At 71.8% G+C, this 55,323-nt stretch carries 55 protein-coding genes and 1 pseudogene (1 of these 56 only partly in view); 32 read left to right on the top strand and 24 right to left on the bottom strand.

Annotated features, from left to right (window positions below):
• Together dnaJ and D0D15_RS15740 are read left to right on the top strand one after the other, a co-directional pair.
• Positions 1-1,021: the 3' portion of a molecular chaperone DnaJ gene (dnaJ, locus tag D0D15_RS15745; RefSeq protein WP_094006473.1), read on the top strand. The gene continues 158 nt to the left of window position 1, outside the view; only the last 1,021 of its 1,179 coding nucleotides appear in the window; the start codon falls outside the window, past its left edge; its stop codon occupies positions 1,019-1,021.
• Positions 1,018-1,455: a heat shock protein transcriptional repressor HspR gene (locus D0D15_RS15740; protein ID WP_094006474.1), complete on the top strand. Its 438-nt coding sequence runs from the start codon at positions 1,018-1,020 to the stop codon at positions 1,453-1,455. Before dnaJ ends, D0D15_RS15740 begins: the two co-directional genes overlap by 4 nt.
• 265 nt (positions 1,456-1,720) lie before the next feature.
• On the opposite strand, the gene D0D15_RS15735 is transcribed toward D0D15_RS15740, so the two are convergent.
• Together D0D15_RS15735 and D0D15_RS15730 are read right to left on the bottom strand one after the other, a co-directional pair.
• Positions 1,721-2,428 carry a dienelactone hydrolase family protein gene (locus tag D0D15_RS15735; RefSeq protein ID WP_094006475.1) on the bottom strand — a complete coding sequence of 236 codons (708 nt, stop codon included), beginning with the start codon at positions 2,426-2,428 and terminating at the stop codon, positions 1,721-1,723.
• A 10-nt stretch (positions 2,429-2,438) separates the two neighbouring features.
• Positions 2,439-3,611, bottom strand: coding sequence for a globin domain-containing protein (locus tag D0D15_RS15730; RefSeq protein WP_198958272.1), 1,173 nt, complete (start codon positions 3,609-3,611; stop codon positions 2,439-2,441).
• Between the two features lie 301 nt (positions 3,612-3,912).
• Between D0D15_RS15730 and D0D15_RS15725 the strand changes: the two genes are divergently transcribed.
• The 5 genes from D0D15_RS15725 to D0D15_RS15700 all read left to right on the top strand — a co-directional run bounded on the left by D0D15_RS15725 (position 3,913) and on the right by D0D15_RS15700 (position 11,318).
• Positions 3,913-4,422, top strand: a complete 510-nt coding sequence (locus tag D0D15_RS15725; RefSeq protein ID WP_198958273.1) for a MarR family winged helix-turn-helix transcriptional regulator — start codon at positions 3,913-3,915, stop codon at positions 4,420-4,422.
• Between the two features lie 23 nt (positions 4,423-4,445).
• Positions 4,446-6,722 carry an MFS transporter gene (locus tag D0D15_RS15720; RefSeq protein ID WP_094006526.1) on the top strand — a complete coding sequence of 759 codons (2,277 nt, stop codon included), beginning with the start codon at positions 4,446-4,448 and terminating at the stop codon, positions 6,720-6,722.
• 442 nt (positions 6,723-7,164) lie between these two features.
• Complete coding sequence (gene clpB, locus D0D15_RS15710) at positions 7,165-9,768, top strand: ATP-dependent chaperone ClpB (RefSeq protein ID WP_094006478.1); 2,604 nt, start codon at positions 7,165-7,167, stop codon at positions 9,766-9,768.
• A gap of 60 nt (positions 9,769-9,828) precedes the next feature.
• Positions 9,829-10,557, top strand: a complete 729-nt coding sequence (locus D0D15_RS15705; protein ID WP_115944527.1) for a type III secretion system chaperone family protein — start codon at positions 9,829-9,831, stop codon at positions 10,555-10,557.
• Positions 10,554-11,318, top strand: a complete 765-nt coding sequence (locus tag D0D15_RS15700; protein WP_115944526.1) for an SDR family NAD(P)-dependent oxidoreductase — start codon at positions 10,554-10,556, stop codon at positions 11,316-11,318. The genes D0D15_RS15705 and D0D15_RS15700 overlap by 4 nt, the downstream gene beginning before the upstream one ends.
• A gap of 4 nt (positions 11,319-11,322) precedes the next feature.
• On the opposite strand, the gene D0D15_RS15695 is transcribed toward D0D15_RS15700, so the two are convergent.
• Together D0D15_RS15695 and D0D15_RS15690 are read right to left on the bottom strand one after the other, a co-directional pair.
• The gene (locus D0D15_RS15695) at positions 11,323-11,985 is read right to left on the bottom strand and encodes a DUF4097 family beta strand repeat-containing protein (RefSeq protein ID WP_094006481.1); all 663 of its coding nucleotides are present in this window, start codon (positions 11,983-11,985) and stop codon (positions 11,323-11,325) included.
• Between the two features lie 99 nt (positions 11,986-12,084).
• Complete coding sequence (locus D0D15_RS15690; RefSeq protein WP_094006482.1) at positions 12,085-12,606, bottom strand: DinB family protein; 522 nt, start codon at positions 12,604-12,606, stop codon at positions 12,085-12,087.
• An 84-nt stretch (positions 12,607-12,690) separates the two neighbouring features.
• Between D0D15_RS15690 and D0D15_RS15685 the strand changes: the two genes are divergently transcribed.
• Positions 12,691-13,644: a helix-turn-helix transcriptional regulator gene (locus D0D15_RS15685; protein WP_094006483.1), complete on the top strand. Its 954-nt coding sequence runs from the start codon at positions 12,691-12,693 to the stop codon at positions 13,642-13,644.
• A 91-nt stretch (positions 13,645-13,735) separates the two neighbouring features.
• Positions 13,736-13,944: pseudogene (locus D0D15_RS37010) on the top strand (TetR/AcrR family transcriptional regulator); the annotation flags it as partial.
• A gap of 387 nt (positions 13,945-14,331) precedes the next feature.
• Here D0D15_RS37010 and D0D15_RS15675 read toward each other — a convergent pair.
• A complete protein-coding gene (locus tag D0D15_RS15675; RefSeq protein WP_094006484.1) occupies positions 14,332-15,567 on the bottom strand; it encodes an FAD-dependent oxidoreductase in 1,236 nt (411 codons plus the stop codon).
• The gene (locus tag D0D15_RS15670; RefSeq protein WP_233157346.1) at positions 15,564-16,772 is read right to left on the bottom strand and encodes an MFS transporter; all 1,209 of its coding nucleotides are present in this window, start codon (positions 16,770-16,772) and stop codon (positions 15,564-15,566) included. Before D0D15_RS15670 ends, D0D15_RS15675 begins: the two co-directional genes overlap by 4 nt.
• 127 nt (positions 16,773-16,899) lie before the next feature.
• Between D0D15_RS15670 and D0D15_RS15665 the strand changes: the two genes are divergently transcribed.
• Complete coding sequence (locus tag D0D15_RS15665) at positions 16,900-17,769, top strand: LysR family transcriptional regulator (RefSeq protein ID WP_094006486.1); 870 nt, start codon at positions 16,900-16,902, stop codon at positions 17,767-17,769.
• A gap of 263 nt (positions 17,770-18,032) precedes the next feature.
• Here D0D15_RS15665 and D0D15_RS35955 read toward each other — a convergent pair whose 3' ends face one another.
• Positions 18,033-18,188, bottom strand: coding sequence for a hypothetical protein (locus D0D15_RS35955; RefSeq protein ID WP_162830583.1), 156 nt, complete (start codon positions 18,186-18,188; stop codon positions 18,033-18,035).
• 225 nt (positions 18,189-18,413) lie between these two features.
• On the opposite strand from D0D15_RS35955, the gene pyrE reads away from it, so the two are divergent.
• The 4 genes from pyrE to D0D15_RS15640 all read left to right on the top strand — a co-directional run bounded on the left by pyrE (position 18,414) and on the right by D0D15_RS15640 (position 20,689).
• The gene (gene pyrE, locus D0D15_RS15655; RefSeq protein ID WP_115944525.1) at positions 18,414-18,974 is read left to right on the top strand and encodes an orotate phosphoribosyltransferase; all 561 of its coding nucleotides are present in this window, start codon (positions 18,414-18,416) and stop codon (positions 18,972-18,974) included.
• Positions 18,975-19,097: 123 nt separating this feature from the next.
• Positions 19,098-19,481: a DUF2784 domain-containing protein gene (locus tag D0D15_RS15650; protein ID WP_094006527.1), complete on the top strand. Its 384-nt coding sequence runs from the start codon at positions 19,098-19,100 to the stop codon at positions 19,479-19,481.
• A 15-nt stretch (positions 19,482-19,496) separates the two neighbouring features.
• Positions 19,497-20,042: a hypothetical protein gene (locus D0D15_RS15645; RefSeq protein ID WP_094006489.1), complete on the top strand. Its 546-nt coding sequence runs from the start codon at positions 19,497-19,499 to the stop codon at positions 20,040-20,042.
• Positions 20,039-20,689, top strand: a complete 651-nt coding sequence (locus tag D0D15_RS15640) for a TrmH family RNA methyltransferase (RefSeq protein WP_094006490.1) — start codon at positions 20,039-20,041, stop codon at positions 20,687-20,689. The genes D0D15_RS15645 and D0D15_RS15640 overlap by 4 nt, the downstream gene beginning before the upstream one ends.
• On the opposite strand, the gene D0D15_RS15635 is transcribed toward D0D15_RS15640, so the two are convergent.
• On the bottom strand, positions 20,655-22,829 hold the full coding sequence (locus D0D15_RS15635) for a molybdopterin-dependent oxidoreductase (RefSeq protein WP_094006491.1): 2,175 nt from the start codon (positions 22,827-22,829) through the stop codon (positions 20,655-20,657). The two genes, D0D15_RS15640 and D0D15_RS15635, sit on opposite strands and share 35 nt — an antisense overlap.
• Before the next feature lie 56 nt (positions 22,830-22,885).
• Here D0D15_RS15635 and D0D15_RS15630 point away from each other — a divergent pair, with 56 nt between their 5' ends.
• Complete coding sequence (locus tag D0D15_RS15630) at positions 22,886-23,875, top strand: glycoside hydrolase family 76 protein (protein ID WP_094006492.1); 990 nt, start codon at positions 22,886-22,888, stop codon at positions 23,873-23,875.
• A gap of 217 nt (positions 23,876-24,092) precedes the next feature.
• On the opposite strand, the gene D0D15_RS15625 is transcribed toward D0D15_RS15630, so the two are convergent.
• Positions 24,093-25,103, bottom strand: coding sequence for a LacI family DNA-binding transcriptional regulator (locus tag D0D15_RS15625; RefSeq protein WP_094006493.1), 1,011 nt, complete (start codon positions 25,101-25,103; stop codon positions 24,093-24,095).
• A 118-nt stretch (positions 25,104-25,221) separates the two neighbouring features.
• Between D0D15_RS15625 and D0D15_RS15620 the strand changes: the two genes are divergently transcribed.
• The 7 genes from D0D15_RS15620 to D0D15_RS15590 all read left to right on the top strand — a co-directional run bounded on the left by D0D15_RS15620 (position 25,222) and on the right by D0D15_RS15590 (position 30,779).
• Complete coding sequence (locus D0D15_RS15620; RefSeq protein ID WP_162830582.1) at positions 25,222-26,226, top strand: substrate-binding domain-containing protein; 1,005 nt, start codon at positions 25,222-25,224, stop codon at positions 26,224-26,226.
• Complete coding sequence (locus D0D15_RS15615; RefSeq protein ID WP_094006495.1) at positions 26,223-27,206, top strand: ABC transporter permease; 984 nt, start codon at positions 26,223-26,225, stop codon at positions 27,204-27,206. Before D0D15_RS15620 ends, D0D15_RS15615 begins: the two co-directional genes overlap by 4 nt.
• A complete protein-coding gene (locus D0D15_RS15610; protein WP_094006496.1) occupies positions 27,203-28,009 on the top strand; it encodes an ATP-binding cassette domain-containing protein in 807 nt (268 codons plus the stop codon). Before D0D15_RS15615 ends, D0D15_RS15610 begins: the two co-directional genes overlap by 4 nt.
• Positions 28,006-28,860 (top strand): PfkB family carbohydrate kinase, encoded by an 855-nt coding sequence (locus D0D15_RS15605; protein WP_094006497.1) that lies wholly within the window; start codon positions 28,006-28,008, stop codon positions 28,858-28,860. Before D0D15_RS15610 ends, D0D15_RS15605 begins: the two co-directional genes overlap by 4 nt.
• Positions 28,857-29,504 (top strand): nucleoside/nucleotide kinase family protein, encoded by a 648-nt coding sequence (locus D0D15_RS15600; RefSeq protein ID WP_094006498.1) that lies wholly within the window; start codon positions 28,857-28,859, stop codon positions 29,502-29,504. The genes D0D15_RS15605 and D0D15_RS15600 overlap by 4 nt, the downstream gene beginning before the upstream one ends.
• Positions 29,501-30,247, top strand: a complete 747-nt coding sequence (locus D0D15_RS15595; protein ID WP_094006499.1) for an SDR family oxidoreductase — start codon at positions 29,501-29,503, stop codon at positions 30,245-30,247. Before D0D15_RS15600 ends, D0D15_RS15595 begins: the two co-directional genes overlap by 4 nt.
• A 118-nt stretch (positions 30,248-30,365) precedes the next feature.
• Positions 30,366-30,779 (top strand): VOC family protein, encoded by a 414-nt coding sequence (locus D0D15_RS15590; protein WP_094006500.1) that lies wholly within the window; start codon positions 30,366-30,368, stop codon positions 30,777-30,779.
• On the opposite strand, the gene D0D15_RS15585 is transcribed toward D0D15_RS15590, so the two are convergent.
• Positions 30,776-31,024: a hypothetical protein gene (locus D0D15_RS15585; protein WP_115944524.1), complete on the bottom strand. Its 249-nt coding sequence runs from the start codon at positions 31,022-31,024 to the stop codon at positions 30,776-30,778. The two genes, D0D15_RS15590 and D0D15_RS15585, sit on opposite strands and share 4 nt — an antisense overlap.
• 196 nt (positions 31,025-31,220) lie before the next feature.
• Positions 31,221-32,156: a helix-turn-helix transcriptional regulator gene (locus D0D15_RS15580; RefSeq protein WP_094006502.1), complete on the bottom strand. Its 936-nt coding sequence runs from the start codon at positions 32,154-32,156 to the stop codon at positions 31,221-31,223.
• A gap of 79 nt (positions 32,157-32,235) precedes the next feature.
• On the opposite strand from D0D15_RS15580, the gene D0D15_RS15575 reads away from it, so the two are divergent.
• Positions 32,236-32,631, top strand: coding sequence for a VOC family protein (locus D0D15_RS15575; protein ID WP_094006503.1), 396 nt, complete (start codon positions 32,236-32,238; stop codon positions 32,629-32,631).
• Positions 32,628-32,975, top strand: a complete 348-nt coding sequence (locus tag D0D15_RS15570; protein ID WP_094006504.1) for a YdeI/OmpD-associated family protein — start codon at positions 32,628-32,630, stop codon at positions 32,973-32,975. The genes D0D15_RS15575 and D0D15_RS15570 overlap by 4 nt, the downstream gene beginning before the upstream one ends.
• Here the strand turns inward: D0D15_RS15570 and D0D15_RS15565 are convergent.
• From D0D15_RS15565 to D0D15_RS15550, 4 genes are all read right to left on the bottom strand, one after another.
• Positions 32,972-33,652, bottom strand: coding sequence for a DedA family protein (locus tag D0D15_RS15565; protein ID WP_094006528.1), 681 nt, complete (start codon positions 33,650-33,652; stop codon positions 32,972-32,974). The genes D0D15_RS15570 and D0D15_RS15565 overlap by 4 nt on opposite strands.
• Before the next feature lie 113 nt (positions 33,653-33,765).
• Positions 33,766-34,587: a YceI family protein gene (locus tag D0D15_RS15560; RefSeq protein ID WP_094006505.1), complete on the bottom strand. Its 822-nt coding sequence runs from the start codon at positions 34,585-34,587 to the stop codon at positions 33,766-33,768.
• Positions 34,584-37,214, bottom strand: coding sequence for an MFS transporter (locus D0D15_RS15555; RefSeq protein WP_094006506.1), 2,631 nt, complete (start codon positions 37,212-37,214; stop codon positions 34,584-34,586). Before D0D15_RS15555 ends, D0D15_RS15560 begins: the two co-directional genes overlap by 4 nt.
• The gene (locus D0D15_RS15550) at positions 37,211-37,735 is read right to left on the bottom strand and encodes a MarR family winged helix-turn-helix transcriptional regulator (protein ID WP_094006507.1); all 525 of its coding nucleotides are present in this window, start codon (positions 37,733-37,735) and stop codon (positions 37,211-37,213) included. The genes D0D15_RS15555 and D0D15_RS15550 overlap by 4 nt, the downstream gene beginning before the upstream one ends.
• Positions 37,736-37,949: 214 nt before the next feature.
• On the opposite strand from D0D15_RS15550, the gene D0D15_RS15545 reads away from it, so the two are divergent.
• A complete protein-coding gene (locus D0D15_RS15545; protein ID WP_094006508.1) occupies positions 37,950-39,341 on the top strand; it encodes an FAD-binding oxidoreductase in 1,392 nt (463 codons plus the stop codon).
• Positions 39,342-39,395: 54 nt separating this feature from the next.
• On the opposite strand, the gene D0D15_RS15540 is transcribed toward D0D15_RS15545, so the two are convergent.
• Positions 39,396-40,106: a DedA family protein gene (locus D0D15_RS15540; protein ID WP_094006509.1), complete on the bottom strand. Its 711-nt coding sequence runs from the start codon at positions 40,104-40,106 to the stop codon at positions 39,396-39,398.
• Positions 40,107-40,149: 43 nt separating this feature from the next.
• Positions 40,150-40,449 carry a hypothetical protein gene (locus D0D15_RS15535; RefSeq protein ID WP_094006529.1) on the bottom strand — a complete coding sequence of 100 codons (300 nt, stop codon included), beginning with the start codon at positions 40,447-40,449 and terminating at the stop codon, positions 40,150-40,152.
• 342 nt (positions 40,450-40,791) lie between these two features.
• Between D0D15_RS15535 and D0D15_RS15525 the strand changes: the two genes are divergently transcribed.
• Positions 40,792-41,496 carry an SAVMC3_10250 family protein gene (locus tag D0D15_RS15525; RefSeq protein WP_094006510.1) on the top strand — a complete coding sequence of 235 codons (705 nt, stop codon included), beginning with the start codon at positions 40,792-40,794 and terminating at the stop codon, positions 41,494-41,496.
• Here D0D15_RS15525 and nagA read toward each other — a convergent pair whose 3' ends face one another.
• Together nagA and D0D15_RS15515 are read right to left on the bottom strand one after the other, a co-directional pair.
• On the bottom strand, positions 41,497-42,621 hold the full coding sequence (gene nagA, locus D0D15_RS15520; RefSeq protein ID WP_094006530.1) for an N-acetylglucosamine-6-phosphate deacetylase: 1,125 nt from the start codon (positions 42,619-42,621) through the stop codon (positions 41,497-41,499).
• Positions 42,622-42,661: 40 nt separating this feature from the next.
• Entirely contained in the window at positions 42,662-43,234 is a 573-nt protein-coding gene (locus D0D15_RS15515) for a SigE family RNA polymerase sigma factor (RefSeq protein WP_094006531.1), read from the bottom strand.
• A gap of 119 nt (positions 43,235-43,353) precedes the next feature.
• On the opposite strand from D0D15_RS15515, the gene D0D15_RS15510 reads away from it, so the two are divergent.
• Complete coding sequence (locus D0D15_RS15510; RefSeq protein ID WP_094006511.1) at positions 43,354-43,629, top strand: YciI family protein; 276 nt, start codon at positions 43,354-43,356, stop codon at positions 43,627-43,629.
• Here the strand turns inward: D0D15_RS15510 and D0D15_RS15505 are convergent.
• From D0D15_RS15505 to D0D15_RS15495, 3 genes are all read right to left on the bottom strand, one after another.
• Positions 43,623-44,075 carry a pyridoxamine 5'-phosphate oxidase family protein gene (locus D0D15_RS15505; RefSeq protein WP_094006512.1) on the bottom strand — a complete coding sequence of 151 codons (453 nt, stop codon included), beginning with the start codon at positions 44,073-44,075 and terminating at the stop codon, positions 43,623-43,625. The two genes, D0D15_RS15510 and D0D15_RS15505, sit on opposite strands and share 7 nt — an antisense overlap.
• Positions 44,076-44,085: 10 nt before the next feature.
• Positions 44,086-44,964: an SDR family oxidoreductase gene (locus D0D15_RS15500; protein ID WP_094006513.1), complete on the bottom strand. Its 879-nt coding sequence runs from the start codon at positions 44,962-44,964 to the stop codon at positions 44,086-44,088.
• Positions 44,965-46,288: 1,324 nt separating this feature from the next.
• Entirely contained in the window at positions 46,289-47,212 is a 924-nt protein-coding gene (locus D0D15_RS15495) for an aldo/keto reductase (RefSeq protein ID WP_094006514.1), read from the bottom strand.
• Positions 47,213-47,262: 50 nt separating this feature from the next.
• Here D0D15_RS15495 and D0D15_RS15490 point away from each other — a divergent pair, with 50 nt between their 5' ends.
• Both D0D15_RS15490 and fbaA read left to right on the top strand, forming a co-directional pair.
• Positions 47,263-48,090, top strand: coding sequence for an LLM class F420-dependent oxidoreductase (locus D0D15_RS15490; protein ID WP_094006515.1), 828 nt, complete (start codon positions 47,263-47,265; stop codon positions 48,088-48,090).
• A 157-nt stretch (positions 48,091-48,247) separates the two neighbouring features.
• Entirely contained in the window at positions 48,248-49,279 is a 1,032-nt protein-coding gene (fbaA, locus tag D0D15_RS15485; RefSeq protein ID WP_094006516.1) for a class II fructose-bisphosphate aldolase, read from the top strand.
• Here fbaA and D0D15_RS15480 read toward each other — a convergent pair.
• A complete protein-coding gene (locus D0D15_RS15480) occupies positions 49,272-50,444 on the bottom strand; it encodes a hypothetical protein (protein WP_094006517.1) in 1,173 nt (390 codons plus the stop codon). The two genes, fbaA and D0D15_RS15480, sit on opposite strands and share 8 nt — an antisense overlap.
• Positions 50,445-50,666: 222 nt before the next feature.
• Here D0D15_RS15480 and D0D15_RS15475 point away from each other — a divergent pair, with 222 nt between their 5' ends.
• The gene (locus D0D15_RS15475) at positions 50,667-51,074 is read left to right on the top strand and encodes a DUF3151 domain-containing protein (RefSeq protein ID WP_094006518.1); all 408 of its coding nucleotides are present in this window, start codon (positions 50,667-50,669) and stop codon (positions 51,072-51,074) included.
• An 11-nt stretch (positions 51,075-51,085) separates the two neighbouring features.
• On the opposite strand, the gene D0D15_RS15470 is transcribed toward D0D15_RS15475, so the two are convergent.
• Entirely contained in the window at positions 51,086-52,303 is a 1,218-nt protein-coding gene (locus D0D15_RS15470; RefSeq protein ID WP_094006519.1) for a lipase family protein, read from the bottom strand.
• A 72-nt stretch (positions 52,304-52,375) separates the two neighbouring features.
• On the opposite strand from D0D15_RS15470, the gene D0D15_RS15465 reads away from it, so the two are divergent.
• Both D0D15_RS15465 and D0D15_RS15460 read left to right on the top strand, forming a co-directional pair.
• Positions 52,376-53,020, top strand: coding sequence for a TetR/AcrR family transcriptional regulator (locus tag D0D15_RS15465; RefSeq protein WP_162830584.1), 645 nt, complete (start codon positions 52,376-52,378; stop codon positions 53,018-53,020).
• Positions 53,021-53,078: 58 nt separating this feature from the next.
• Positions 53,079-54,932: an FAD/NAD(P)-binding protein gene (locus tag D0D15_RS15460; RefSeq protein ID WP_094006521.1), complete on the top strand. Its 1,854-nt coding sequence runs from the start codon at positions 53,079-53,081 to the stop codon at positions 54,930-54,932.
• Positions 54,933-55,323 lie beyond the last annotated feature (391 nt).

Below are 55,323 nucleotides of genomic sequence, written 5' to 3'. Positions count from 1 at the left end.
GGCCGTCTCGGAGGCCTACGGCGTCCTGTCGGATCCGGCCAAGCGCAAGGAGTACGACGAGGCGCGGCGGCTGTTCGGTGCGGGCGGCGGGCCCGGTGGCTTCGGCTTCCCAGGCGGTGGCGGCACCGGCGGCTTCGACTTCGGCGACATCTTCGGCCAGACCGCGGGCACGGGCGCGCAGGGCGGTTTCGGTGGGCTGGGCGACATCCTCGGTGGCCTGTTCGGCCGCCGGGGCCAGCAGAGCACGGGCACCCGCGGCCAGCGCGGGGCCGATGTCGAGACGGACGTGCGGATCGACTTCGCCGAGGCGGTGAAGGGCGCGACCCTGCCGCTGCGGCTGTCCAGCCCGGCGACGTGTTCGACGTGCCACGGCAACGGCGCCCGCCCGGGCACCACGCCGCGCACCTGCCCGACCTGCATGGGCGCGGGGCTGGTGAGCCGGAGCCAGGGGGCGTTCGCGTTCTCCGAGCCGTGCCGCGACTGCCGTGGCCGCGGCCGGATCATCGACGACCCGTGCCCCGAGTGCGGTGGCGAGGGCGTCAGCACCCAGACGCGGACGCTGACCGTGCGGGTGCCCGCGGGTGTGGACGACAACCAGCGGATCCGGCTGGCCGGCCAGGGCGAGCCCGGTCGCGGCGGCGCGGCGGCCGGTGACCTGTACGTCCGGGTGCACGTGAACCCGGACCCGGTGTTCGGCCGGTCGGGTAATGATCTGACGATCACGGTCCCGGTGAGCTACCCCGAACTGGCTCTCGGTGCGACGATCACCGTGCCGACGCTGGACGGGAAGGTTTCGGTGAAGGTGCCCGAGGGGACCGGCAGCGGCCGGGTCCTGCGGGTGCGCGGCAAGGGCATCAAGAAGCGGGACGGTTCGCAGGGCGACCTGCTCGTCACGCTGCAGGTGGCCGTGCCGTCGCGGTTGGAGTCTTCGGAGCGGGAGGCGCTCGAGGCGTACGCGAAGATCGCCGAGAAGCACGACCCGCGTCCGGAGATCACGAAGCTGCTCCGCGAGAGGAGTTGATCGAGGTGTTCGGCGGGTTGCCGCACGGGGCCGACGAGGAGACCCCGGTCTTCGTGATCTCCGTGGCCGCGCAGCTGTCCGGCCTGCACGCCCAGACCCTGCGGTCGTACGACCGGATGGGCCTGGTGTCGCCGGGCCGAACAGCCGGCGGCGGGCGGCGGTACTCCATGCGGGACATCGCGCTGCTGCGTGAGGTGCAGCGCCTGTCCCAGGAGGAGGGCGTCAACCTGGCGGGCATCAAGCGGATCATCGAGCTGGAGAATCAGGTCGAGGCGCTGCAGTCCCGGATCGCCGAACTGACCGAAGAACTGGCCACGGCGTACGCGGCGGCCGAACAAGCCGCGGCGGCGGTGCACCGTTCCTACCGGAAGGACCTGGTGCCGATGAAGCAGGAAACCGCCCTGGTGGTGTGGAAACCCCGCCGCAGACGGTAGAGAGACCAGCGAAGGGCCTCGCGAAGCGGGGCCTTTTTTCTTTTCCAGCGCCACGAACAACCCGCAAGCCGGGCAACGCAACGCACGGACTACCCCAACCAGACCTCCCTCGCCCCCGATCCCCAGCCCGCTTTTGGTCGCCGATCAGGCGTGTCAAGGTACTCTTTCCCGCCTTGACACGTCTGCTCGGCGACCAATACACAATCATGGAGAGGGGGCGGGGGAGGCCGGCACCCAAGGCGACCGTCAAGCGCCGTAAGGCGCTTTACACCGCCTCCCGACGAAGGTGCTCCGCGAAGAACGCCAGCACCCGCCGCCACGCGTCCTCGCTCGCCTCGCGGTCGTAGCTCATCCCGGCGATCTTCAGCAGCACGTTGACCGGCCCGTGGAACTGGTTCGCGAAGCTGTGCCCGACCGTCGGATACTCCTTCACGTCGTGCGGCACGTCCCGCGCCGACAGTTCGCGCGACAGCTTGTCCGCCGCCCCACGCAGCGAAAAGTCCTTCTTCCCATACGAGGCCACGATCGGACACGCACCGTCCAACACGGACAGATCCTTGGGCAGCTGACCGTAGTACGGCGCCGACGCGTCGAACCCCCGCGACGCCGCCACCAAGGCGAAGCCCCCGCCCATGCAGAACCCGACGATCCCGACGCGGCCGGTGCAATCGGACCGCGACGCCAGCAGCGAGCGGGCCGCGTCCAGGTCCTCGAACGCCCGGCCCCGGCCGGCCGCCAGCTCCTTGAACACCGACTTCACGCACCGGACGAACCCGCCCCGCGAATACAGGTCCGGCGACAACGCCACATATCCGGCCGTGGCGAACCGGTCCGTGATGTTCCGCGCGTCCTGCGACAGGCCGACCGCGTCGTGCACGATCACGACCCCCGGCCAGGGCGGATCGCCCGAAACCTCTTTCTGCGGGGTGGCCAGATAACCGCGAATGGTTCCGTCCGCGACAGGAATCTCCATTCCCCGCAGGCTAGTCGATCGTGAACGGGTCGTACCTGATCTGATCGAGTGCCGTTCCGGCTACCAGCATCCGGGACACCGTCGCCCGGATCATCGCCGGCGAGCCCGACACCAGCACGTCGTGACCGGGCCACGCGCCGTACCGGGTCACCACGTCCGCCAGTGTGCCCTGCTCACCGCTGGTCAGCCCCGGCCCGTTCTCCACCACCGGCGTCACCGTCAGCCACGGGTTGCACGACGCGACCATCCGCAACCCCTCCAGCGCGTACAGGTCCTCCCGCGTGCGGCCGCCGTAGAACAGGTGCACCTTCGGGTTCTCGCCCCACTGGCCCAGCTCGTCGATCATCGCCTGCATCGGCGCGATCCCCGTGCCGCCCGCGACCATCAGCACGTCCCGGCCGCTTTCCCGGTCCACGCCCAGCGTGCCGAGCGGCGGCCCGAACCGCCACACATCACCCGCCTGGGTGTGGCTGACGATCGCCCGGGAGACCCAGCCGCCCTCGATCGCGCGGATGTGGAACTCCAGCGAGCCGTCCGGGCGCGGCGCGTTCGCCGGCGACAGGTACCGCCACAGCCGCGGCCGCTGCGGCACCTCGACGCTCAGGTACTGCCCGGGCCGGAACGGGATGTGCTGCTCGGGCTCCAGCCGCACCATCGCCAGATCCCAGCTCAGCCGCCGGTGCTCGGCCACCCGCGCCGACCAGTTCGGCGGGTTGGTGTCGGTGGCCGCGGCCTCCTGCATCTGCCGCGCGATGATCGTGAACGCCTCGGCCCACGCGCGCTCGACGTCCTCGGTCCAGTCCGGCCCGAGCTGCGTCTTCATCGCCGCCAGCAACGCGGTGCCGACCGCCTCGTAGTGGCCCGGCACCACACCGAACTTGCGGTGGTCTCGCCCCAGCTGCCGCAGGAACGGCACCAGGTCGTCGGGCTGGTCCACCATCTGCACGACGTGCACCAGGGCGCGCACCATCCGGTTGCGCTGGACCTCCATGTTGATCGGGAAGAAGTCCCGCGTCGCGGGCGCGAGCGTGAACAACATCCCGTAGAAGAACTGCGTCACCTCGGGCAGGTACGGCTCCGCCTTGGCCCAGGAGTCCCTGATCAGGCGCACCATCGCGGTGACGGCAGGCGGCGCCTCCCGGTGCACGGACCGGGGTACGGGGCTGACGGGGTCGGCTGTCATGGGTTCGGGGCTGCTCCGTGGTGCGCGTTCATGCTCGTCGTCGATTATTCATGAACACGCAATAGCAGGTGAGCGTGTGAAAAGATCATGAATAATCCACTCTGTTCGGTCAATCGTCCCCGGGTAATACGAACACGATCCGTCGCAGGGTAACCGCCGCGGCCGCGATCCTCGTGAAGTTGCTCCTTCCGGGTGGTCCGGCGATCCCCCCACCAGTGGGACAAGTCACCTACTTAGATAGTTGTGGCATACAAATACTGGCTTTATAGTTGTATGTGACAACCAACCAGGAGGTGGGTCCATGGGGGACCGCGACGAGAAGGCCGTCCAGCTCATGCGTGAGCTGCGCGCGGCGGGCCAGCTGCAGCACGCCTGGATCAACCAGTCCTGGCAGCGCGAGCACGACGGCCTGCACCCCGCGGCTGCCATGCTGCTGTCCGACCTCAACGCGCACGGCGAGAGCCGCCCCTCGGACCTCGCGAAACGCAAGATGGTCGACGTTTCGGTGATCAGCAGGCAGATCGCCCAGCTGACCGCGGCCGGTCTCGTCGAGCGCAGGCCCGCCCCCGAGGACGGGCGCGCGAGCCTGATCAGCCTGTCCGACGCCGGCCGCGCCGAGCTGGAGCGCTGGCGGCTGCTGCACGTCGACTTCCTGCAGCGCGCGCTCGCGGACTGGACCGACGACGAGGTCGAAGCACTCACCACCCGGTTGACCCTGATGAACCAAGGACTGCGCGAGGCCCTCGGCCAGACGCCGGTCACCTTGCCCGCCCGCACAGGCGGCGGAGAAGAGGAAGTGATCCCGAAGTGAGCACGACAGCGAACCAGGAGGCGATGACGCCGCGTCAGGTGGGGCGCGCGTTCGTCGGCCTGCTCCTGGCGCTGCTGGTCGCCATGTTGTCCTCCACGATCGTCTCGAACGCGCTTCCGACGATCCTGGCCGACCTCGACGGCTCGCAGAGTCAGTACACCTGGGTGATCACCGCCACCCTGCTGGCGTCCACGGCGAGCACCCCGATCTGGGGCAAGCTGTCGGACCTGTTCAGCAAGAAGATGCTGTACCAGCTGTCGATCGTGATCTTCACGGCCGGCTCGGTGCTCGGCGGCATCGCGCAGTCCATGCCCGAGCTGATCGCGTTCCGCGCGGTCCAGGGCCTCGGCCTCGGCGGCATGCAGGCGCTGGTCCAGGTCGTGATCGCGGCGATGATCTCGCCGCGCGAACGCGGCCGCTACAGCGGTTACATCGGCGCGGTGATGGCGCTGGCGACGGTCGCCGGCCCGCTGCTCGGTGGCCTGATCGTGGACTCGCCGCTGGGCTGGCGCTGGACCTTCTGGGTCACCGTCCCGGTCGCGGTGGTCGCCTTCATCGTGCTGGGCAAGACCCTGCACCTGCCGGTCTTCAAGAAGCAGGTCAAGATCGACTGGATGGGCGCGACCCTGCTCGTCGGCGGCGTCTCGCTGCTGCTGATCTGGGTTTCGCTGGCGGGCGGCAGCTTCGCCTGGTGGTCCTGGTCGACCCTGTTCTACGTGCTGGGCGGCCTGGTGGCGCTGGCGCTGGCGGTGTTCGTCGAGACGAAGGTCGCCGACCCGGTGGTCCCGCTGCGGCTGTTCCGCAACCGCACCTTCACGCTGGCGGTGATCGGCAGCCTGTCGGTCGGCACCGCGATGTTCGGTGGCGCGGTGTTCCTCGGGCAGTACTACCAGCTGGCCCGCGGCTACTCGCCCACGCACGCCGGCCTGATGACCATCCCGATGATGCTGGGGCTGTTCCTGTCCTCCACCATCGCCGGGCAGGTCATCTCGCGCACCGGCAAGACCAAGTCCTGGATGGTCGGCGGCGCGGTGCTGCTGGTCGCGAGCCTGTTCCTGCTCAGCACGATCGACCACCAGACCAACCTGGTGCTGATGGGCGGCTACCTGGCGCTGCTCGGCCTCGGCGTCGGTGCGCTGATGCAGAACCTGGTGCTGGTCGTGCAGAACACCGTGTCGATGAAGGACATGGGGTCCTCGTCGTCGGTGGTCACCTTCTTCCGCACGCTGGGCGGTTCGGCCGGGGTGTCCGCGCTGGGCGCGCTGCTCGCGGCGAAGGTCAGCAGCCACGTGTCGAGCGCGCTGTCCGCGATGGGCATCGAGGCCGGGGCGAGCGGCGCGGGCAGCAGCCTGAACCTGGCCGCGCTGCCGGAACCGTTCCAGTCGATCGTGCGGGCCGCCTACGGCGACAGCATCGGCTCGGTCTTCCTGGCGGGCGGGATCATCGCGATCGCCACGCTGATCGCGGTGCTGTTCATCAAGGAGGTCCCGCTGCGCCGCAGCATCGACCTGACCGAGAACGCCGAGGCCGCGCCGGTCACCGGCTCCGCGATCCACGGTGTGGTGAGCGGCCCGTCGGGCCGCCCGCTCGCCGGGGCCGCGCTGACGCTGACCGACTCGTCGGGGCAACAGGTGGCGCGGACGCTGACCGCGGCCGACGGCACCTACCGGCTGCCGGCTCCGCCGGACGCCATCTACCTCCTGATCACCTCGGCCGCCCGGTTCCAGCCGAGCGCGGTGATGGTCACGGTCAGCGGGCAGCCGGTGCGGCGCGACATCGAGATGAGCGGCGCCGGTGGCGTCAGCGGCGTGGTGCGGGCGCGTGGCGGTCAGCCGGTCGGCGGCGCGACGCTCGTGCTGACCGACGACCGCGGCGAAGTGGTCGCGTCGGCCGTGACCGGCGGCGATGGCTGGTACCACTTCGACGACGTGCCCGGCGGCGCGTACACGCTGACGGTCACGGCCGCCGGTCACCAGCCGGCCGCGGTGCCGCTGACGACCACCGAGGGCGAGGAGGCCACGCAGGACGTCGAACTCGGGCTCACCGCCCGGCTCGGCGGGGTGGTCCGGGCCGGCCGCTTCGACCGGCCGGTCGCCGAGGCCCAGGTGACGCTGCTCGACGAGCACGGCGAGGTGGTCGCGATGACGCTGACCGACGAGGCGGGCCGGTACACCTTCACCGACCTCCCCGCGGGCGACTACACGATCGTGACCAGCGGTTACGCCCCGGTGGCCACGCCGCTGGAGGTCGTCGCCGGCACCCCGCTGTCCCGTGACGTGGAGCTGACGCACCCGCGCTGAGCCCGCAAGACCCGCGAAGACCGCCTCAATCCCCCGGGAGGCGGTCTTCGTGCTTTTCGGGTCGCGGCGTAGAGCGGGGTGCGCACGTCGTACGTGGTGGCCAGCCAACCGCCGAGGAAGGCCCCGAGCGGGGCGGCGCACATGGCCGGCATCCGGGAGGTGGCGGCGACCCGGCCCGTGAGGTGAGCCCGGCCGGCGCCCCCTTCGGCCGGGCGGCCCGAGGCGGGGGGGACAGCGCGAAGACGAGTGACGCGTCCGGCAGCGACGGGTCGGGCAGTTCGCCGAGCTGGGCGCGACCGGCTCGCAAGGACCATCAGGCATGCCTCGACCATTCGGCAAGAGAAAATCCGAGTTGAGCGGAACACGCTCAACTTTGTTGACGTTGTAGATGTCGAGGGACCTGGAGGAAGGTCTCCGGCAGGCATGCGACATGGAGTGTGGGATGGACGCTTTCAACCCGACGACGAAGACCCAGCAGGCGATCTCGTCGGCGGCGCAGGCGGCGACCGTGGCGGGCAACCCCAGCGTCACCGCCGCACACCTGCTCGGCGCGCTGCTGGCGCAGGGTGACGGGCTGGCCGGTCCCCTGCTGACGGCGGTGGGCGCCGATCCGCGGCAGGTGCACAAGGAGCTGGAGCCGATCACGCAGGGGCTGCCCTCGGCGACCGGCGCGACCGTGTCCACACCGCAGTTCGACCCGCCGGCGGTCAAGTCGCTCACGCACGCCCAGAAGCTTGCGACCGAGCTCGGCGATGAGTACGTCTCCACCGAGCACCTGATGGTCGGCCTGGCCGCGGAGGGCGGTCAGGTGGCCGACCTGCTCAAGCGGCACGGCGCCACCCCGGACGCGCTGCGTGAGGCGTTCACCAAGGTGCGCGGCTCGGCCCGCATCACCAGCCCCGACCCCGAGGGCACGTTCAAGGCGCTCGAAAAGTACGGCGTAGACCTGACCGACCGCGCCCGCAAGGGCGAGCTGGACCCGGTGATCGGCCGGGACGCGGAGATCCGCCGGGTGGTCCAGGTGCTGTCCCGGCGCACGAAGAACAACCCCGTTCTCATCGGTGAGCCGGGCGTCGGCAAGACCGCGATCGTCGAGGGCCTCGCCCAGCGGATCGTGGCCGGTGACGTGCCGGAGTCGTTGCGCGGCAAGCGGGTCGTGGCGCTGGACCTGGGCTCGATGGTCGCCGGTGCGAAGTACCGCGGTGAGTTCGAGGAGCGGCTCAAGGCCGTGCTGAAGGAGATCACCGAGTCGGCCGGACAGGTCATCACCTTCATCGACGAGCTGCACACCATCGTCGGCGCGGGCGCGACCGGCGAGAGCGCCATGGACGCCGGCAACATGATCAAGCCGATGCTCGCCCGCGGTGAGCTGCGCATGGTCGGCGCCACCACGCTCGACGAGTACCGCCAGCACATCGAGAAGGACGCCGCCCTGGAGCGGCGCTTCCAGCAGGTGCTGGTCGGCGAGCCGTCGGTGGAGGACACCATCGGCATCCTGCGTGGCCTCAAGGAGCGCTACGAGGTGCACCACGGTGTCCGCATCACCGACGCCGCGCTGGTGTCGGCCGCGACGCTGTCCGACCGCTACATCACCGCGCGCTTCCTCCCGGACAAGGCGATCGACCTGGTCGACGAGGCCGCCTCCCGGCTGCGCATGGAGATCGACTCCCGGCCCGTCGAGATCGACGAGGTCGAGCGCGCCGTGCGGCGCCTGGAGATCGAGGAGATGGCGCTGTCCAAGGAGGAGGACCCGGCCTCGATCGAGCGGCTGGCCGCGCTGCGCGCCGAGCTGGCCGAGAAGCGCGAGGAGCTGTCGGCGCTCACCGCCCGCTGGCAGAACGAGAAGGGCTCGATCGAGAAGGTCCGCGAGCTGAAGGAGCAGCTGGAACAGCTGCGCGGCGAGGCCGACCGGGCCGAGCGCGACGCCGACCTGGGCCGGGCCGCCGAGCTGCGCTACGGCAAGATCCCGGCGCTGGAGAAGGAGCTGGAGGCGGCGCAGCGCAACACCGCGAACAGCTCGTCCGGGGCCGACGTCATGCTCAAGGAAGAGGTCGGCAGCGACGACGTGGCCGACGTGGTGAGCGCGTGGACCGGCATCCCGGCCGGCCGCCTGCTGGAGGGCGAGACCGGCAAGCTGCTCCGGATGGAGGAGGAGCTGGGCAGGCGGGTCGTCGGCCAGCGCGAGGCCGTGACGGCGGTGGCGGACGCGGTGCGCCGCACGCGCGCCGGGGTCGCCGACCCGGACCGGCCGACCGGTTCGTTCCTGTTCCTCGGCCCGACCGGCGTCGGCAAGACCGAGCTGGCCAAGGCGCTGGCGGAGTTCCTGTTCGACGACGAGCGCGCGATGACCCGCATCGACATGAGCGAGTACAGCGAGAAGCACAGCGTCGCGCGGCTGGTCGGCGCTCCCCCGGGGTACGTCGGCTACGACCAGGGCGGCCAGCTGACCGAGGCCGTCCGCCGTCGGCCGTACTCGGTGGTGCTGCTGGACGAGGTCGAGAAGGCGCACCCGGACGTGTTCGACGTGCTGCTGCAGGTGCTCGACGACGGGCGGCTGACCGACGGCCAGGGCCGCACGGTCGACTTCCGCAACGCGATCCTGATCCTGACCTCGAACCTCGGTTCGCAGGCGATCGCGGACGCCTCGCTGGACGAGCGGCAGCGCCGGGACGCGGTGCTGTCCACGGTGCAGCGGCACTTCAAGCCGGAGTTCCTGAACCGGCTGGACGACATCGTGGTGTTCCACTCGCTCGACACCGAGCAGCTGACGTCCATTGTGGACATCCAGGTGGCGAAGCTGGCGGCGCGGCTGGCCCAGCGCCGCCTGACGCTGGACGTCACCCCGGGCGCCCGCGACTGGCTCGCGCTGAACGGGTTCGACCCGATCTACGGCGCCCGGCCGCTGCGCCGGCTGGTGCAGTCGGCGATCGGCGACCAGCTGGCGAAGAAGCTGCTGGCCGGTGAGGTCCGGGACGGCGACGCGGTGCGGGTGGACGTGCCCGACCTGGACTCCGGGGACACGCTCGTGGTCACCCGGGTGGACTAACGGGTTGCGACACGGGCCGCTGACCTTGGTTCAGCGGCCCGGCGCGCTACCCTCACCCTCGTGGGTATTCCGGCGTGGGTCTGGTTCGTCATCGCCGCCGTCGCACTGGTGGCAGGGCTGCTGCTGCTCGCCGTGGACCGGACCAGGGAAGGCTCCCGCAACCGGGAGCGGATGCGCTGGTCCGACCTGCGCGGATGGCAGTTCGTGGAGGAGGACGAGCGGCTCGTCCGGCAGTGGTCCGGCGGCGCGCTCGGGTACTTCCGCGCGGAGACGGCGGTCAACGTCGTCGTCGGCTCGACCTTCACCGCCGACGGCCGCCGCCCGGTGTTCGTGTTCGACATCGAGGCCGACGGCCAGATCCCGGCGGTCGTGGTCGCCGTCCGCTGCAACCGCGTGCACCCGGTGCTCGTCGAGCTGTGGCTGGCGAGCGTGCCGTTCCAGCGCGCGGACATGCCGGAGCTGCTCGGCCCGGTGGGCCAGCGCTACGCGTTCGCGGACGACCCCGAGGGCGCCCGCGCGGTCATCACCCAGGAACTCGTGGACGCCGCCGACGCGCTCGGCGGGGACGTCGGCGTGGCGTGGCTGGAGAACGAGTGGGTGCTCGCCAGCGTCGCGCCGCAGGCCGGGCCGTCCCGCCTGGAGCGCCTGCTGCGCGACCTCGGCGAGATCGCCGACATCGTGGACCCGTTCGACGAGGAGTACGACGCCGGCGCGACCCGGCACTGGCAGCCCGGCCAGTCCGAGCAGCCGGGCCTGAGCACGCCGCCACCGGCCGGGCCGAGGCAGTGAGCACCGCGCTCGTCACCGGCGCGACCGCCGGGATCGGCGCCGCGTTCGCGCGCCGGCTCGCCGAGGAGGGTCACGACCTGGTCCTCGTCGCCCGCAACGCGCAGCGGCTGGAAGCGCTTGCCGGTGAGCTGTCCCAGCGGCACCGGATCAAGGCCGAGGTGTTGCCTGCCGACCTCGCCTCGCCGGAGGGCCGGGCGGCAGTCGAGGCGCGGCTGGCCGCGGAGCCGGTCGACCTGCTGGTCAACAACGCCGGGGACGGCCTGGCCGGGGAGTTCTGGACCGCGCCGGTCGTCCAGCTGCAGGCACAGCTGGACGTGAACGTGACCGCCGTGCTGCGCCTGACGCGCGCGGCCCTGCCCGGGATGATCGAGCGGGGCCGCGGCGACATCATCAACGTCTCCAGCGTGGCCGGTTTCTTCTCCGGCCGCGGCTCGACGTACACGGCGAGCAAGAACTGGGTCACGTCGTTCACCGAGGGCATCGCCGCGGCGCTGCCGCCCGGCATCCGGATGACCGCGCTGTGCCCCGGCTTCACCGAGACGGAGTTCCACGAGCGCGCCGGGCTGGAGAAGCCGGGGCCGAAGGCGTTCTGGCTCTCCGCGGACCGGGTGGTCGCCGAGGGCCTGGCGGACCTGCGCCGCGGCAAGGTCATCTCCATCCCGTCCCCGCAGTACAAGGCGGTCGTGGCGATCGGCGGCCTGCTGCCCCGCGGCCTGCTGCGTCGGATCAGCAGCCTGGTCGCGGGGCGCGACCGCACCTGAGGAGTCACAGGCTGCGGGCGCTGATGTCGCCGTAGGCCGTGGTCGCGTGGATGGTGAGCCCGGCGTCGCCGGTGTTCCGCAGCGCGTTGTGGATGCGGCCGTAGTCGGTTCCCGCGTCCAGCGTGGCGGACACCCCGGCGGCGGCACCGATCGACAGGTCGCCGGCCTGGGCGCGGAGCACGATCTCGCCGCGCTCGGCCTCGGCGATGCGGATGTCGCCCTTGCCGGTGCTGATCCGCGCGGAACCGGTGAGGCGGCCGACCGTGACGTCGCCGGCCTGCGTGGTGACGCGGACGCTCGTGGCCTCGTCGAGTTCGACCTCGCCGTGCGCGCCCTCGACGGTGACCGCGCCCAGCTGCCCGACGCCGCGCACCTCCGCGCTGGCCGCCGTCGCCTCGACGGCGGACCCGGCCGGCAGCTGGACCGTCACCTCGACGAAGCCGGAGCTGCCGAGGACCTGGTTCCCGGCCGGGGCCTCGACCCGCAGCACGCCGTCGGCGTAGGCCACCGTGGTCTGCTCCGCGGCCTTCACGTCGCGCCGCTTCGAGGCGTCCGCCGGCCGGACCTCGACCGCGGTGTCGGCCCGGTCGGCGGCCACGAACCGGATGCTCCCGGCGGGGATGTCGACGACGGCGGAGATCGGGGCGGGGGTGTCGAAGTTCTGCATCGTGCTCTCCTGTGCTCGTTGTTCTCGCTGTTGAGGACAACTTTCGCCGGAGGCGCTGACACCGGCCCGCCACCGCGCTGACGCCGCCGCTGACACCCGTCAGCCCATGCTCTTCTGGCCGTCCAGGGACTCGCGGATGATGTCGGCGTGGCCGGCGTGCTGGGCGGTCTCGGCAATGATGTGCATCAGCACCCGGCGCGCGGACCACGCCTCGTCGGTGAACCACGGGGCCTTCGGCAGCTCCTGCACCGCGTCCAGGTCCACGGTCGCGACCAGCTCGTCCGTGCGGCGCGCGACCGCTTCGTACTCGGCGATCACGCCGGCCAGCGTCTCGTCCGGCAGCAGCTTGAACTCGTTCTCCCGCTGCGCGAAGTCCGCCTCGGTCATCTCCTCGAAGTTCGGCATCGCGGAGGCGCCCTCGACGATGAAGGTCGCCCAGTTCCGCTCGACCGAGGTCACGTGCTTGATCAGCCCGCCAAGGCACAGCTCGCTCTTCGTGGTCCGCTGCCGGGCCTGGTCGTCGGTGAGGCCACGGGTGGTGAAGGTCAGGAAGAAGCGGTGCTTGGCCAGCATCGCCAGCAGGTCCGCGCGCTCGCCGGTGACGGTCTCGGTGGAGGTCATTTCGAAGTCCCTTCGTCGTCGTTGAGACCAAGGTAAAAGGCAAAGCGGCCACTTCCTGGCCGCAATTGCGGGAGAATCGGGAACATGGCGAACACGAGCTCGCGGACGCTGCGGTTGCTGTCCCTGCTGCAGACCCACCGGTACTGGCCGGGCGGTGAACTGGCCGACCGGCTGGGCGTCTCGCCGCGGACGCTGCGGCGGGACATCGACCGCCTGCGCGAGCTGGGCTATCCGGTGGAGGCCCAGCGCGGCGTCGACGGCGGGTACCAGCTCGCCGCGGGCGCGTCGCTGCCGCCGCTCGTAGTCGACGACGAAGAGGCGGTCGCGCTGACCGTCGGGCTGCAGACGGCCGCGCAGAGTTCGGTCGAGGGCATCGCGGAGTCGTCGGTGCGGGTGCTGGCGAAGGTGGTGCAGGTGATGCCGGCGCGGCTGCGCCGCCGGGTCGACGCGTTGCGGGCGATGACCGTGCCCGCCGTGTGGTCCGGCGCGGCGGCGCCCCGGATCGACCCGGTCCTGCTCACCACGATCGCCCTGGCCTGCCGGGACAACGAACGGATCCGCTTCGCCTACACGGACGCCGCGGGCCGCGAGTCGGCGCGGGAGGTCGAGCCGCTGCGGCTGGTCCCGCTGGGGCGCCAGTGGTACCTGGTCGCCTACGACCTGACCCGGCACGCGTGGCGCAACTTCCGCATCGACCGGCTCAGCGAGCCGACGGGCACCGGCGCCCGGTTCCGGCCGCGCGAGCTGCCCGCCGCCGACGCCGCCGAGTTCGTCCGCAGCTCACTCGGCGCGCTGCCGCAGCCGTACGAGGTGGAGGTGCTCGTCGACGTTCCGGCGGCCGTGGCGCGGGAGCGGATCGGCCGGTGGGCGACGGTCGAGGAGGTCGACGCCGGCCGGTGCCGGGTGCGGATGACGACGGCGTCCCTGGACTGGCCGGCGCTGGCACTGGGCTCACTGGGCGCCGACTTCCGGGTCGTCGAACCGGCCGAACTGCGTGACCAGCTGCGGGAGTGGGCCGGGCGGTTCAGCCGGGCCTGATTGCCGCGCGTGCCCGAACACCGCCAGCGTGGCGGCCAGGAACACGACCTGCATCACTGCTCCCGCATGCCGACGCGTGACGACGGCCAGGATGACGAGGGGCTCCTACCACCACGGCGACCTCCGGCGCGCGATCCTGGACACGGCGGCCGAAACGATCGGCGAGCCCGGCGCGGCGGCGCTGAGCCTGCGCAACGTGGCACGCCGGCCGGGGCGTCGCACGCGGCGCCGGCCCACCACTTCCGCGACAAGGCGGGCATGGTGACCGCGCTGGCGACGGAGCACGGTTTCGCGACGCTCTGGCTCAGCGGCGCGATGCCGCAAGAGGTGACCGGAGACCTTGACGCGTCCGCCCGAACGGGGGCGCAGATGCTCGCGCCGGGCAGGCCGGTAGGTGGTGCTGCGCGGACGGCATTACCGGGCGAGCGCGACACGCGGGCCGGCGGAACTACCCTCGCCGCACGGCCCCACGGCGAATCCGCGAGCACCCGCGCCCGAGGCGACCGGCGCCGCAGCCCGGCAACCGGGCGCCGCTGCGCGGACTTCCGCGCAGGCTGCACCGGCACAGCAGGGGGCCGGGCCGAGTCGCCCCTGGCGCATCGCCTCGCGCCCACGCGCCCCGCCGCCGCAGCCCGGCAACCGGGGCGCCGCTGCGTGAGGGTGGGCAGCGGTCACGCCCCGGGCGACTCAGTCCGGTAGCCGCGCGCCCTGCCGCTGCAGCTCCTCGCGTACCGCGGGAGCGCTTACCTCGCCGCGAGCGCTGAGCGCCGCCGCGACGCCCGCCGCGTGGCCGGTTGCGAAGGCGGTCCCCATGGCGCGCAGCGACGCGCCCGCGCCGCGGTCGCCGTCCACCGTGCGGCCGGCGCAGAACAGGTTCGGCGTGTTCCGGCTCCACAGGACGCCGAGCGGGATGCCGTAGTAGCCGGGCTCGCCGATGAACCGCCACTCCGACGGCACTCCCACGCCCGGGTGGTACTCGATCGGCCAGGCGCCGACCGCCACCGCGTCGTCCACCGGGCCCGGCGAGAGCACGTCCTTCTCGGTCAGCTGGGTCCGGCCGACCAGGTGCCGCGACTCGCGCGTGCCCAGTTCCGGGCCGGTGCTGACGATGTAGGCGTCCGCGCAGCCGGGCAGCGTCCGGATCACCCGCAGGTACGCGGCGGCCTGCCGGCGGGCGCTGCGTTCGGCCCGGCTCGTGTCGGCGGCGTCGCGGGCGTCGTAGCCCTCGTCGGCGAGGTAGGTGATCACGTCGCCGGACACCGGCATCCGCGCGATCAACCCGCCTTCCGCGGTCAGGCCGGGCACACCCCGCGCCTTCGCCGCCCGGACCGCCTCGCGCACGGCCTCGCGGGTGACCTGCGCCTCCGCCGGGATGCCGCCGAACCGCACGCCCAGCGTGCCGTTCTGCACCCAGCCGTCGTTGCCGTACCGCACCTCCGCACCGGCGTGCTGCGCCAGGTCGGCCTCCCCGGTGGCGTCCACGAACACCGAAGCCGTGTACTCGTGCACGCCGGAGTGGTCGGCCACCCGCACCGCGTGCACCCGATCGTCCACTCTGGACGCGCCGAGCAGGTGCGAGTGCAGCAGCACGTCCACCCCGGCGGCGTCGCACAGGTCGTCGGCGACCCGTTTCACCGCCTCGGGATCGAACACCACGGCCACCGCGGTGAACCGCGTCGGCTCGCTCACCGCCCCCAGCTCGCGCAGCCCGTCGAGCACCTCCCCGGCGACACCGAACACCACCTGTTCGCGGTCTTCGCGGGTGAACAAACCGCAGTAGGTCACCACGTTCCGCAGCGTCGCCGCCCCGCCGAGACAGGGGCCGCGCTCGATCAGCAGCGTCCGGGCCCCGGCCCGCCGGGCGCCGACCGCCGCGGCGATCCCGGCCGACCCGCCCCCGGCGACGATCACGTCGTACTTCACACGGTCTCCTTCTCGCGATCAGGCGCCGTCCGCTGTTCCCGGACGCCGAGCATCAGCAGCGCTCCCACGAGCGGGCCGGCCGCCAGCGTGGCGAACGCCGCGAAGAACGAATGGGTCGCCTGGAACACCGCGCCCAGCACCACCGGCACCACCGTGCTGCCCAGCTGCCAGAACGCGTTGGTCGCGCCCGCCGCCGAACCGGCCAGGCCCACCCCGGCGATGCGCGGGATCATCGCGACCATCAGCGGGCTGTAGACGTAGGCCGCGACGCCCAGGAACGGCGCCACCCACAGGAACCCGGACAGGCTGTCGCGGGTGCCGAACACCAGCAGCGCCACCACGAACGCGCCCAGCACGACCACGGTGAGCGCCTTCCGCCTGCCACCGAGCAGGTCGGAGACGAACCCGATGCACGGTTTCGCGGCGATCGCGGTGATCCCGAAGATCGCGACCACCCCGCCCGCCTGCACCCCGCTCAGGCCGATGCCCTTGACCATCAGGGCGTTGGACCAGGTGATGAACCCGTAGGTGCCCCACAGCCCGCCGAACCCGGCCACCCCGAGCAGCCACAGGTCGCGCGAGCGGGCCAGCGGGCGCAGGTCCGGCACCGCGCGCTCGGTGGTGTCTTCCTTCCGCGTGCGCACCAGCAGCAGGCACAGCACCGCGATCACCATCGACGCGCCGCCGAAGACGTGGTAGGAGGTCTGCCACCCGGCGGATACGAGCAGGCGCGGCACGACCGCGTTGGCGATCACGGTGCCCAGCGAGGTCGCCGTCATGAACACGCCCATCGCGAACCCGCGGTCCTTCGGCGTGAACCACTGCGCGATCAGCTTCACACCGGCGGAGTAGTCGCAGCCGGCGAAGATCCCGACCGCGGCCTGGAAGGCGATGCCGACCGGGACCGAGTCGGTCTCGCCGAAGGCGATCATGAACCCGCCGGCGAGGAACAGCGACGCGCCCATCACGACGCGCGCGCCCAGCCAGTCGGTGAGCACGCCGCCTGCCGCGTTCGAGATGACGTAACCGACGTAGTAACCGGTGGCGAAGACGCCCAGCCCGGCGAGCGAGACCCCCAGGTGCTCGCCCACCGCCACCGACGCCGGTCCCCACGTCGACCGGTCCACCGACGTCATGGTGAACGCGGCCCAGGACAGCACCAGCACCACCCAGCGGTACGGGTCCCGGCCGGGAGTTCGACTCATCGTTGAGCGTCCCTTCTCCTTCGATGTCCTGCCTGAGAGGCAGGGAGTAGTACACGTGCCTTGACACGTGCCTGTCCAATGCCGGTTAATCAGGCCGGTCATGCCTATCAGGCAGGGGGGGGGACGCGTGGAGCTGCGGCACCTGCGGTACTTCGTCGCCGTCGCGGCGGAGGGCTCGCTCACCCGGGCGGCGGAACGGCTGCACCTCACCCAGCCGTCGCTGAGCCGTCAGATCCGGCAGCTCGAACGGGACATCGGGGCGCCGCTGCTGGAGCGCGGCGCGACCGGCACGACGCTCACCCCGGCCGGTGTCGCGCTGCACTCGCACGCGGTGCTCCTGCTGCGCCTGGCCGACGCCACCCGGGAAACCACGCACGCGGCCGCGCGCCGGACGCGGGAGGTCGTGGAGATCGGGATCCCGCCCGGGCTGTCCGCGGACTGGCTGCTGGCGACGCTGGCCGCGCTCGATTCGGCGGTGCCGCACGCCGCGGTCACGCTCACCGAGGCGAGCAGCACCGACCAGCTCCGAATGGTCCGCGAGGGCCGGCTCGACCTGGGGCTGGTGCACGAGCAGCCGGTCGGCAGCCTGCGCGGCGCGCGGTTGTTCGACCAGCCGTTCGGGGTCGCCGTCCGGCCCGGCCACCCGCTCGCCGACGGTGCCGCGTGCCGCCTGCGCGACCTGGACGGGATGCGGATCCTCGCCCACGGCAGGCAGCAGGTGCCGGTCGCGCACGACCGCCTGGTGGTCGCGGCCCACGACGCGGGGGTGGTGCCGCTGTGGCAGTTCGCGCAGTTCTCCGAGCACGCGCGGGCCTGCGCCGAGGCGACGAAGTCCGACGCCGTCCTGCTGACCGAGCACTCCGCGACGCGCCTGCTGCCCGGCTGGCCGTGGCGGCCGGTGGTGGAACCGGCGCTGGAGCTGGTGACGTGGCTGGTGTGGCAGCCGTCGACGCGCACGGTGGTGGACGAGGTGGCGCGGACGATCAGCTCCCGCTGAGGGCGAGCACGCCCTGCCCGCTGACACGCGTGACCGCCCCGATGCGGTTCGGGTGGACGGCCATGCGCTCCGCGATCCGGCCCGCGTCGCAGGTGGGCGGGATCTTCAGGCGGCAGTGAGCCCGCTGCCGGAACCGGCGTTGCCACTCCAGACGTGCACCGCGCCGAACCGGCGGATCAAGGCCGCGCACCGCGCCTTGCGGGCCTCCCGCGTCCAGCGCTGGGCTGACGTAGATGCGCCTGGCCACCGGACGGCTGGTCGTGCTACCAGGCGGACGTGCCCGTGCGCATCGTGACCGGGATCGCGTCCGTGAGGGCGGACTCCGCCAGAACCGCGCCCGTGTCGCCGGTCAGCAGCGCGTACCAGGACTCGCGCGTGGGCATCGGGTGCGGCGGCTCGTTGCGGCTGCATCGGCGCATCGGGCCGAGGCCCGCGTCCGCGAACTCCAGGGGTCGTCGTGGGTGACCAGGTCCTCCGGCGCCGCCCGGCCGTGCCCGGTCACGCGGCCTCCCGCGGGGCGTCGCGTGATGCGGCACCGGGCGTCGGCGGCCCGCCACCAGGTCGCGCAGCTCGTTGATCTCCGCGGCCGCGCGTTGACCGTCGAGGGCGCGGGGGTGTCGTGGTCGTGTGTAAGACTTCCCGTCGTGGCGAACCCCGGGTTGGATCAGGCAGCGAAGTTCGAACTGGCACGTCTCATCACCGAGCTGTCGGTGGTGCACGGCAAGGTGACGCTGGCCTCCGGCAAGGAGGCCGACTACTACATCGACCTGCGGCGGGCCACGCTGCACCACGCGGCGGCCCCGCTCATCGGCCGGCTCATGCGGCAGCTCACCGCGGACTGGGACTACGTGGCCGTGGGCGGGCTCACGCTCGGCGCGGACCCGGTCGCGACCGCGATGCTGCACTCGGCGTCGGCGGTCGGGAAGGTGCTCGACGCGTTCGTGGTGCGCAAGGCCACCAAGTCGCACGGCATGCAGCGCCGCATCGAGGGCATCGAGGTCGCCGGTCAGCCGGTGCTCGCGGTGGAGGACACCTCGACCACCGGCGGCAGCGTGCTGACCGCCGTCGAGGCGCTCAACGAAGCCGGTGCGACCGTGGTCGGCGTGGCGACGGTCGTCGACCGCGGCACCGGTGCGCGCGAGGCGATCGAGAAGGAAGGCCTCGCCTACCGGTATCTGCTCGACCTCGACGACCTCGGCCTGTAGCCGATTCACGCCGCCCCCTAGGGGTAATCCCCGAAGTGATCTCCGGAATTCGAGTCGACATTCCTGGCGTGATCAGGAGTAATCTCGATACCAGGGGGATCGCGGGAAGGGGGCGGCGTGACGATCGCGGGAGTTCTGGCCGACATAACGGTCGGAGTGCACATTTTGGCCCTGCTTTACATCGGCCTCGGCGGGTTTCTCGCGTGGCGTTGGCCACGCAGTGTTTTCGTGCACGTGTTCTTCGCGATCTGGGGCGTGCTGGTCAACGTCTTCCCGATCCCGTGCCCGCTGACCGCGCTGGAGGACTACTTCCGCGGCCTGCAGGGGCTGGGCCCGCTCCCCGGCGGGTTCAACGCCTACTACCTCTACGACACGGTGTTCCCGCGCTCGATGCTGCCGGCGGTCGCCGTGGTCGCGCTGGCGCTGGTGGCCTTCTCCTACGCGGGCGCCTACCTGCGCTGGAAGCACCGTGAGCACCCGGCCACGCACGCCATGCCGCAGGCCTAGGACACAATCACCGGTGTGGTCATCGTCCTGATCCTGCTCGGCATCGTGCTCTGCGGCCTGGTCGCCGGGCTGGTCGTGCGCCCGCGGGTGCGTGCCGCGCAGGACGCGTTCGCCGAGGGGGTGCAAGCACTTGCCGCGCGCACCGGCTGGCGGCCCGACGACTCACCGGTGCCGCCGCTGCAGGCGACGTTCGTCACCCTCAACGACGTGCTCGGGTCCGGCAACCACCACGGCATCGCGGTGAACCTGCAGCTCGCGGGGAACTGGCGGGGCGTGCCGGTGCGCGTCCTGCAGTTGCGCTACCGCACCGAATACGTCTCGGCCACGCGCGCCGCCACCATGGTCCTGGTGCCACGGCCGGTGCCCGGACCGTCGCTCACCGTACGAGCCCAGGACGCTCCCACCCACCTCCCGCCGGCGGTGGCACAGCGGCTCACCACGCAGACCCTGTTCCTCACCGCCGAGCACCTCGCGGCGGTGTTCCCCGGCGAGATGACCCAGCAGGACCTCACGATCGCGACCGCGGACCTGCTCGCCGACCTCAGCGAGCACGTCCGATGAGCGACGAGACCGGCCCGACCGAGTGGACCGCCCGGGAACCGGTGGGCGTCGGCCCGTGGGAGGGCGAGTGGCCCGCCGACGAGCGCTACGACCCGGACCTGCTGGCCGAGGGCGACCGCCGCAACGTCGTGGACGCCTACCGGTACTGGCGGCGCGAGGCGATCGTCGCCGACATCGACCGGCGGCGGCACCCGTTCCACGTCGCGATCGAGAACTTCCAGCACGACCACAACATCGGCACCGTGGTGCGCACCGCGAACGCCTTCGCCGCGGCGGCCGTGCACATCGTCGGGCGGCGGCGCTGGAACCGGCGCGGCGCGATGGTCACCGACCGGTACCAGCACCTCGAGCACCACCCGGACGTGCCGTCACTGGTCGCCTACGCGGCCGAGCGCGGCCTGGCGATCGTCGCCGTGGACAACACGCCCGGCTCGCAGCGCGTGGAAACCGCCGAGCTGCCGCGGGACTGCGTGCTGCTGTTCGGACAGGAGGGCCCCGGCCTGTCCGCGGAGGCGCACGACGCGGCGGCGATGGTCGTGTCGATCGCGCAGTTCGGGTCCACCCGCTCGATCAACGCCGGGGTCGCCGCCGGCATCGTGATGCACGCCTGGATCAGACAGCACGCGGACCTGTCGGCGGCCTGGTAGGCGTCACCTCGACCGGGATCCCGTTCAGCACGGCGGTTCCGGACAGCGCGTCCAGCAGCGTCTCGTCGGCCACCAGGTTGCTGTTGACGCCCGCGTGCGCCGCGGCGACCGCGGTCTGCGTGCCCGGCCCGCCGTGCCCCCAGCCGTGCGGGATGCTGACCACGCCCGGCCGGATCTCCTCGGTGACCTCCACCGGCACCTCGATCTCGCCGGCCGTCGAACTGACCAGCGCCGGTTCGCCGTCGGCCAGCCCGAGCCGAGCCGCGTCCGCCGGGTGGACCTGCACCGTGCACCGGTTCTTCCCGCGCACCAACGGTTCCAGGTTGTGCATCCACGAGTTGTTCGACGACAGCTGCCGCCGTCCGATGAGCACCAGCTCGCCGTCCGGCACGTGCGCGAGTTCCGCGGCCAGGCGCGGCACGTCGGCGGTGATGGCCTCCGGCGCCAGCTCGATCTTCCCGCTCGCGGTGGACAGGACCTCCGGCACCCGCGGCCGCAGCGGCCCGAGGTCGACGCCGTGCGGGGCGGCTTCCAGGTCGGCCAGGGTCAGGTCGTACGGCCCGGCGCGCAGCATCAGGTCGATCAGGCGCTCCGGGCCGCGGCGGCCGGCGGCCGGTTCGAGACCGGACCGCTGGGCCAGTTGTGCCGCCACGAACGCGTCCAGCGCTTCGATGTCCGGGTTCGGGCCCTGCCCGGTGACGATGGACGTGAGCCGCAGCATGGTCACCCACTCCGGCGGCAGGTCGCCGGGCATCGCGGGCGGCGTCCAGTTCGCCACGTTGCGCACGGCCAGCTGGTACAGCGCGACGTCGTAGTGCGGGCGCTCCAGCGGGGTGGGCCCGGGCAGGATGACGTCGGCGTGCCGGGTCGTCTCGTTGCGGTAGATGTCCAGCGACACCATGAAGTCCAGCCGCGCCAGCGATTCCGCGAGCCGCCCGGCGTTCGGGGTGCTCAGGCACGGGTTGCCGCTGACCGTGATCAGGGCGCGGACCTGACCGTCGCCCGGGGTGAGGATCTCGTCGGCCAGGGTCGCGACCGGGACCTCGCCGAGCACCTCGGGCAGCCCGCGCACCCGGGTGCGCCAGCGGCCGTGCCGGAACGGGCGGCGCTTGCCCGGCGCGCTGTTCGCCTGTCCGGCGGCGGCGAGCGGGAACATCACGCCGCCGGGGCGGTCGAGGTTGCCGGTGAGGACGTTGAGCACGTCGACGAGCCAGCTGGTGAGGGTGCCGAACGCCTGCGTGGTGGTTCCGATACGACCGTAAACCGCCGCGGACTCGGCGGCGGCCAGTTCGCGGGCCATCCGGCGGATGTCGCCGGCGGGGATGCCGGTGACCGGGGCGACCGCCTCGGGCGGGAAGTCGCGGGCCAGCTCGGCGACGTCCGCGACGCCGGTGACGTGCTCGGCGAGGTGGCCAAGGCTCACGCGGTCCTCCGCGAACAGCACGTTGACCAGCGCGAACAGCAGGAGCGCATCGGTGCCGGGGCGGATCGCGTGGTGCTCGTCGGCGACCTGGGCGGTGCGGGTCCGGCGCGGGTCGACCACGACCACCTTGCCACCGCGCTCCCGGATCGCCTTGAGCCGCCCGCGCATGTCGGGCGCGGTCATCAGGCTGCCGTTGGAAACCAGCGGGTTCGCGCCGAGCATCAGCAGGTGCTGGGTGCGGTCGACGTCCGGCACCGGGATCGTCATGCCGTCGCCGAACAGGTAGCCGCTGGAGTAGTGCTTGGGCAGCTGGTCGACGCTGCCCGCGGTGTAGAAGTTCCTGGTGCCCAGCGCCTTGAAGAAGACGCGGCCGTAGAGCGCGGTGGACAGGTTGTGCACGCTCGGGTTGCCCGCGTAGACGGCGACGGCGTCGCGGCCGTGCGCCTCGATGATCGGCAGCAGGCGGGTGTCGATCTCGGCGAACGCCTCATCCCAGGAGACCGGGACGTGCTTGCCGTCGCGTTTGACGAGCGGGGTGCGCAGGCGGTCCGGGTCGTGGTGCAGCGCGCCCAGCGACGCGCCCTTGGGGCAGATGAAGCCGTGGGAGAAGACGTCCTCGGCGTCCCCGCGCACCTCGGTGACCTGGCCGCCGTCGAACGTGACGGTCAGACCGCAGGTGGCTTCGCACAGCGGACACGTGACATGCGCCGTCGTCATCCTCTGATCGTCGACGGAACCCTGCGATGTGTCGAGGGCCAATCCATGATGGGTTCATGCACAGCGACTGGGCCGCCGCCGCGGAACGGGCGATCGTCACCCGGCACCTGCGCCGGGTCTGGGGCCTGCCGGGCACGTTGCTCGCCCGGAGCGGCTGGCCGGCGACCCTCGACCAGCGGCTGCACCGGCACTGGAACTACTGGTGGCAGGCGCACTTCCTGGACTGCCTGACCGACGCGCAGCTGCGTGACCCGACGCCGGCGCGCGAGGCGGCGATCGACCGGTTCGTGTCGTCGATGCGGTTGCGGAACCGGGGCAGCTGGCGCAACGACTACTACGACGACCTGGCGTGGCTGGGGCTCGCGTTGCAGCGCACCGGCCGGGACGTGGGTTTCTTCCTCGGCGAGCTGCGGTCCGGGTGGACGACGGAGGGCGGCGGCGGCATCTGGTGGCGGCGCGGCGACCGGTTCAAGAACGCGCCGTCGAACGGCCCGGCGGCGATCCTGTTCGCCAGGGCCGGTGACGTGGCACGGGCCCGCGAACTGCTGGACTGGATGGAGAAGACGCTCGTCGACCCCGATTCCGGCCTGGTGTGGGACGGGTTGCGGGTGGACAGTGCCGACCTGGTCCAGGAGATCTACACGTACTGCCAGGGGGTTTTCCTCGGCGCCTGCCTGGAGATGTCCGAAGTGGACCGTGCGGCGCGGACGATCCGGGCGGTGGCCGCGAACTGCGCGCCGGGCGGGGTGCTGCGCGGCCAGGGCGGCGGCGACGGCGGCCTCTTCGCGGGAATCCTGGCGCGGTACCTGGCACTCGCCGTGCACCGGATGCCGCCGGGCCCGGAGACGGATGCCGCGCGCGACCTGGTGCTGGCCTCCGCGGAAGCCGCGTGGACCGGAGCCGCCGACGCCTACGGCGGCCCGCTGTTCAGTCCGGAGTGGAGCGAGCCGGCCCCGACCCCGCCGCTGCCGCAACGCCATCCGTCACGCGACCTCTCGGTGCAGCTGGGCGCGTGGATGCTCCTGGAGGCCGCAGCCACGCTCTAGCAACGGCACCGAACGCAGAACTCGCGCGACCGAACGTGGGACTCGCAGGCAGGAACGTGGGACTCGCAGGCAGGAACGTGGGACTCGCGCCCCCGAACGCAGAACTCGCCAACCGCGCGAGTCCCACGCTCCGGCGCGCGAGTCCCACGCTCCGGTGCGCGAGTTCTGCGTTCCGGTGCGTGAGTTCTGCGTTCCCGTGTGTGAGGTCGGCGCCGCGCTACGGGGCGCAGCCGCAGGAGGCGCGGTGCATCAGGCGCGGCGGTAGCCGGATCGTCTCGTGTGGGCGGTCCGGGTCCTTGATCCGCGCCAGCAGCAACCGCACCGCGCGGCGGCCGATCTCCTCGATCGGCTGGGCCATCGTGGTCAGCGGTGGCTCCACCAGGTCCGACCACTCGACGTCGTCGAAGCCGGCCAGCGCCAGGTCCGCCCCGACCCGCAACCCGCGGCGGCGGACCTCGTGCAGCACGCCGACCATCATCGAGTCGTTCGCCACCACCAGCGCCGTCGGCCGGTCCGGCAGGGACAGCAGCTTCGCCGTCGCCGCCGCGCCGCCCTCGCGCGAGGAGTGCCCGGACACCACCAGCTCCGGGTTCCACGACAACCCGCCGCGCCCGAGCCCGAGCCGGTACCCCAGCGTCCGCTCCTCCGACGTGGCCAGCCCGGGCATCCCGCCGACGAACCCGATCCGCCGGTGCCCGAGCGAGGCCAGGTGCTCGGTCAGCGCCGAGGTCGACTGGATGTTCTCCGAGCCCACCTGGTCGACGTCGGTCCGCATGGTCAGCCGGTCGATCAGCACGGTCGGCAGCCCGAGCGACACCAGCTCGCTGATCACGCGGCCGTCCCCGGCGGCCGGGGTCAGCAGCATGCCCTCGACCCGCCGGGACCGCAGCGTCCGGACCGTCTCCTGCTCGGTCTTCACGGTGTCGTGGGTGTCGGCGAGCAGCACCGTGTACCCGGCCGCGGCGGCCTCCCGCTCGATGGCCTGCATCAGCGCCGCGAAGTACGGGTTGGCCAGCAGCGAGATCGCGACCCCGATCTGCCGGGTGCCGCCGGTGACCAGCGAGCGGGCGATCGCGTCGCCGGTGTAGCCGGTCTCCTCGATGGCGCGCAGCACCGCGGCCTTGGTCTCCGGGGCCACCGCACGCGTCCCGTTCACCACGTGTGAGACGGTGGTGATCGAGACGCCGGCCAGGTCGGCGACGTCCTTCTGGGTGGGCCTGGACGGCATCAGAGTTCTCCAACGAGCACGGGCGATCCGCAAGCGTTTGCGCAAACGCTTGCCGGAGTAGTGTATGCCCTCCTACCGTCCCCGTCGGCAAACGATCAGCCTCGATGGGGAGGGCAGCGTGAGACACCGGAGTCTCCTGTGCCTCGTCACGGCCGGCTTGCTGGCCGTCAGCGGGTGCACCGTCGAACGCCACTGGGGTGGCAGTTCCGCCCCGGCTGGCAGCGGGCAGGCCAAGGTCGGCCTGGTGACGAAGACCGAAACGAACCCGTACTTCGTGGAGCTGCGCAACGCCGCGAGCGCCGCCGCGCGGGCCCAAGGCGCCGAGTTCATGGCGCTGGCCGGCCAGTTCGACGGCGACAACGACGGCCAGGTCCGGGCCATCGAGAACATGGTCCAGCAGGGCGTCACCACCATCCTGATCACCCCGAACTCCTCGACCGGCGTGCTCGCCGCGATCGAGCGGGCGCGTCAGGCCGGCGTCATGGTGGTCGCGCTGGACACCGCGACCGAGCCGGCCAGCGCGGTCGACGCCACCTACGCGACGGACAACGTCGCGGCCGGCCGCCAGCAGGGCGCCTACGTCAAGGCCGCGCTCGGCCCCGCCGCGCCGAAGGTGATCATGATCGACGGCACCGCGGGCAGCACCGTGGACACCTACCGGCACAACGGGTTCCTCGAGGGCATCGGTCTCAAGGACGGTGATCCGGCGATCGTGGGACGGGACAACGCCAACGGCGACCAGTCCATCGCCCAGCAGAAGATGGAGAACCTGCTCCAGCGCACCACGGACATCAACGCCGTCTACACGATGAACGAGCCGACCGCGCGCGGTGCGTACGCCGCGCTGCAGGCCCGCGGCCTGCGGATCCTGATGGGGTCGATCGACGGCGGCTGCCAGGGCGTGCAGAACGTGCGCGACGGCCTGTACGCGGCGACGGTCATGCAGTTCCCGCGCAAGATGGCCGAGGAGGGCGTCACCGCCGCCGTGCGGTACGCGCGGACCGGGCAGAAGCCGAGCGGGTTCATCGACACCGGCTCGGTCGTGATCACCGACCGCCCGATGCCCGGTGTGCCCAGTCAGGACACCACGTGGGGCCTGCAGAACTGCTGGGGGACGAAATGACGGCATCCACTGTGGACAGGCGCGAATCGCTCGGTGAGTTCTTCCTGCGCGCCCCGGCGATCGGACCCGCGCTCGCGCTGGTCGTCGCGGTCGTGGTGTTCTCGGTGTCCACCAGCACGTTCCTGGAACTGGACAACCTGTCGCTGGTGGTCGAGCAGTCGCTCGTGGTCGGCACGCTCGCGCTCGGCCAGACGCTGATCATCCTCACCGCCGGCATCGACCTGTCGAACGCGGCGGCGATGGTCCTGGCGACCCTGCTGATGGCGAAACTACTGGTCGGCGGGGTGCCCGGGATCTTCGCGCTCATCCTCGGCGTGCTGGTCGCCACGGTGCTCGGACTGGTCACCGGCTCGCTGGTGACGCGGGTCAAGCTGCCGCCGTTCATCGTCACCTTGGGCCTGTTCACCATGCTCACCGCGGCGGCCAAGCTGGTCGCCGACGGCCAGGCGGTGCCGATCGCGCCGGACTCGCTGCTCGCGTGGCTGGGCACCCGGCGCTACCTGTTCGGTGGCATCCCGGTCACCTACGGCATGACGCTCGCGCTGGTGATGTACCTCGTGCTCTGGTACGCGCTGACCAGGACCGCGTGGGGCAAGCACGTCTACGCGGTCGGCAACGCGCCGGAAGCCGCGCGGCTGAGCGGCATCAAGGTCAACCGGACGATCGTGTCGGTGTACCTGGTCGCCGGGCTGATCTTCGGCATCGCCGCGTGGCAGGCGCTGGGCCGGGTGCCCAACGCCGACCCGAACGCCTACCAGCTCGGCAACCTCGACTCGATCACCGCGGTCGTGCTCGGCGGCACCAGCCTGTTCGGCGGTCGCGGATCGGTGTTCGGGACGATGATGGGTGCGTTGATCGTGACGGTGCTGCGCTCCGGGCTGACCCAGCTCGGCGTCGACTCGCTCTACCAGGACGTCGCCACCGGTGCGCTGGTGATCGCCGCGGTGGCCGTGGACCGGCTGGCCAGGAGGCAGAAATGACCCCGACCCTGTCAGCGCGTGGCCTGGTCAAGCGGTACGGCCGCGTGACCGCCATCGACGGCGCGGACTTCGACCTCGAACCGGGCGAGGTGCTCGCCGTGGTCGGCGACAACGGCGCCGGCAAGTCGAGCCTGATCAAGGCGTTGTCCGGGGCGCTGGTGCCGGACGCGGGCGAGATCTTCGTCGACGGTGAGCCGGTGCACTTCCGCACGCCGCTGGACGCCCGCCGCTGCGGCATCGAGACCGTCTACCAGGACCTCGCGCTCGCGCCGGCGCAGGACATCGCGACCAACATGTTCCTGGGCCGGGAGATCCGCCGCGGCGGCGTGCTCGGGCTGGTCCGCAAGCTGGACACGGCGAAGATGCGCGCCGAGGCCCAGCGGGTGCTCGACGAGCTGGACATCAAGATCAAGTCGATCACGCAGCCGGTCGAGACGCTCTCCGGTGGTCAGCGGCAGGGCGTGGCGGTGGCGCGGGCGGCGGCGTTCGGCACCAAGGCCGTGATCATGGACGAGCCGACGGCCGCGCTCGGCGTGGCCGAGTCGTCGAAGGTGCTCCAGCTGATCGACCGGATCCGGCAGCGCGGCCTGCCGGTCGTGCTGATCAGCCACAACATGCCGCACGTGTTCGAGATCGCGGACCGCATCCACGTGCACCGGCTGGGCAAGCGGGTCGGGGTGGTGTCGCCGAAGACGACCAGCATGAACCAGGTGGTCGGCCTGATCACGGGCGCGCTGCGGGTCGGGGCGGACGGCCGGGTGGAGGAAGTCGAGTCGGCGGTCCGGACGGGGTTGTCGGCGTGACCGTCCTGCTCGCGGGGCTGTGCACGGTCGATCTCGTGCAGCGGGTGGCGGAGCTGCCGTCGCCCGGCGAGAAGGTGCAGTCGTCGAGCGTCGCGGTGGCCGCGGGCGGACCGGCGACGAACGCCGCCGTGACGGTCGCGGCCCTCGGCGCGGAGGCCGTCCTGGTGACGGCACTGGGCAGGCACCCGCTGGCCGGACTGGCCCGCGCCGACCTGGCCGCGCACGGCGTGCGGGTCGTCGACACCGCCCCCGAGCAGGACGAACCACCCGCGGTGAGCGCCGTCGCGGTCCGCGACCGGGACGGCGAACGGACCGTCGTCTCCCGCAACGCCGGGACGGACCTCGGCACCATGCCGTCCGAAATACCGGACGGCGTCCGAGCGGTGCTGGTCGACGGGCACCTGCCGCGGCTGGCGGTGGGCGTCGCGCGCTGGGCCCGGTCGCGCGGCATCCCGGTCGTGCTGGACGCGGGCAGCTGGAAACCGGTCATGGACGAGCTGCTGCCGCTGGTCGACATCGCGGCCTGCTCGGCGCACTTCCGCGCGCCCGGGGCGGACCTGCGGGAACGCGGGGTGCCGACGGTGATCGTGACGAACGGACCCCGGCCGGTGCGCTGGGAATCGGGCGGCGAAGTTGGTGAGATCGAGGTGCCCGCGGTGCGCGCGGTGGACACACTGGGCGCGGGGGACGTCTGGCACGGTGCGCTGGTGTACGGGGCGCTGGTGTACGGCGTCGGGAGGTTGCGGCTGCCGGAGCTGATCCGGTTCGCCAACGAGGTGGCCGCGGCGAAGGTGCGGCACGCGGGGCCCCGGGCGTGGGTTTCGGAGGTAGCGAAGTTGGGAGTGCGATGACGGCGACGAGTCCGACGTTCGACGAGCTGCTGACCAGGGCGGAGGGCCTGGTGGCGCGGGGGCGGCGGTCCATCCTGGGGATCGTGGGCGCGCCCGCGGCGGGCAAGACCACCCTGGCCCGCGGGCTGGCCGACGCGCTCGGCAACCGCGCGGTCGTGGTCGGGATGGACGGGTTCCACCTGGCGCAGGTCGAGCTGCAGCGGCTGGGCCGCACCGAGCGCAAGGGCGCGCCGGACACGTTCGACGCCTTCGGGTACGTGAGCCTGCTGCGCCGCATCAAGGAGACCAAGGAGACGGTGTACGCGCCGCTGTTCCGGCGCGAGATCGAGGAGCCGATCGCCGGTGCGGTGTGCGTGCCGCCGGACGTGCCGCTGGTCATCACCGAGGGCAACTACCTGCTGGTCGACGACGCGCCGTGGAGCGACGTGCGCGGCCTGGCCGACGAGGTGTGGTACCTGCGGCCCGACGAGAAGGAGCGGATCGAGCGGCTGGTCACCCGGCACCGGCGGTACGGCCGCACGCTGGTGGAGGCGCGGAGCCGGGCGCTGGGCAGCGACCAGCGCAACGCGGATCTGATCGAGACCACGGCGAGCCGGGCCGACCTGTTGCTGGAGAACCTGCCGCTGCAGAACTTCGTGATATGAGCGGCGTCCTCGTCGTCACCGGGGGCAGCCGGGGCATCGGCGCGGCGGTCGCTGAACTGGGCGCCGCGCGCGGGTACGACGTGGTGGTCAACTACGCCAGCGACTCGGCGGCCGCCGAGGAGGTCGTGTCGCGCGTGCGCGAGTCGGGCCGGAAGGCGCTGGCCGTGCGGGGCGACGTGGCTGCCGAGGACGACGTGATCGCGTTGTTCGACGCGGCGGCCGGGCTGGGGCCGGTCACCGCGGTGGTCAACAACGCGGCGATCACCGGCAACACGCCCGGGCGGCTCGACGAGCAGGACGTGGCGACCGTGCGCCGGGTGCTGGACGTGAACGTGACCGGGGTGTTCCTGTGCTGCCGGGAGGCGGTGCGGCGGATGTCCACCCGCTACGGCGGTTCCGGTGGTGCGGTGGTGAACATTTCGTCCACGGCCGCGCGCACCGGCTCGCCCGGCGAGTGGACGCACTACGCGGCGACGAAGGCGGCGGTCGAGACCCTGACCTGGGGACTGGCGCAGGAGGTCGCCGGCGAGGGGGTGCGGGTGAACGCGGTGGCACCCGGCCTGGTGGACACCGGCCTGCACGCGGCGGCCGGGTTGCCGGATCGGGTGAACCGGATCGCGCCGACGATCCCGCTCGCGCGCCCCGGTCAGCCGGCGGAGATCGCCGAGGCGGTCCTGTGGATGCTTTCGCCCGCCGCGTCCTACGCGGTGGGTGCGGTCCTGCCGGTCGGCGGCGGTCGCTGACTTGCCCACAGCCTGTGGATGAATCTTCGAGTTATCCACAGGTACACCCGTGGAAACCGGGAACCCGAACGGGACGTTGTCATTCCTGAGGGGGCACGATCGGGTGAGAAAGGACTGCATGTCGAAGCTGACCGGAGTGCACCACTTGGCCCTCACGGTGACCGACGTCGACCGGAGTGTGCCCTGGTACGAGCGGGTGCTCGACCTGCGGGAGACCGGACGGCGCGAGGATCCGGAGACCGGCCTGCGGAAGGTCCTGCTCCAAGCCCCGGGCGACGCGTTCTCGGTGGTGCTGCTGCAGCACCCGGACACCGAGCGCGGCCCGTTCGACGAGCGGCGCACCGGGCTGGACCACGTCGCGTTCACCGTGCCCACGTTCGGTGAGCTGAAGCAGTGGGAGCAGCGGCTGGCGGACTACGGGGTGGAGTACAGCCCCGCCAAGCGGTCGCGCACACTCCCCGGCTCGGCGGTGATCGTGTTCCGCGACCCGGACGGCATCCAGCTGGAGGTCTGGGCCGACATCGAGTCCTAGGCCGCCAGCAGCGCGCCGCGCACCGCGGACAGCGGGCCCGCCAGTTCCGCCTGGGCGAACCTGGACACGACGCGGAAGGCGACCAGCAGGTCCCGCCCGGACCGGCCGCCGCGGGCGAGCGCCCGCAGCAGCGCTACGGCCGGCGCGAGCGTGGGCAGGCCGACGCCGCGCCGCGTGAGCACCAGCGGGATGGCGTTCGGGCAGGCGCACACCGGCCGCCAGAGCCCCTCCGCGATCGCCGCCACCTCATCGGCCCAGTCCGCGCCGTCCCCGGCCGGTCACGACACCCCGGCCATCACGGCCTCGCACGACGATCTCCTTCGGCACCGGGTAGCCGGCGATCTTGCCGGCGCAGGTCCGCGGGGGTGACGCCTGCCCCGGACCGATTTCGCCCGCGCGGCGACTTGCCGCTCACTCCGGCGGGCAGGATCCAGCACGCGACTACCCGTAGCGAGCGGCCAGCTCTGCGCCGATCCGGGCCAGTTCCGCGCGGACCGGCTCGGGCTCCAGCGCCTCGATCAGCGCGCCCCAGCCCGCCAGGTGACGGGCCACGTCGAGCGGGGTCGGCGCGGCCAGGCGGACCCGGCTCCGGCCCGCCTCCTCGGCGACCACCTCGCAGTGCCGCCCGAACTGGTCCCGCAACACCGGCACGAACCGCGATTCCACGAGCACCGTCGCCCAGGTGCGCGATCGCCGCCGCTCCACCTCGCCGACCACCTCCTCCCACGCGGCGGCCAGCGTGAAGTCGTCCGGGCGCGCGGCCGGCTCGTCCGTCGGCTCGGCGCGCACGATCCGGTCGACCCGGAACGTCCGCCTGCCCCGCTCGGTGCCGGCCACCAGGTACCAGACCTCGTCCTTGTCGACCAGGCCCCACGGGTCGACCAGCCGCTCCGACCGCTCCCGCTTCGCGTTCGAGTACGTCAGCCGCACCTTCCGCCGCGCGATCACGGCGGCCTGCAGGCGGTCCACCAGTTCCGGCCGGACCTTGTCGCGCTCGCCCCAGCGCGACGGGTCGATCATCGTCGCGCCGGCAGCGGCTTCCGCCTCGGCCCGGAACGGTCCCGGGAGGGCGCGCACCAGCTTGCGCAGCGCCGCCTTCGCCGCCTCCGACTCCGCGACCGGCCCCGCGAGCAGGAACAACGCGCGCGCCTCGGCCGCCGACAGCCCGCTCAGGTCCGTCCGCGCTCCCCCGACAAGCGACCATCCACCGCCGCGGCCGGGTTGTGGATAAACCGGGATCCCGGCTGTGGACAACGCCTCCAGATCCCGCCGCGCCGTCGCGACCGACACCTCCAGCTCGGCCGCCAGCTCCGCGGCCGTCACCCGGCCACGGGACTGCATCAGCAGCACGGCGGAGATCAACCGGTCGGCTCGCACGAATCCTCCCCGGAAAGTGCTCAGTTGGTGAGCACTTTAGGCGCGAGCATGGGTCCTGTCACCGGAGAAAGGACCCGAGATGTTGCGAGGACTCACCACCGTCACCTACTTCGCCGACGACGTCGAAGCCGCCGCGCGCTGGTACACCGAGCTGCTCGGCGTCGCGCCCTACTTCCGCCGCCCGGTCGACGGCCCGCCCGCCTACCTCGAGTTCCGGATCGGCGACTACCAGCACGAACTCGGCCTGCTGGACAGCCGGTTCGCGCCGCAGCGGCCGGCCGCGAACGGCGCGATCGCCTACTGGGCCGTCGACGACGTCGAAGCCGTCTTCCAGCGGCTCCTCGACCTCGGCGCGACCGAACACGACAAGCCCACCGAGCGCGGTCCCGGGTTCGTCACCGCGTCCGTGGTCGACCCGTTCGGCAACGTGCTCGGCGTGATGTTCAACCAGCACTACCTGGACGTGCTGCGATGAACACGGTCAGCGCGCGCACCGCGGCGGACTGGCGGGAGTGGCTGGCCGCGCACAGCGGCACCGAGCAGGAGATCTGGCTGGTCATCCAGCACAAGGACAGCCCGGTGCGCAGCGTCGGCTACGGCGAGGCGATCGAGCAGGCGCTGTGCTTCGGCTGGATCGACAGCCACGCCCGCAAACACGACGCGACGAGCTTCCGGCTGCGGTTCACCCCGCGGCGGCCGCGCAGCAACTGGAGCCGGGTGAACCGGGAACGCGCGACGCGGATGATCGAACAGGGCCGGATGACCGAGCGCGGCCAGGAGCAGATCGACCTGGCCAGGGCCTGCGGCGCCTGGGACTAGGCCGCCGCCGGGTACTCGTTGTCCGGCTCCTCGTCGACCGGGCGGCGCATCTCCTGCCGGTACCGGTAGAAGCCGTACCCGGTGCCGACGACGAAGAACGCGATCGACAGCCAGACCAGCACGGTCTTGACCCACGGGATCGCGTCCAGCAGGCCTGCTCCGTAGTAGCCGATCAGCACCAGCGTCGGCACCCAGAACACGCCGCCGATGGCCGTGGCGAACATGAACCGCCGCGGGTCCATCCGCGCGGCACCCGCGATCAGCGGCGCCAGCGTGCGCACCCACGGGATCCACCGGGCGGCGACGATCGCGAAGAAGCCCTTGCGGTCGAGGAACTCGCGCGCCCGTTCCAGGTTCGCCCGGTTCAGGACCTTGCCCCCGCGCCGGGCGATGAACCTGACCCCGGTCTGCTGGCCGATGTAGTAGCCGACCTGGTTGCCGACCACCGCGACGACCAGCGCGGCCGCCGACAACAGCCAGGCGCTCGCGTGCGCCCCGTGCGAGGCGAGCACGACCCCGGCCGCGAACAGCAGCGAGTCACCGGGCAGGAACAACCCGACGATGAGGGCGCACTCGATGAACACGAAGCTGAGCACGATGACCCAGACCAGCAGCGGGCCGGCTGTGTTCAACCAGCCGACGCCGACGGCTTCGGACGCGGCGAAGTCGAAAGTCACCCGGAAAGCGTACGTGCCGTACGCAACCACCAGTCATCCGATCGGCGGAAAATAGGTGATCGTTACGGAACGCGGTCGCACATCGACTCCGAATGCGCGACCGCGTTTCCCCCTCACATCTGCGGCAGCGACTCGCCCTGAACAGCCTCGATGTCGAGTTCGATCTTGATGTTCGACCCGATCGCGGCGACCCCGGCGCGCACCATCGCGTTGTAATTGATCGCGAAATCGTTGCGGTGCAGCTGGGTTTCGGCGTGGAACGCGACCCGCACGCCGCCCCACGGGTCGGGCCCGTAGCCGCCGTAGGTCAGGTCCAGCTCGACCGCCTTGCGCTCGCCGTGCAACGTCAGCTCCCCGGCCAGCGTCCAGGTGTCCGTGCCGCGCTGCCGCAACCCGGTGCTGACGAACCCGATCACCGGGTAGGACTCGACGTCCAGGAACTCCGGCGACCGCAGGTGGTCGTCGCGCATCTTGATGCCGGTGTCGATGCTCGCGGCCTTGATCTCGGCCTCGACCCGCGACCGCTCGACCGGGCGGCCGACGTCGATGCGGCCGCTGATGTCGGAGAACCGCGCCTTGATGCTGGCGATGCCCAGGTGCCGCGCCGTCGCCACGGCGCTGGAGTGCACCGGGTCGATCGTCCACGGCCCGGCCGGCGGCAGCTCGACGGCACCGGCCATCGGGGTCACCACGAGGTCGCCGAGCGAGCCCGACCCGTCCGAGCCGATCTGCGCGGTCCGCGCCAGCGGGGCGTGCCCGGCGGCGGTGAGGACCGCCGTGTAGATGCCCGCGGGCAGCGGTGGGGTGACCACCGCTCCCGTGGCGTCGGCGACCGCGCGGGCGACCTGCTGGCCGCTCATGTCCGTCACGGTCAGCACCGCGTTCTCCACCGCCCAGCCCTCGGCCGTGCGGATCTGTGCGCGCAACCCGCTCATGACTGCTCCACCCCGTTGCTCGCCGGGTCGCCGAGCTGGTCGAGCACCTGCTCGTAGCCCAGGCGGACGTCGTGCTGCACGTCGCCGCCACCCGGCAGGTTCACCTGGCTCGTCGCCGGCGGGTACCCGCTGGCGACCACGGTGTAGTCGCCCTCGGGCAGGTCGCTGACGACGTACTCGCCGTTCTCGTCGGTCCGCGCGACCGCGGCGACGTTGCCCTCGGCGTCGAGGACGGTGATCCGCGCGTCCGGCACCGGGCGGCCGCCGTCGGTGCGGGCGGTGCCTGCCAGCAGCACGGCCGGCGCGACCTCGATGTCCTGCCGCAGCACACCGCTGTCCGGCACGGTGATCAGCGACGCGACCGGGCGCATCTTCTCGGCGCTCGCGACCAGCGTGTAGGTGCCGGAGCTGACGCCGTGGAACACGTAGCCGCCCTCGGCGTCGCTGATCGCGGCCCCGGTGACCTCGCCCCGCGAGTCGGTCAGCGTCACGGTGGCGCCGGCCAGCGGGGACCCGTTGCCCGCCACCCGGACCACACCGCTCAGCTCGCCCGATCCGACGAGCGTGAGGTCCAGCCGCGCGGGACCGTCCGTGACGACCACGCTGGCCGCCTGCGGCTGGTGCCCGGCCGCCGACACGATCAGCACGTACGTGCCGTTGCCCGGCGCGCCGATGCGGTAGCCGCCGTCGCCGCCGCCGGTCGCCCGCGCGACCTGACGGCCCCGCTGGTCGATCAGGGTCAGCGCGGCGCCGCCGACCGACGTGCCGTCCTGGCGCCGGACGGTGCCGGTGATCGGCTGCCCGCCGGTGCCCAGCGCGTGGTCAGTCCCGGCGCTGGCGACCGCGTTCGTGATCGGGGCGGTCTGGGCGGCGAGCTGGTACTCGCCGTGTCCGTTGTCGCTCAACGCATGCCTCCCACCAACCAGTACGGGTTCGCGGTCCTGCTCGAACGCGGCGTCCGCGTCCGCCCAGGTGTCCGTCTCCGCTTCCGCCTTCGCCGTCTCGTCCGGCAGCAGCGCCTCGCCGCCCTCGACCGGCGGCGCGGGCACCGCCGGGCCGCCGGCCAGCGGGATCTCCCGCATGAACGCCAGCACGATCGCGGCGAGCAGGGCGACCCCGGCGGCGACGTAGAAGACGCCGTGCATCGAGTTGGTGAACCCGGTCAGGATCGGGACCTTCACCGCGTCCGGCAGGTTGTGCAGGCCGCTGGTGTCCGCCTGCAGCGCGCTCAGCTGGTTCTGGTCGAAGCCCGCGGGCAGGTTGCCGCCGAAGGCGTCGGCGATCTTGCCCGGCAGCAGGTTGAACAGGATGGTCAGGAAGACCGCGACACCCAGGGTGCCGCCCATCTGCCGGAAGAACGTCGCCGACGCGGTCGACACGCCCATGTCGCGGCGCGGGCCGGCGTTCTGCGCGGCGATGATCAGCGTCTGCATGCAGCCGCCCAGGCCGAGGCCGATGAGCAGGGCGACGACCAGCGGCTGCCACAGCGGGCTGTCGTAGTGCACCTGCGCGTACAGCACCGCACCGGCGGCGATCAGCACCGTGCCGACCACCGGCAGGATCTTGTAGCGCCCGGTCTTGGCGGTGATCCGGCCGGAGATCTGCGAGCCGGTCATGATGCCCAGCACCAGCGGCAGCATCAGCAGACCCGCCTCGGTCGGCGTGTAGCCCCGCACGACCTGGAAGTACAGCGGGATCATGCTCAGCGCGCCGAACATGCCGAGACCGACGAGCGTGCCGCCGCCGATCGCGACGCTGAACGTCGAGTTGCGGAACAGCCGCAGCGGGATCAGCGCCTCGTCCTTCATCACGTACTCGACGAAGAGGAACAGCACGATGCCGAACGCCGCGACGGCGTAGCAGATCACCGACGTGGTCGAGCCCCAGCCCCAGGTGCGGCCCTGCTCGGCGACCAGCAGCAGCGGCACCACGGCGATGGCCAGCGAGATCGCGCCGAACCAGTCGATGCGGTGGTCCTGCCGCTGGTGCGGCACGTTCAGCACCTTGGCGACGACCACCAGCGCGACGACACCGATCGGGACGTTGATCAGGAAGATCCAGCGCCACCCCTCGATCGTGGCCAGGCTCTCGAAACCGGAGAACAGGCCGCCCAGCACCGGGCCGAGCACGGTCGCGCTGCCGAAGACCATCATGAAGTAGCCCTGGTACTTGACCCGTTCCCGGGCGGGCACCACGTCCCCGATGATCGTCATGGCCAGCGACATCAGGCCACCGGCGCCCAGGCCCTGGAAGGCGCGGAACGCGGCCAGCTCGTACATCGAGGTGGCGAACGTGCAGGCGGCCGAGCCGATCACGAACAACGCGATCGCGGTCAGGTAGAACGGCTTGCGCCCGTAGATGTCGGACAGCTTGCCGTACAGCGGTGTCGCGATGGTCGCGGTGATCAGGTACGCCGTGGTCGCCCACGCCTGCTCGTCGAAGCCGTGCAGGTCGTTGGCGATCTTGACGATCGCGACGCTGACGATGTTCTGGTCCAGCGCCGCCAGGAACATCCCCAGCAGGAGTCCACTGAGGATGGTCAGGATCTGTTTGTGCGTCAGGCGCGGACCCTCGTCCGCGACGGCGCCCGCGGCGGGCACCGGTTGTTCTCGTGTGGAGCGTGTCATGCGCTTTCCCCCTTGCTGCGCGCCGAGATCTGGTCGGCGAGTTGTGGAGCGTGAGCTTCGATCCCCGTGTTGAGCCGGTCGAGGAGCCGGTTCAGGAGGCGGCGCTCCTCCTCCGGCCACTCGGCGAGCACCTCGGCCAGCCACCGGTTGCGTTGCCTGCGGTTCTCCTCGAACACGCGCAGCCCCTCGCTGGTCGGCGCGAGCAGGCAGGCCCGTCCGTCCTCGGGGTCGGCGAGGCGTTCGACCAGGCCGTGCTGCACCAGTGAGCTGCTCTGCCTGCTGATCGTGGAGATCTCGGCGTGCAGCGCCTCGGCGAGCTTGCTGGTGCGCTGCGGCCCGTCGTGGACGAGCTGGAACAGGATCGCGTAGGCGGCGCGTTCGATCCCGTCCGGTCCGAGCTTCGCGACCTGCGACTTGGCCTTGGTGAGCAGCCGCATGAACCGGACGAGCTGCACGCCGAGCTCGTCGGCGATGTCGAGCTCGGTGTCCGTGAAGGCCGCTTCCTCGACGGGAGATGGCATGGCCGGATCACTCTCTTCGTACGGGATGTCTTATTTGACCGAAGCAACTAGTTGCTCGTGTCAAGGATGCACCCGGGATAGTTGGTTGCGCCACTCAAATAACCCGTCTGTGGTCGACAACACTTTAGTTGCCACAGACAACTGGTTTGCCCGGGGTGATCGTTGCGGAAAATTTTTTCCGCAGAGCGGACGTGATCGGCACTACCATAGATGCATGAGCACCGACGCTTTGCTGACGAAACTGCGCGCCGAGCTGGGCAAGGACGCTGTTCTGACCGACGCGGACGTCACCGGGAGCTACTCCCGCGACATGATGCCGCTGGCCCCCTCCGGCCGGCCGTTGGCGGTGGTGCTGCCCTCGGACGTCGAAGGGGTGCAGGCGGTGGTCCGCGCGTGCGCCGAGGCGAAGGTGCCGATCGTGCCGCGCGGCGCGGGCAGCGGGCTGTCCGGCGCCGCGAACGCCATCGACGGCTGTGTCGTGCTCGTGATGACCAAGCTGGACCAGATCGTCGAGATCGACGCGGGCAACCGGCTCGCCGTCGTGCAGCCCGGCGTGGTCAACCTGGACTTCCGCAACGCGGTCGAGAAGCACGGGCTGTTCTACCCGCCGGACCCGTCCAGCTACGACTGGTGCACGATCGGCGGCAACCTGTCCACCAACGCGGGCGGGCTGTGCTGCGTGAAGTACGGCGTGACCACCGACTCGGTGCTCGGCCTGGAGGTCGTGCTGGCCGACGGGTCGCTGCTGAAGACCGGACGCCGGACCGTGAAGGGCGTGGCCGGTTACGACCTGGCGCGGCTGTTCGTCGGGAGCGAGGGCACGCTCGGGGTGATCACGCAGGCCACCGTGGCGCTGAAGCCGCTGCCGCAGGCGCCGGGCACGCTGGTCGCCGGGTTCGACAGCACCGAGGCCGCCGGGACCGCGGTGGCGCGGACCGTGCGCGAGGGCCTGGTGCCGTCGCTGATGGAGATCATGGACGCCAGCTCGATCAAGGCGGCCGAGACGTACCTGAAGACCGACCTCGGCGCCGGTTCCGACTGCCAGGCGCTGCTGCTGTGCCAGTCCGACTCCGGCGGCGAGGTGGCGCGGCGCGAGCTGGCCGCGCTGGAGCAGATCTGCAACGACTGCGGCGCGACGATGACCTACGCGACGGACGACCTCGAAGAGGGCCGGATGCTGATGCAGGCGCGCCGGGTCGTGCTGACCGCGCTGGAGCAGTACGGCGTGTGGCTGACCGACGACGTGTCCGTGCCGCGGACGCGGATCGCCGAGCTGATCGCCGGGTGCCAGCGGATCAGCGAGGAGGTCGGGCTCCGCATCGCGGTGGTCGGGCACGCCGGCGACGGCAACATGCACCCGACGATCGTCTACCAGCCGGACAGCGCGGACGAGTTCGCCCGGGCGCGGCGCGCGTTCGACGAGATCCTCGACGTGGGGTTGACGCTGGGCGGCACGGTGACCGGCGAGCACGGCGTCGGCAAGATCAAGAAGGAGTGGCTGGAGCGCGAGATCGGGCCGGTGGGCATGCGCGTGCACCGGCAGATCAAGCAGGCGCTGGACCCGGAGAACCTGTTCAACCCGGGTTCGATGTTCTCGATGGCCTGAGACGCACGAAGGCCGCCGCACCCGGGCAGGTGCGGCGGCCTTCTTGTGTCTGCGTCAGCGCTCGATGCGCGGGATCCGCTGCGTGACCTCGGCGTCGGACTCGGCGCGCGCGGCGGCCGCCAGCTTCTTCTCGCGGCGGCCCTTCGCCCACTCGATGACGATCGGCACCACCGAGACCAGCACGATCAGGATGAAGATGGCCTCGATGTTGTTCTTGATGAACGAGATGTTGCCGAGCAGGTGCCCCAGCGCGGTGATGCCGGCGGCCCACAGGATGCCGCCGATCACCGTGTAGGTGAAGTACTTCTTGGGGTCCATGCGGCCGATGCCGGCGATCCAGGTGATGAACGTCCGGACGAACGGCACGAACCGCGCCAGCACGACCGCCTTCGGGCCGTGCTTCTCCAGGAAGGCGTGCGTCTTGTCCACGTACTCCTGCTTGAAGAAGCGCGAGTCCGGGCGCTTGAACAGCGCCGGCCCCGCCTTCCAGCCGATGGCGTAGCCGACCACGTTGCCCACCAGCGCCGCGACGGTCACCAGGGTGCACACCAGCCACAGCGGCGCCTGGATCGAGCCCTGCGCGACGAACAGGCCGGCGGTGAACAGCAGCGAGTCACCGGGGAGCACCGGGAAGATGCTGCTCTCGGCGAAGATGATCAGGCACAGCCCGAGGATCACGTATGCGCCGAACTCGGTCAGCAGGTACTCCGGGTTGAACCACTTCGGCATGAGAGCGAGCGTGGTCGCGGTCTCGGCGAGAATCACAGCACAAAACGGTACAGGGTGACCCTGTGTGCAGTATGTGGGCTCACAGGAGAGTGATGAGACCGATGACCGCGCCGGTCGCGAGACCGAGGAGAGCGGCCAGGCCGAGGACCCAGTAGGCGGGCAGGTCGCGCACGGCGTGCCGGCGGGGCGGCTGCGGTCGCGACGGCTTCGCCGGCTGCTCCAGGGCGGCGCGCTCGCGTTCCAGCGAGCTGGCGTCCGCGCCGGACAGCAGGCCGAACCGCGGCCACCCACCGGAGGGCGGGCCGGGGTGCGGCGCGCTGCGGGCCTGCGCCTGCAGCGCCTCGGCCAGCAGCCGTTCCGGATCCTTCGGCTCGCTCACCCTGCACAGCGTAATCAACCGCGGATGACCGCTGAAGCCGGAACGCACGGTCGTCCCGGCCAGGCTCGCCGCGCCTGCCGGCGCGCCGAACCACACCGCCCGCGAGTCCCACCTTCCCGCCCGCGAGTCCCACGCTCCCGCCCGCGAGTCCCACGCTCCCGCCCGCGAGTTCCGCGTTCGAGCGGGCAGCCCGCGTCGGAGCGGGCAAGTTCCGCCTCGGAGCGGGCGAGTCCCCCGCTCCCGCCCCTGAGTCCCACCTTCCCGCCCGCGAGTCCCGCGTTCGAGCGGGCAGCCCGCGTCGGAGCGGGCGACTTCATGCGTCCAGTCGGGCAGGATGGCCGGGTGCGTGAGCTGATCTACGTTTCCCAGGCGAAGCTCCAGCAGCTCGCCCCCGGCCTGCCGAAGCGCGCCGGCGGCCTGCGGGACGTGGAGGCCGAGGTGAACACGCCGGTCGGCGGCTTCAAGGTCGGCAAGGCGGCGCGCGAGGCCGAGCCCGGGCTGGCGGCGGCGGTCGCCGCGCTGGAGGCGTCGTCGCGGGCGCCCAGGTGGTTCGCCGAGCCCGACGTGCGGCCCGGGCAGTGGGTGCACTTCGAGGCGCCGATGAGCTACGGGCAGGTGGAGGACGCGGTGCTGTTCATCGACATCGACCGCGCGGACGGCGACTACCCCACCGGCGGCCGCCTGCGCCTGCTCCTGCACGGTTCGGTCGGCCACCTGGTCGGCGCGCCCCCGCCCGGCCCGGATGCGCGGTCGCTGCGCCAAGCCCTCGGCCCGTCGCGGTCGTGGTTCCACGTCTGCCAGGCTCTGCGCGCCCTCAACCGGGAGGATCCGCAGCCCACCGGGAACGACGACCACGGCCACCCGGCGGATCAGGTGGCCGGCATCGTCCGAGGCATGGATCGGCTGACGAACCGGCTCCAGCCGGAGCACACCGCGGCCTGGGTGGCCGGCTACGCGCGCGTCACCGCGGTGATTCCCGCGTTCCGGCAGACCATCCTGGCCGCCACGCCGCTCTACGTGGAGCACGTCGCGCCGCCCGGCGGCTGATCACCCGATCCAGGTGCCCTGCCGCAGCACGCGCTGGGGCCGGAGGTCGGCGTCCAGCACCACCAGGTCGGCGGCCAGCCCGGTGCGCAGCGATCCGAGCCGGTCGGCCAGGCCCAGGAGCTCGGCCGGGCGTCCCGAGGTCGCGCGCACCGCGTCGGGGATGGACAGGCCGGCGCCCTTGACCAGGTTGCGGAACGCCGCGTCCATGGTCAGCGTGCTGCCGGCGAGCGAGCCGGTGTCCGCCAGCGTCGCCACCCCGTCCCGGACGTCGACCTCCAGCCGGCCCAGGTGGTAGCGGCCGTCGGCGGCGTCGGTGGCCGACATGGCGTCCGTGATGAGCGTGGTGCGGCCGCGGCCGGCGTACCGGGCCGCCATCCGCAGCACCGTGGGGTGGACGTGGACCAGGTCGCAGATCAGCTCGATCGTGACGCGCTCGTCGTCGAGCAGGACGCCGATCGGGCCGGGTTCGCGGTGGTGCAGCGGGCGCATGCCGTTGAACAGGTGCGTCGCGACGGTGGCGCCGGCGTCGATGGCCGGGCGGATCTGCTCCTCGGTGCCGTCGGTGTGCCCGATCGCCGCGATCACCCCGGACTCGGCCAGCTGCCGCACCGCCCGGACGCCGCCGTTCAGTTCCGGCGCCAGCGTCACCATGCGGACGGCGCCGCGCCCGGCCCGCAGCAGGGCGTCGACGGTCGCCGCGTCGGGCTCGCGCAGCACCGCGGGGTCGTGGGCGCCGCAGCGGGCGGAGGCGATGAACGGGCCCTCCAGGTGGATGCCGGCCAGCTCGCCGTCGTCGACGAGCTCGCGCAGCACGGCCATCTGGTCCACCAGCGTGCGCACCGGGTCCGACACCAGGCTGGCCAGCATGGTCGTCGTGCCGTGCCTGCGGTGGGCCTTGATCGCGGTGACGATCTCCTTCGCGTCGCCGCTGGAGAACGACCCGCCCCCGCCGCCGTGGCAGTGCGCGTCGACGAACCCGGGCACCACGTAGCAACCGGCGACGTCCACCCGGTCACCCGGTGGCGGCGTCCCCGTTCCGATGCCCGCGATCGCCCCGCCGGACACCGCGAGCCACCCGTCGTCCACGACACCCTCGGGGAGGGCGAGCCTGCCACCCGTCAGCACGAAACCCGTCACAGGCTCCAGCATATTGGTCTAAACCAACTTAAGCACTCATGGCCTTCTGGAGAGCCTCCAGCGCCCGGCTCGCCGTGGACTTCACGGTGCCCTTCGAGATGCCCGCGACCTCGGAGATCTCCGCCTCGGAGAGGCCGCCGTAGTAGCGCAGGACGAGCACCTCGCGTTGCCGCGGCGGCAGCTTCGACAGCGCGTTGACCACCGACTGGTGCTCGCTGGAGAGCATCGCCAGGCTCTCCGCGGAGCGGGCGTTGACCGCGTGCGGCGGGACGTACTCGCGCGCGGTCTTGCGCCGGCGCAGCACGCTGCGCGAGCCGTTGACCACCGCGGTGCGCAGGTAGGCGACCGCGGCCGTGGCGTCCCGCAGCTTGCCCCAGTTCCGGTAGAGCCCGGTGAACGCCTCCTGCACGACGTCCTCGGCCGTCGCCGGTTCGTCGACCAGCAGGATCGCGAGCCGGACCAGGCGCATCCGGTGGATCTTGTACAGATCCTCCAGGGTCAGCGGGCCGGCCTGCTGGGCCGACACGGGAGCGACCCCGTCCATGGTGCGCAAATGCCCGAGCGTGCGTTCGACGCTGCGCTCCGCGCTGCCGTCCGGCATGTACTCCCGCCTGTCCTCGGCCTGACCGTTGTCCACGTGCTGTACACGCGCGGACCAGCGTATCGGTTGATTCACTTCACCCGGTAGCGTGCGGAGCAGGTACGCAAACGGAGGTGCGCATGGCCTGGTTCCTGGTGCAGACGGTCTACGACCAGGGGAAGTACGGGGAGGTCCGGCCCCGTCACCGGGAGTACCTCGCCAAGCTCGCCGCCGAGGGCACGGTCGCGGTGGCCGGGCCGTTCGCCGACGACTCGGGCGGGGCGTTCCTGATCCAGGCCGCGGACGCCGACGCCCTCCAGGCGATCCTCGACGCCGATCCGTACGTCGTCGAGGGCGCACTGGAGAGCTTCACGGTGCGGGAGTTCAAGCCGACGCTGGGCGCCTGGGTTCAGTAGACGCCGCCGAGCTTGGTGTGGTCCCAGCTGACGACCTTCGTCGGCGTGAACACCAGCCCGACGCGCTTGGCGGCCTGCGCGGCGACCACGTCGGCGGCCAGTGAGCCGCCGCCGTAGCGCTCCGCCATGGCCGCGCCGATCTCCGCGACGGCGGGGGTGTCCTCGACGATCTCCACGTCGGCCTCGAACTGGACGCCACGCAGCTTGTCGTAGGTGTCGCCGGTCTCGACGAGCACGGTCGCCTGCGGCAGGCGCCGCAGGTTGGCGACCTTCTGCGACTTGCGGTAGGTCCAGGTCGCGACGCCGTCGTTCCGGGGCACGTACCAGAGCGGGGCGAGGTGCGGGCGGCCGTTGGGGTTGATGGTGGCCACGTTGATGACCTTCTGTTCGGCGAGGAACGCGAGGACCTCGTCGGGGGTCATCCGGATCAGGTCGCGGCGGGACATGCGGGCCTCCTCAACGGGTTGCGGCCCGTCCACCATGCCCGGTGATGGCGGCCTCGCGCGCGCCGCGTGCCTTGATGTCCTCGAGCGCGGCCTTGTCGGCGGCGGGCACCCGGGTCCGCGCCCCGAGTTCGACGATCGGCGGCAGGAACGCGCGGATGGCCTTGAGCACGCCGACCCACTTCGGCACGTGGATGACGCGGGCGCGCTTGAGGATGCCGGCCTCGAGCAGGTCGAGGGCCACGTTGAGCGGGTAGGTCTTGCCGATCAGGCCGGGCATGCCGGCGCGGAGCTTGCCGAAGACCGGGTGCGCGTCGGCGCTCTCGACGAGGTCCGTGCGGATCCAGGTCGGGTGGGCGACGCCGACCTTGACGCCCAGGTGGGCGACCTCGGCGCGGAGGCTGTTGGAGAAGGCTTCGACGCCGGCCTTCGCGGCGGCGTAGTTGGCCATGCCGGGGGCGTGGGTGATCGCGGCGAGGGAGGAGATCGCCAGCAGGTAGCCGCGCCGTTCGATGACGTGCGGCAGGGTGACGCGGAAGGTGCGCCACACGCCGAGCAGGTCGACCTCGATGACCTTTTCGAACGCGGCGGGGTCGACGGAGCGGACGAAGCCGGTGGTGGCGATCCCCGCGTTGGCGATGACGATGTCGATACCGCCGAAGTGCTCGACGACGCCCGCGGTGGCTTTTTCGAGGGCGTCCCAGTCGGTCACGTCGGCTTCCCAGGCCTTCGCGGAGGCCCCGATGCGTTCGGCGACCTTGCGCTGCTCGTCGGCCTCGAGCCCGACGAGGGCAACCTTGGCACCACGAGCCGCGAGCCGCTCGGCGAGCCCGGCGCCAATGCCGCGCGCAGCTCCGGTGATGAGCACGACCTTGCCTTTTACGTTGGCCATGGTCGGACCATATACCAACCTACCGGGAGTAAGCTACTACGCAGTAGGTGGAATTTTCGGGGTTGTGGTGGGTGGCTGGGCCTGTCGCCAGTGGGTGAGGGGGCTGGTCGCCGACGGGCGAGGGGACTTGTCGTCGGCCGCGCGAGTGGGTCTGTCATCGGCGCTCGTGTGGGGCTCTCATCGGCGGGCGAGTGGGCATCTCGGTGGCGCGCAAGTGGGCCGCTCGTCGGGGCGCGAGGGGACCTCTCGTTGGCGCACGAGAGGGCCGCTCGTTAGCGCGCGAGAGGGCATCTCATCGGTGCGCGAGCGGCCCGTTCGTCGGCGCACGAGAGGGCCGTTCGTCGGCGCGCGAGAGGACCTCTCGTTGGCGCACGAGAGGGCCGCTCGTTAGCGCGCGAGAGGGCATCTCATCGGTGCGCGAGCGGCCCGTTCGTCGACGCGCGAGAGGGCCAATCGCCCGCCGCGCGAAGGACCCCTGCGGCTGGCGCGCGAGTGGGCCACTCATCGGTGCACGAGAGGACAGCTCGCTGGCGCGCGAAAGGGCCAATCGCCGCCACGCGGAGGACCCTGCGGCCGGCACACCCGTGGGCCACTCACCGGCACACGAGCGGACCGCTCGCCGACGCATGAAAGGGCACCTCGCTGGCGCGCGAAAAAGCCAATCACCCGCCACCGCGCGAAAGGCCCCGCGGCCGGCACACGAGCGGACCTCTCGTCGGTGCGCGAGCGGACCTCTCGCCGGCACACGAGAGGGCACCTCGCTGGCGCGCGAAAGGGCCAATCACCAACACCCGAGAGAACCCTCTCGCCGACACGCGAGTGGGCCTCTCGTGAGCACACGGGAGACCGCTTCGCGGCACGTGAGTGGGCCTTTCGTGCGCGCACCGGCTCGGCGCGAGAGTGGACACTCGTCAAGACGGCGCGCGAGAGGACCTTTCGTGGCGACGCGAGAGGAACGGCCACGCCCCAGCGAAGAGACCGCTCGCGTCACAGCGAGAGGGCCAGCCACCGCATGCCGAAGCCAGCCACGACACTGCGAGAAGGCCATCCGTAACTAGGCGAGAGGGCCACCCGCGCCGCTGTCAGTAGGGCCATTACCACGGCCAGGGGGCCACCCGCGCCACTGTCAGTAGGGCCATCACCACGGCCAGGGGGCCACCCGCGCCACTGTCAGTAGGGCCATCACCACGGCCAGGGGGCCACCCGCGCCACTGTCAGTAGGGCCATCACCACGGCGAGAAGACCAGCCATCACCACGGCGAGAGGGCCACTCACAGAACAGCGAGAAAGCCGGCCCAGGCCCCGCCCCCGTCCAGCCACCGGGCTACTGCGAAGCGTCATCCAAGGCAGCCAGCTCCGCCTCGCTCAAGCGGAGCTCCACCGAAGCCAGCAGGTCCGCCAACTGCTCCACGTTCCGGGCGCTCGCGATGGGCGCCACAACAGTCGGCTGCGCGGCCAGCCACGCCAGCGCCACCGCGGCCTGCGAAGTCCCGCGCGCGGCCGAGATCTCGTCCAGCGCCTCCAGCACCCGCTCGCCCCGGTGGTCCAGGTACGCCACCGCCCCCTCGGCCCGCGGGCTGCCGCCGGCCTCGCGCGAGCGGTACTTGCCCGTCAGGAAACCCCTGGCCAGCCCGAAGTAGGGCAGCGACGCCAACCCCTCCTTCGCCACCAGCGGGGCCAGCTCCTGCTCGTACCCGCGCTCGACCAGGTTGTAGTGCGGCTGCACCGCCACGTACCGGGCGAACCCCTCGCGGTCCGAAATGGACAGCGCCTCCGCCAACCGGTCCGCGCTGTAGTTCGACGCGCCCAGGTACCGCACCTTCCCGGCCCGCACCAGCGCGTCGAACGCACCGAGCGTCTCCTCCAGCGGCACATCCGCCACATCCCGGTGGGCGTAGTACAGGTCCAAATAATCAGTCTGCAACCGGCGCAGCGAGTCCTCCGCCGCCTCGCGGATGTTCTTCGCGCTCACCCCCGGCCGCGCCGCCCAGCTGCCCACCTTCGTCGCGATGACGACATCATCGCGACGGCCGCGGCGCTTCAGCCACTTGCCGATGATCGTCTCCGACTCGCCGCCGGAATTGCCCGGGATGCGAGCCATGTAGGCGTCCGCGGTGTCGATGAAGTTGCCGCCGGCGGCCGCGTACGCGTCCAGCACGGCGAAGGACTGCTCCTCGTCGGCGGTCCAGCCGAACACGTTGTCCCCGAGGTTGAGCGGGAACACCTCGAGATCACCGATTTTCGCCATGATCCCAACATAGAGGAATGCACCGGCCGCCCACCGGAGTTGGGACAGGCATGGCTATCGAACTCGGCAAGATCGGTATCTGGCGGGGCTGGCACCAGCTGAACGCGGACCTGGCACGCGAAGCCGAACGCCTCGGCTTCGGCGCGATCTGGATCGGCGGCTCCCCCGACGGGCAGCTGACCATCGTCGACGAGCTGCTGGACGCGACGGAGAACATCAAGGTCGCCACCGGCATCGTCAACATGTGGAAGGACGACGCGGCCACCGTCGGCGCGTCCTGGCAGCGCATCGAGGCCAAGCACCCCGGCCGCTTCCTGCTCGGCGTCGGCATCGGCCACCCGGAGGCCCACCAGGAATACCAGAAGCCCTACGACAAGATCGTCGACTACCTCGACGGCCTGGACGAAGCCGGTGTGCCGGTCGCCGCCCGCGCGCTGGCCGCGCTCGGCCCGAAGGTGCTCCAGCTCTCCGCCGAGCGCACCGCGGGCGCGCACCCGTACCTGACCACGCCGGAGCACACCAAGGAGGCCCGCCGCGTCCTCGGCGACGGCGTGCTGCTCGCCCCGGAGCAGAAGATCGTGCTGGAGACCGACCCGGAGAAGGCCCGCGCCATCGCCCGCCCGACGATCGAGCACCCGTACCTCAACCTCGTCAACTACCGGAGCAACCTGCTCCGGCACGGCTGGACCGAAGCCGACCTGGACAACGGCGGCAGCGACGCGCTGATCGACGCCCTCGCCCTGCACGGCGACATCGACTCGATCGCCGCGGGCATCACCGCCCACCTCGACGCCGGCGCGGACCACGTCTGCGTCCAGGTCCTCGGCGACGACCCGCTGCCCGGCTACCGCGCCATCAGCGAGGCCCTGCTGTCCTGACCCGGCCGAAGCCGCTCCGCCCCCGCACCAGGGCGGAGCGGCTTTTGTCACTTGATCGTTCCCGACCTGCGCCGCAGAGAGCCAGCACACTGTCCTCCCACCGCCGACCTCGTACGATTCGGGCAACGAAGGCGAACCACAGCTAGGAGGACCAACGATGCCCATCGCCACCCCCGAGGTCTACGCGGAGATGCTGGACCGGGCCAAGGCGGGCGAGTTCGCGTACCCGGCGATCAACGTGACCTCGTCGGAGACCCTCAACGCCGCCCTGCGCGGGTTCGCCGACGCGGAGAGCGACGGAATCATCCAGATCTCGACCGGTGGCGCCGAGTTCGCGTCCGGCACCCGGGTCAAGGACATGGTGACCGGTGCGACCGCGCTCGCCGAGTTCGCGCACGTCGTCGCCGAGAAGTACCCGGTCAACATCGCCCTGCACACCGACCACTGCCCCAAGGACAAGCTGGACGGCTTCGTCCGCCCGCTGATCGCCCTGTCCCAGGAGCGCGTCAACAAGGGCCAGAACCCGCTGTTCCAGTCGCACATGTGGGACGGCTCGGCGATCGACCTGGACGAGAACCTGGAGATCGCCACCGAGCTGCTCGCGAAGGCGGCCGCCGCGAAGATCATCCTCGAGGTGGAGATCGGCGTCGTCGGCGGTGAGGAGGACGGCGTCTCGAACGACATCAACGAGAAGCTGTACACCGCCGAGGGCGACTTCGTGAAGACCGTCGACGCGCTGGGCACCGGCGAGAAGGGCCGCTACCTGCTCGCCGCGACCTTCGGCAACGTGCACGGCGCCTACAAGCCGGGCGCGGTCAAGCTGCGCCCGGAGGTGCTCAAGCGCGGCCAGCAGGTCGCCGCCGAGAAGCTGGGCCTCGCCGAGGGCAGCAAGCCGTTCGAGCTGGTCTTCCACGGCGGCTCCGGCTCGCTGCTGGAGGAGATCCACGAGGCGGTGTCCTACGGCGTGGTGAAGATGAACATCGACACCGACACCCAGTACGCCTTCTCCCGCCCGATCGCCGACCACTTCTTCAAGAACTACGACGGCGTCCTGAAGATCGACGGCGAGGTCGGCAACAAGAAGACCTACGACCCGCGCAGCTACCTCAAGCAGGCCGAGCAGTCGATGGCCAAGCGCATCGTCGAGGCCGCCGAGCATCTCAAGTCGGCGGGCACGAAGATCAGCTGACCGTCTGGTGGGCCCTCATCCGCGTGAGGGCCCACCACAGCACGGGCAGCCCCACGAGCACCACCAGCGCGGGCCAGTAGGCGAACGGCGGCGCGGATTCGGTGTGCGCGCTGCCGAGCAGCCACGGCCGCAGCTGCGACTGCAGCCACAGCGCGCCGTACCCGAACGCGGTCACCAGCAGACCGCCGGCCAGCGGCGTGAGCACCCGGTGCGCCCGCCCCACGCGGAACGCCACGTCCACCGCGAGCCCGACGGCGAGCAGGTAGAACGGGATCGCCGAGGCCGGGAACGTGCCGACGACCAGCAGCGGCCAGATGATCGCGCGGTAGGCCACGTACGCGCCGGCCACCGCCGTCGCCGCCCAGGTGCGGCCGATCGTGTGCCGCGCCAGCGCCAGGACCAGCGCCGACACCCCCACCCCCCACAGCGGGTACACCCAGTCCGCGATCGGCATCGCGAAGTGCAGCACCGCGACCCGGTCGACCGGGTGCCCGATCTGCTCGGCGGCGAAGCTCAGCAGCGACGGCTCGGCCTCCGGCGCGCCGCGCTCCCACGCCCGCAGGCTGAGGATCCCGTACTCCTGCTGGCCGTTCGGGAAGAACGTGTTCTCCAGGAAGAACACCCACAGCCCGGTCAGCACCAGCGTGCGGAACCGGCCCGGCGGCGCGGTCTTCATCCAGCCGTCGATGACCCCGGCCAGCATCACGCCGGTGCCGACGTAGAGCAGCATGTGCGTGGGGCTCCACGCGGTCAGGTCGAGACCGCTGACCCGGTGGTTGATGACGTCCAGCGGCGCGGCGATCAGGAACATCACCAGCCCGGCCTGCATCAGCCGCAGCGAGCGGCGGTCGCAGCCGAGCCCGGTGTAGCTGTGGATCGCGACCAGCACGATGACGATCCCGGTGCCGACCGTGTTGATCAGGTGCGGCGGGGCGAAGTCGTCGCGGATGAACTTGAAGTGCCACGACATGTCCCACGACGAGCCGATCACCTTGAAGGTGAACGCGACCAGCCACATGCCGTAGGCGAACCGCAGCACCCAGGCGGGCGCCGGCTGCCCCGGTACCCCGCGCACCCAGTGGGTGGCGAAGAAAAGCTTGGTCTTGCCGATGGGGCCGCGCGGCACGGCGACACCCTCGGCGGCCCCCTCGAGCGCCTTCGTCATGCGGACATCATCCATGGTCGGCGCCGCCGGGCGGAGCGAGATGCCCGAATATCCGGGTTCACCCTGAGGCGTGACTCGCTTGCATCAGGGGCGGACGACGGGCATCGTGTCCGCCCGTGATGCCGAAACGTCTCGTCGCCGCGGTCCTGATCGCCGCTCTCGTCCTGCTCGGCAGCGGGGTCCTCGCGAGCCTGTTCGTGTAGGCCGCCGATACTGGGCACCATGACGAACCTGCTGGAACCCGACCCCACCCGCCTGCCCGAGCGCGTGGACGCGCAGGCCGCGATGGACGCCGGCACCGACCCGTCCGACGTGGCCGCCGAGCACCCCGACTTCAGCGAGGCGTGGGCGGCGCTGGCGGAGCGGGCGCTGGAGGCGAACGAGTTCGTCCCGGCCTACGCCTTCGCCCGCACCGGCTACCACCGCGGGCTGGATCAGCTGCGCCGCGCCGGCTGGAAGGGCTTCGGCCCGATCCCCTGGGACCACCGCCCGAACCAGGGCTTCCTGCGGGCGCTGGCGGCCCTGGCGAAGGCCGCCCAGCGCCTCGGGGAAACCGAGGAGTACGAGCGGTGCCGGAAGTTCATCGCCGACTCCGACCCGGCGGCCGCCGCGGCGACCGGGCTCCAGTAGATCCTGACCATTTAGAACTCTCCGCAGTTGTCGGGTGCTGCCTCGCCCGCGAACCGGCCTTCCAGCCACGCGAAGGCAGCCGGGTAGCCGGCGACGGCGCCACCGACGTGGGTCGGCACCGCGAGGGTGTCGAACCGCACGGTGGCGCCCTCGTCGCACCAGGTCCGGGCCATCGTCCGGCCCTGCTGGTAGGGGACGATGTCGTCCAGCGCGCTGTGCACGACGTACATCGGGACCGCCGGTGCGAGCCGGCCGATCCGCTGCTCCTCGACCACCGACGCGTAGGGCTCCTCGGCCAGGTATTCGCTGATCGAGCGGCCGTCGACGGTCAGGTCCGCGGTGCGGGTGAACGCGTGGTCCACGATCGATTCGACCGTGCACTCGCGCTCGACCCGGGCCACGAGCGCCTTGCCCCGGTCGTTGAGGACGTCGGTGATGCGCAGCTCGGGGTAGGCGTAGTTGACGCTCGCGACGGCGAACATCAGGAAACCGACGGCGTAGGCGCCGTCCAGGCTGCGGCCGACCGCAACCAGGTCGGCCGGGACCGCGCCCGCGTAGGCGCCCTCGAGGTCCAGCTCCGGGGCGTAGGACGGCTGCAGCTCGGCGGCCGCGGCGGAGGCGCCACCGCCCTGGGAGTAGCCCGCGATCGCGACCGGCCCGTCGGCGGGCAGGCCCGGGAGCCGCTGCGTGGCGCGGATCGAGTCGAGGACCGCATGGGCCTCGGCCTTCCGGTTGACGTAGGTGTGCACGCCGGGCGTGCCCAGGCCCTGGTAGTCGGTGACGACCACCGCGTAGCCGCGGGCCAGCAGGCCGGCGATGAACGGGCCCTCGTACTCCCCGCCCGCGGCCAGCGCCTTGGACGGCGCGCACTGGTCGCCCAGGCCCTGCGTGCCGGGGGCGTAGGCGATGAGCGGCCGCTCGCCCGCGCCGCGCCACGGCGTCTTGGGCGTGAGCACGGTTCCGGTGACCGCGACGGCGTCACCGTGCGTGTCCGTGCTGCGGTACATGATCCGCTGGACGGCGGCGGGAGCGCGGAGCAGCTTCACCGGGTCGAGGAAGAACTGGCTCGGCTCGTGACGGATGATGGCGCCGTTGTCACTCGGCAGTGTGGCCGGCGGATCGTAGAAGTCGCCGGAGGAGGTTGCGGCGCCGGCCGGCGCGGTCGTCACCGACAGCGCGGCGACCGCCGCGGTCACGATCGCCGCGAGCCGGCGAGTCGAAAGGCGCATGAACGCTCCCCGGTGAGCTATTTTCCGACAGTTATGTCGGAAAAGGATTGTGGTGAGGTGGCAGGCGTGTCAATGCCCCGAAAGCGTGGCCCCGGCAGGCCCCGGAAGCTGCCGGTCGCCGATCAACGCGCCCTCGTGCTCGCCGCGGCCGGGCACGTCTTCGCCACGAGCGGCCTGCAGGGGTCCACCATCGAACACATCGCGCGGGAGGCCGGCCTGACCCGGCAGGCGGTGTACGAGCTGTACGGCGACAAGAACGCGTTGTTCGCGGCCGTGGTCGAGCAGGCGGAGGAGCAGGCCTACGCGGCGATCGCGGCGGCCGGCGCGAGCGACGCCGATCTGGACCTGAAGAGCTGGGCGCGCAAGAACTACGCGAACCTGTTCGACTTCGCCGCCGCGCATCCGGACGCGCTGCCGCTGTTCCAGGAGGCTGAGCGCACCGGCAATCCGGCGCTGTCCCGACTGCGGAAGCGGCTGGCCCGCGTCTACACCGAGGCGAGCGGCCAGCGGTGGGCGGAGTTCGGCGTCGAACCGGGCCGCGCGGACACCGCACTGGTCACGATGTACTTCGCGATGGTCGAATCGCTGGTCGGGCTCAACTGGAACGGGGACGCGCCGGACCGCGACGCGCTGATCGACCTGCTGACCGAGTTCACGATCGGCGGCGTGCTGCGGCTGTACAGCCAGACGCCCGAGGTCATCGCGCGCGTGCGGTAGGGGTCCAGGATGCGGGAACCGGGTCGGGGGCCGGGGATCCTTCCGTAGCGTCGAAGGCATGGCGCCGTCTCAGCTCGCGATCGTGGGGGCGGGTCCGCGTGGGGTCGGCGTGCTGGAGCGGTTGTCGGCGAACGCGGCCGCGTTGCTGGGGCCGGCGGGGCTGGTGGTGCACCTGATCGACCCGTTCCCGCCGGGCGCCGGCCGGATCTGGCGGTACGAGCAGTCGCCGTTGCTGCGGATGAACTCGATGGCCGAGGACGTCACGATGTTCACCGACGACACGGTGACGATGGACGGCCCGGTGCGGACGGGGCCGTCGCTGTGGCAGTGGGCGCGGGAGGTGCGCGCGGGGCGGATCCGGTACGACGTGCCGGAGGATCTGCGGGACGAGCTCTTCGCGTTGCGCGGGACGTCCTTTCCGACGCGACGGCTGGCGAGCGCGTACCTGGACTGGGTGTACCGGCACGTGCTGGCCGGGCTGGCGCCGGGCATCGAGGTGGTCGAGCACCGCACGCGGGCGACGCGGATCGACGAGACGCGGGTGTGGCTGGCGGGGGTGGACGAGCCGCTCGACGTGGACGTGATCGTGCTGGCGGTGGGACACCTGGACGCCGAACCGGGTTCGGGTGAGCGGGAACTGGCGGAGTTCGCGGCCGCGCACGGGCTGGCGTACTACCCGGCGGGGTACCCGGCGGACGTCGACTACCAGCACGTCGCGCCGGGTGAGCCGGTGCTGGTGCGCGGGTTCGGGCTGGCGTTCGTGGACCTGATGCTGTTGCTGACCGAGGGGCGCGGCGGGCGGTTCACCGAGCACGCGGGCGGGCTGGTGTACCACCCGAGCGGCGCGGAACCGGTGCTGCACATCGGTTCCCGGCGCGGAGTGCCCTACCACGCGAAGCCCGGTTACCGGTTGCAGGGCGCGCCGCTGGGGTTGCCGCGGTTCTTCGGTCCCGAACGGGTTTCGGAGCTTCTGGAGCGGGGCCGGCAGCTCGAGTTCCGCGCCGACGTGTGGCCGCACGTGGCGAAGGAGCTGGCGTGGGGGTACTACAGCGAGCTGTTCACCGCGCATCCGTCGCGGGTGCGGATGTCGTTCGCGGATTTTTCCCGCTGTTTCGCGGAGTTCTCGTGGGACAGCGCGGAGATGCGCGCGCTGGTGCGCCGGGCGGTGCCGGCCGAGGAGGACCGGCTCGACCTGGAGCGGCTGGACCGGCCGCTGGCGGGGCTGCGGTTCGGGACGGCGGAGGAGTTCGGGAAGTACCTGCGGTCGTACGTGGAGGCGGACCTGGCGCGGCGGGCGGATCCGGCGTATTCGGCGGATCTGGGCGCGTTCATGGCGTTGTTGTCGGCGTACCAGCAGATGCCCCCGCTGATGGCGTCCGGTTCGCTGGACGTGTCCGATGTGGATGGTTGGTGGCACGGGTTCTTCTCCTACTACGCGAGCGGTCCCCCGCCGCGACGGTTGCAGGAGCTGCTGGCGCTGCACGAGGCCGGGGTGGTGTCGTTCCTCGGGGCGGAGGTGCGGATTTCAGTTGGTTCGTCGGGTTTCGTCGCTTCTTCGGGGAGTTTCCCGGGTTCGGTGACGGCCCGGACGCTGATCGAGGCGCGCCTGCCGGAGCCGAGCGTGCGGCGGGCTTCGGACGGGTTGCTGGCGCAGTTGCGGGGTGCGGGCGAGCTGGCGGAGGAGCACGTGCGGGACCTGCCGTCGGGCCGGATCGCGACGCGGGTGTCGGACGGGCGGCTGCTGGACGCCACGGGCCGCCCCCACTCCCGGCGGTTCGCCCTGGGCCCGCACACGAGCGCCCGCTCAGCGGCGGCGTTCACCCGCCCGAGAACGAACGGCCTGTCCTTCCGCCAGAACGACGCCACGGCGCGGGAGATACTGCGCATGCTGCGGGACGAGCGGCCGGGGTAGAGGACGCCGATCCTGGCGGCGGGCTCAGGCCGGGGGCAGGTGCTGCCGACCGGAACAGGGCGAAGGCGTGCGGCGGGCCGCCGACCGGGTACCTCTGCGGTCGACGGCCCACCTACCGGCCCCGGGTGTGAACGTCCCGGTTGCAGTCCGGGGGCCGGTGCGTCCAGCATCCACCCGCGCGAAAACCGCCGGTGCGCGGGACGCTGCCCACCGCGGTACGACCCACCCCCACGGCAAGGCCGCGGCGGGCCGCCAACCGGGTACCTGCGGTCGACGGCCCACCTACCGGCCCCGGGTGTGAACGTCCCGGTTGCAGTCCGGGGGCCGGTGCGTCCAGCATCCACCCGCGCGAAAACCGCCGGTGCGCGGGACGCTGCCCACCGCGGTACGA

The sequence above is a fragment of the Amycolatopsis thermalba genome (assembly GCF_003385215.1).
In the GTDB taxonomy this organism is placed as follows: Bacteria; Actinomycetota; Actinomycetes; order Mycobacteriales; family Pseudonocardiaceae; genus Amycolatopsis_E; species Amycolatopsis_E thermalba.
Note: the sequence above shows the minus strand (reverse complement) of the source record. Positions and strands in the feature narration are given on the sequence as shown.

What these genes read in the sequence shown, in the direction of transcription:
- D0D15_RS15595 (WP_094006499.1), top strand. Translation starts at nt 29,501, where the DNA reads ATGAGCGGCGTCCTCGTCGTCACCGGGGGCAGCCGGGGCATCGGCGCG.
- D0D15_RS15720 (WP_094006526.1), top strand. Translation starts at nt 4,446, where the DNA reads ATGACGCCGCGTCAGGTGGGGCGCGCGTTCGTCGGCCTGCTCCTGGCG.
- D0D15_RS15670 (WP_233157346.1), bottom strand. Translation starts at nt 16,772, where the DNA reads ATGAGTCGAACTCCCGGCCGGGACCCGTACCGCTGGGTGGTGCTGGTG.
- D0D15_RS15690 (WP_094006482.1), bottom strand. Translation starts at nt 12,606, where the DNA reads ATGACCTCCACCGAGACCGTCACCGGCGAGCGCGCGGACCTGCTGGCG.
- D0D15_RS15495 (WP_094006514.1), bottom strand. Translation starts at nt 47,212, where the DNA reads ATGGCGAAAATCGGTGATCTCGAGGTGTTCCCGCTCAACCTCGGGGAC.
- D0D15_RS15465 (WP_162830584.1), top strand. Translation starts at nt 52,376, where the DNA reads ATGCCCCGAAAGCGTGGCCCCGGCAGGCCCCGGAAGCTGCCGGTCGCC.
- D0D15_RS15460 (WP_094006521.1), top strand. Translation starts at nt 53,079, where the DNA reads ATGGCGCCGTCTCAGCTCGCGATCGTGGGGGCGGGTCCGCGTGGGGTC.
- D0D15_RS35955 (WP_162830583.1), bottom strand. Translation starts at nt 18,188, where the DNA reads ATGCGCCGATGCAGCCGCAACGAGCCGCCGCACCCGATGCCCACGCGC.
- D0D15_RS15500 (WP_094006513.1), bottom strand. Translation starts at nt 44,964, where the DNA reads ATGGCCAACGTAAAAGGCAAGGTCGTGCTCATCACCGGAGCTGCGCGC.
- D0D15_RS15615 (WP_094006495.1), top strand. Translation starts at nt 26,223, where the DNA reads ATGACGGCATCCACTGTGGACAGGCGCGAATCGCTCGGTGAGTTCTTC.
- D0D15_RS15730 (WP_198958272.1), bottom strand. Translation starts at nt 3,611, where the DNA reads ATGACAGCCGACCCCGTCAGCCCCGTACCCCGGTCCGTGCACCGGGAG.
- D0D15_RS15685 (WP_094006483.1), top strand. Translation starts at nt 12,691, where the DNA reads ATGGCGAACACGAGCTCGCGGACGCTGCGGTTGCTGTCCCTGCTGCAG.
- D0D15_RS15610 (WP_094006496.1), top strand. Translation starts at nt 27,203, where the DNA reads ATGACCCCGACCCTGTCAGCGCGTGGCCTGGTCAAGCGGTACGGCCGC.
- D0D15_RS15560 (WP_094006505.1), bottom strand. Translation starts at nt 34,587, where the DNA reads ATGAGCGGGTTGCGCGCACAGATCCGCACGGCCGAGGGCTGGGCGGTG.
- D0D15_RS15575 (WP_094006503.1), top strand. Translation starts at nt 32,236, where the DNA reads ATGTTGCGAGGACTCACCACCGTCACCTACTTCGCCGACGACGTCGAA.
- D0D15_RS15555 (WP_094006506.1), bottom strand. Translation starts at nt 37,214, where the DNA reads ATGACACGCTCCACACGAGAACAACCGGTGCCCGCCGCGGGCGCCGTC.
- D0D15_RS15515 (WP_094006531.1), bottom strand. Translation starts at nt 43,234, where the DNA reads ATGCCGGACGGCAGCGCGGAGCGCAGCGTCGAACGCACGCTCGGGCAT.
- D0D15_RS15490 (WP_094006515.1), top strand. Translation starts at nt 47,263, where the DNA reads ATGGCTATCGAACTCGGCAAGATCGGTATCTGGCGGGGCTGGCACCAG.
- clpB (WP_094006478.1), top strand. Translation starts at nt 7,165, where the DNA reads ATGGACGCTTTCAACCCGACGACGAAGACCCAGCAGGCGATCTCGTCG.
- D0D15_RS15640 (WP_094006490.1), top strand. Translation starts at nt 20,039, where the DNA reads ATGAGCGACGAGACCGGCCCGACCGAGTGGACCGCCCGGGAACCGGTG.
- D0D15_RS15475 (WP_094006518.1), top strand. Translation starts at nt 50,667, where the DNA reads ATGACGAACCTGCTGGAACCCGACCCCACCCGCCTGCCCGAGCGCGTG.
- D0D15_RS15630 (WP_094006492.1), top strand. Translation starts at nt 22,886, where the DNA reads ATGCACAGCGACTGGGCCGCCGCCGCGGAACGGGCGATCGTCACCCGG.
- D0D15_RS15470 (WP_094006519.1), bottom strand. Translation starts at nt 52,303, where the DNA reads ATGCGCCTTTCGACTCGCCGGCTCGCGGCGATCGTGACCGCGGCGGTC.
- D0D15_RS15550 (WP_094006507.1), bottom strand. Translation starts at nt 37,735, where the DNA reads ATGCCATCTCCCGTCGAGGAAGCGGCCTTCACGGACACCGAGCTCGAC.
- D0D15_RS15695 (WP_094006481.1), bottom strand. Translation starts at nt 11,985, where the DNA reads ATGCAGAACTTCGACACCCCCGCCCCGATCTCCGCCGTCGTCGACATC.
- D0D15_RS15510 (WP_094006511.1), top strand. Translation starts at nt 43,354, where the DNA reads ATGGCCTGGTTCCTGGTGCAGACGGTCTACGACCAGGGGAAGTACGGG.
- D0D15_RS15480 (WP_094006517.1), bottom strand. Translation starts at nt 50,444, where the DNA reads ATGACGAAGGCGCTCGAGGGGGCCGCCGAGGGTGTCGCCGTGCCGCGC.
- D0D15_RS15600 (WP_094006498.1), top strand. Translation starts at nt 28,857, where the DNA reads ATGACGGCGACGAGTCCGACGTTCGACGAGCTGCTGACCAGGGCGGAG.
- D0D15_RS15625 (WP_094006493.1), bottom strand. Translation starts at nt 25,103, where the DNA reads ATGCCGTCCAGGCCCACCCAGAAGGACGTCGCCGACCTGGCCGGCGTC.
- D0D15_RS15635 (WP_094006491.1), bottom strand. Translation starts at nt 22,829, where the DNA reads ATGACGACGGCGCATGTCACGTGTCCGCTGTGCGAAGCCACCTGCGGT.
- D0D15_RS15505 (WP_094006512.1), bottom strand. Translation starts at nt 44,075, where the DNA reads ATGTCCCGCCGCGACCTGATCCGGATGACCCCCGACGAGGTCCTCGCG.
- D0D15_RS15735 (WP_094006475.1), bottom strand. Translation starts at nt 2,428, where the DNA reads ATGGAGATTCCTGTCGCGGACGGAACCATTCGCGGTTATCTGGCCACC.
- D0D15_RS15570 (WP_094006504.1), top strand. Translation starts at nt 32,628, where the DNA reads ATGAACACGGTCAGCGCGCGCACCGCGGCGGACTGGCGGGAGTGGCTG.
- D0D15_RS15590 (WP_094006500.1), top strand. Translation starts at nt 30,366, where the DNA reads ATGTCGAAGCTGACCGGAGTGCACCACTTGGCCCTCACGGTGACCGAC.
- D0D15_RS15545 (WP_094006508.1), top strand. Translation starts at nt 37,950, where the DNA reads ATGAGCACCGACGCTTTGCTGACGAAACTGCGCGCCGAGCTGGGCAAG.
- fbaA (WP_094006516.1), top strand. Translation starts at nt 48,248, where the DNA reads ATGCCCATCGCCACCCCCGAGGTCTACGCGGAGATGCTGGACCGGGCC.
- D0D15_RS15725 (WP_198958273.1), top strand. Translation starts at nt 3,913, where the DNA reads ATGGGGGACCGCGACGAGAAGGCCGTCCAGCTCATGCGTGAGCTGCGC.